This window comes from Flavobacterium sp. 3HN19-14 (assembly GCF_051373205.1).
GTDB lineage: Bacteria > Bacteroidota > Bacteroidia > Flavobacteriales > Flavobacteriaceae > Flavobacterium.
In genome coordinates this window covers 2,362,679-2,420,349 of record NZ_JBPPZT010000001.1, presented here as the reverse complement: position 1 = coordinate 2,420,349, position 57,671 = coordinate 2,362,679, and the positions used below count along the sequence as shown (strand labels likewise).

The 57,671-nt window shown below is 42.1% G+C and carries 50 protein-coding genes and 7 pseudogenes (2 of these 57 running past the window's edge); 21 read left to right on the top strand and 36 right to left on the bottom strand.

Features of this window, described 5'->3' with window-relative positions; all coding sequences use genetic code 11:
* Positions 1-196, top strand: partial view of a hypothetical protein gene (locus tag ACSLFW_RS13040; RefSeq protein ID WP_436556102.1) — the final stretch only. It extends 326 nt beyond the left edge of the window; the window shows 196 of its 522 coding nt (coding positions 327-522); its start codon lies beyond the left edge, outside the window; the stop codon is at positions 194-196.
* 84 nt (positions 197-280) lie between these two features.
* Here ACSLFW_RS13040 and ACSLFW_RS13035 read toward each other — a convergent pair whose 3' ends face one another.
* The 4 genes from ACSLFW_RS13035 to ACSLFW_RS13020 are packed head-to-tail and all read right to left on the bottom strand — an operon-like array spanning position 281 to position 3,252.
* Complete coding sequence (locus ACSLFW_RS13035) at positions 281-1,183, bottom strand: patatin-like phospholipase family protein (RefSeq protein ID WP_436556101.1); 903 nt, start codon at positions 1,181-1,183, stop codon at positions 281-283.
* Positions 1,180-1,911 carry a hypothetical protein gene (locus tag ACSLFW_RS13030; RefSeq protein WP_436556100.1) on the bottom strand — a complete coding sequence of 244 codons (732 nt, stop codon included), beginning with the start codon at positions 1,909-1,911 and terminating at the stop codon, positions 1,180-1,182. Before ACSLFW_RS13030 ends, ACSLFW_RS13035 begins: the two co-directional genes overlap by 4 nt.
* The gene (locus ACSLFW_RS13025) at positions 1,908-2,996 is read right to left on the bottom strand and encodes a M1 family metallopeptidase (RefSeq protein WP_436556099.1); all 1,089 of its coding nucleotides are present in this window, start codon (positions 2,994-2,996) and stop codon (positions 1,908-1,910) included. The genes ACSLFW_RS13030 and ACSLFW_RS13025 overlap by 4 nt, the downstream gene beginning before the upstream one ends.
* A gap of 43 nt (positions 2,997-3,039) precedes the next feature.
* Complete coding sequence (locus ACSLFW_RS13020; RefSeq protein WP_436556098.1) at positions 3,040-3,252, bottom strand: hypothetical protein; 213 nt, start codon at positions 3,250-3,252, stop codon at positions 3,040-3,042.
* 123 nt (positions 3,253-3,375) lie between these two features.
* On the opposite strand from ACSLFW_RS13020, the gene ACSLFW_RS13015 reads away from it, so the two are divergent.
* From ACSLFW_RS13015 to ACSLFW_RS12980, 8 genes and pseudogenes are all read left to right on the top strand, one after another.
* Positions 3,376-3,576: a hypothetical protein gene (locus tag ACSLFW_RS13015; protein WP_436556097.1), complete on the top strand. Its 201-nt coding sequence runs from the start codon at positions 3,376-3,378 to the stop codon at positions 3,574-3,576.
* Between the two features lie 38 nt (positions 3,577-3,614).
* Complete coding sequence (locus tag ACSLFW_RS13010) at positions 3,615-3,884, top strand: hypothetical protein (protein ID WP_436556096.1); 270 nt, start codon at positions 3,615-3,617, stop codon at positions 3,882-3,884.
* Between the two features lie 116 nt (positions 3,885-4,000).
* Positions 4,001-6,105 (top strand): annotated as a pseudogene (gene recG, locus ACSLFW_RS13005) (ATP-dependent DNA helicase RecG).
* A 176-nt stretch (positions 6,106-6,281) separates the two neighbouring features.
* A pseudogene (locus tag ACSLFW_RS13000) lies at positions 6,282-7,341 on the top strand (efflux RND transporter periplasmic adaptor subunit).
* A 1-nt stretch (position 7,342) separates the two neighbouring features.
* Positions 7,343-10,438: pseudogene (locus tag ACSLFW_RS12995) on the top strand (efflux RND transporter permease subunit).
* On the top strand, positions 10,438-11,742 hold the full coding sequence (locus ACSLFW_RS12990) for a TolC family protein (RefSeq protein WP_436557446.1): 1,305 nt from the start codon (positions 10,438-10,440) through the stop codon (positions 11,740-11,742). The pseudogene ACSLFW_RS12995 and the gene ACSLFW_RS12990 overlap by 1 nt, the downstream one beginning before the upstream one ends.
* 36 nt (positions 11,743-11,778) lie before the next feature.
* Positions 11,779-12,641 (top strand): annotated as a pseudogene (locus ACSLFW_RS12985) (bestrophin family protein).
* Positions 12,642-12,837: 196 nt separating this feature from the next.
* Entirely contained in the window at positions 12,838-13,761 is a 924-nt protein-coding gene (locus tag ACSLFW_RS12980) for an AraC family transcriptional regulator (RefSeq protein ID WP_436556095.1), read from the top strand.
* Positions 13,762-13,832: 71 nt separating this feature from the next.
* Here ACSLFW_RS12980 and ACSLFW_RS12975 read toward each other — a convergent pair whose 3' ends face one another.
* From ACSLFW_RS12975 to ACSLFW_RS12955, 5 genes and pseudogenes are all read right to left on the bottom strand, one after another.
* Complete coding sequence (locus tag ACSLFW_RS12975) at positions 13,833-14,210, bottom strand: DUF779 domain-containing protein (RefSeq protein ID WP_436556094.1); 378 nt, start codon at positions 14,208-14,210, stop codon at positions 13,833-13,835.
* Positions 14,211-14,348: 138 nt separating this feature from the next.
* A pseudogene (locus tag ACSLFW_RS12970) lies at positions 14,349-15,854 on the bottom strand (aldehyde dehydrogenase family protein).
* A 115-nt stretch (positions 15,855-15,969) separates the two neighbouring features.
* Entirely contained in the window at positions 15,970-16,263 is a 294-nt protein-coding gene (locus ACSLFW_RS12965) for a hypothetical protein (protein ID WP_436556093.1), read from the bottom strand.
* A gap of 126 nt (positions 16,264-16,389) precedes the next feature.
* Entirely contained in the window at positions 16,390-17,298 is a 909-nt protein-coding gene (locus ACSLFW_RS12960; RefSeq protein WP_436556092.1) for an SRPBCC family protein, read from the bottom strand.
* Between the two features lie 18 nt (positions 17,299-17,316).
* A complete protein-coding gene (locus ACSLFW_RS12955) occupies positions 17,317-17,796 on the bottom strand; it encodes a DinB family protein (RefSeq protein ID WP_436556091.1) in 480 nt (159 codons plus the stop codon).
* Between the two features lie 125 nt (positions 17,797-17,921).
* Between ACSLFW_RS12955 and ACSLFW_RS12950 the strand changes: the two genes are divergently transcribed.
* Entirely contained in the window at positions 17,922-18,902 is a 981-nt protein-coding gene (locus tag ACSLFW_RS12950; protein ID WP_436556090.1) for a GlxA family transcriptional regulator, read from the top strand.
* Between the two features lie 248 nt (positions 18,903-19,150).
* On the opposite strand, the gene ACSLFW_RS12945 is transcribed toward ACSLFW_RS12950, so the two are convergent.
* Positions 19,151-21,082 (bottom strand): LTA synthase family protein, encoded by a 1,932-nt coding sequence (locus ACSLFW_RS12945; protein ID WP_436556089.1) that lies wholly within the window; start codon positions 21,080-21,082, stop codon positions 19,151-19,153.
* A gap of 109 nt (positions 21,083-21,191) precedes the next feature.
* On the opposite strand from ACSLFW_RS12945, the gene ACSLFW_RS12940 reads away from it, so the two are divergent.
* Positions 21,192-22,970, top strand: coding sequence for an AMP-dependent synthetase/ligase (locus ACSLFW_RS12940; protein ID WP_436556088.1), 1,779 nt, complete (start codon positions 21,192-21,194; stop codon positions 22,968-22,970).
* Positions 22,971-22,999: 29 nt separating this feature from the next.
* Here ACSLFW_RS12940 and ACSLFW_RS12935 read toward each other — a convergent pair whose 3' ends face one another.
* From ACSLFW_RS12935 to ACSLFW_RS12865, 15 genes and pseudogenes are all read right to left on the bottom strand, one after another.
* On the bottom strand, positions 23,000-23,464 hold the full coding sequence (locus ACSLFW_RS12935; RefSeq protein ID WP_436556087.1) for a tyrosine-type recombinase/integrase: 465 nt from the start codon (positions 23,462-23,464) through the stop codon (positions 23,000-23,002).
* Between the two features lie 174 nt (positions 23,465-23,638).
* A pseudogene (locus ACSLFW_RS12930) lies at positions 23,639-23,737 on the bottom strand (hypothetical protein); the annotation flags it as partial.
* A 636-nt stretch (positions 23,738-24,373) separates the two neighbouring features.
* Positions 24,374-25,108: a T9SS sorting signal type C domain-containing protein gene (locus ACSLFW_RS12925; protein WP_436556086.1), complete on the bottom strand. Its 735-nt coding sequence runs from the start codon at positions 25,106-25,108 to the stop codon at positions 24,374-24,376.
* Complete coding sequence (locus ACSLFW_RS12920; RefSeq protein WP_436556085.1) at positions 25,095-27,260, bottom strand: hypothetical protein; 2,166 nt, start codon at positions 27,258-27,260, stop codon at positions 25,095-25,097. Before ACSLFW_RS12920 ends, ACSLFW_RS12925 begins: the two co-directional genes overlap by 14 nt.
* Before the next feature lie 18 nt (positions 27,261-27,278).
* Positions 27,279-29,204 carry a LamG-like jellyroll fold domain-containing protein gene (locus ACSLFW_RS12915; protein WP_436556084.1) on the bottom strand — a complete coding sequence of 642 codons (1,926 nt, stop codon included), beginning with the start codon at positions 29,202-29,204 and terminating at the stop codon, positions 27,279-27,281.
* Between the two features lie 85 nt (positions 29,205-29,289).
* Positions 29,290-30,006, bottom strand: coding sequence for a hypothetical protein (locus ACSLFW_RS12910; RefSeq protein ID WP_436556083.1), 717 nt, complete (start codon positions 30,004-30,006; stop codon positions 29,290-29,292).
* Positions 29,976-33,149: a LamG-like jellyroll fold domain-containing protein gene (locus tag ACSLFW_RS12905; RefSeq protein WP_436556082.1), complete on the bottom strand. Its 3,174-nt coding sequence runs from the start codon at positions 33,147-33,149 to the stop codon at positions 29,976-29,978. The genes ACSLFW_RS12910 and ACSLFW_RS12905 overlap by 31 nt, the downstream gene beginning before the upstream one ends.
* Complete coding sequence (locus ACSLFW_RS12900; protein WP_436556081.1) at positions 33,050-37,954, bottom strand: LamG-like jellyroll fold domain-containing protein; 4,905 nt, start codon at positions 37,952-37,954, stop codon at positions 33,050-33,052. Before ACSLFW_RS12900 ends, ACSLFW_RS12905 begins: the two co-directional genes overlap by 100 nt.
* Positions 37,869-38,522, bottom strand: coding sequence for a hypothetical protein (locus ACSLFW_RS12895; RefSeq protein ID WP_436556080.1), 654 nt, complete (start codon positions 38,520-38,522; stop codon positions 37,869-37,871). The genes ACSLFW_RS12900 and ACSLFW_RS12895 overlap by 86 nt, the downstream gene beginning before the upstream one ends.
* A gap of 44 nt (positions 38,523-38,566) precedes the next feature.
* Positions 38,567-39,127 carry a hypothetical protein gene (locus ACSLFW_RS12890; protein ID WP_436556079.1) on the bottom strand — a complete coding sequence of 187 codons (561 nt, stop codon included), beginning with the start codon at positions 39,125-39,127 and terminating at the stop codon, positions 38,567-38,569.
* Entirely contained in the window at positions 39,124-39,645 is a 522-nt protein-coding gene (locus ACSLFW_RS12885; RefSeq protein ID WP_436556078.1) for a LamG domain-containing protein, read from the bottom strand. The genes ACSLFW_RS12890 and ACSLFW_RS12885 overlap by 4 nt, the downstream gene beginning before the upstream one ends.
* 356 nt (positions 39,646-40,001) lie before the next feature.
* Positions 40,002-40,220 carry a YgaP family membrane protein gene (locus ACSLFW_RS12880; protein WP_436556077.1) on the bottom strand — a complete coding sequence of 73 codons (219 nt, stop codon included), beginning with the start codon at positions 40,218-40,220 and terminating at the stop codon, positions 40,002-40,004.
* A gap of 214 nt (positions 40,221-40,434) precedes the next feature.
* Positions 40,435-41,133, bottom strand: coding sequence for a response regulator (locus tag ACSLFW_RS12875; RefSeq protein WP_436556076.1), 699 nt, complete (start codon positions 41,131-41,133; stop codon positions 40,435-40,437).
* Positions 41,114-42,604 (bottom strand): tetratricopeptide repeat-containing sensor histidine kinase, encoded by a 1,491-nt coding sequence (locus tag ACSLFW_RS12870; RefSeq protein ID WP_436557445.1) that lies wholly within the window; start codon positions 42,602-42,604, stop codon positions 41,114-41,116. Before ACSLFW_RS12870 ends, ACSLFW_RS12875 begins: the two co-directional genes overlap by 20 nt.
* Positions 42,605-42,612: 8 nt before the next feature.
* Entirely contained in the window at positions 42,613-43,029 is a 417-nt protein-coding gene (locus ACSLFW_RS12865; protein ID WP_436556075.1) for a tetratricopeptide repeat protein, read from the bottom strand.
* Positions 43,030-43,301: 272 nt separating this feature from the next.
* On the opposite strand from ACSLFW_RS12865, the gene ACSLFW_RS12860 reads away from it, so the two are divergent.
* Together ACSLFW_RS12860 and ACSLFW_RS12855 are read left to right on the top strand one after the other, a co-directional pair.
* Positions 43,302-43,592, top strand: a complete 291-nt coding sequence (locus ACSLFW_RS12860) for a hypothetical protein (RefSeq protein WP_436556074.1) — start codon at positions 43,302-43,304, stop codon at positions 43,590-43,592.
* An 84-nt stretch (positions 43,593-43,676) separates the two neighbouring features.
* The gene (locus ACSLFW_RS12855; protein WP_436556073.1) at positions 43,677-43,955 is read left to right on the top strand and encodes a lipocalin-like domain-containing protein; all 279 of its coding nucleotides are present in this window, start codon (positions 43,677-43,679) and stop codon (positions 43,953-43,955) included.
* A gap of 49 nt (positions 43,956-44,004) precedes the next feature.
* Here the strand turns inward: ACSLFW_RS12855 and ACSLFW_RS12850 are convergent, their stop codons facing one another.
* Complete coding sequence (locus ACSLFW_RS12850; protein ID WP_436556072.1) at positions 44,005-44,160, bottom strand: hypothetical protein; 156 nt, start codon at positions 44,158-44,160, stop codon at positions 44,005-44,007.
* A 21-nt stretch (positions 44,161-44,181) separates the two neighbouring features.
* Here ACSLFW_RS12850 and ACSLFW_RS12845 point away from each other — a divergent pair, with 21 nt between their 5' ends.
* From ACSLFW_RS12845 to ACSLFW_RS12835, 3 genes are all read left to right on the top strand, one after another.
* Positions 44,182-44,352, top strand: coding sequence for a hypothetical protein (locus ACSLFW_RS12845; protein ID WP_436556071.1), 171 nt, complete (start codon positions 44,182-44,184; stop codon positions 44,350-44,352).
* Positions 44,353-44,425: 73 nt separating this feature from the next.
* Positions 44,426-44,668 (top strand): hypothetical protein, encoded by a 243-nt coding sequence (locus ACSLFW_RS12840; RefSeq protein WP_436556070.1) that lies wholly within the window; start codon positions 44,426-44,428, stop codon positions 44,666-44,668.
* The gene (locus ACSLFW_RS12835) at positions 44,655-45,047 is read left to right on the top strand and encodes a hypothetical protein (RefSeq protein WP_436556069.1); all 393 of its coding nucleotides are present in this window, start codon (positions 44,655-44,657) and stop codon (positions 45,045-45,047) included. The genes ACSLFW_RS12840 and ACSLFW_RS12835 overlap by 14 nt, the downstream gene beginning before the upstream one ends.
* Here the strand turns inward: ACSLFW_RS12835 and ACSLFW_RS12830 are convergent, their stop codons facing one another.
* The 4 genes from ACSLFW_RS12830 to ACSLFW_RS12815 are packed head-to-tail and all read right to left on the bottom strand — an operon-like array spanning position 45,048 to position 48,062.
* Positions 45,048-46,331: a PQQ-dependent sugar dehydrogenase gene (locus ACSLFW_RS12830; protein WP_436556068.1), complete on the bottom strand. Its 1,284-nt coding sequence runs from the start codon at positions 46,329-46,331 to the stop codon at positions 45,048-45,050. It abuts the gene before it with no gap.
* A 56-nt stretch (positions 46,332-46,387) separates the two neighbouring features.
* On the bottom strand, positions 46,388-47,179 hold the full coding sequence (locus ACSLFW_RS12825) for a hypothetical protein (RefSeq protein ID WP_436556067.1): 792 nt from the start codon (positions 47,177-47,179) through the stop codon (positions 46,388-46,390).
* A gap of 2 nt (positions 47,180-47,181) precedes the next feature.
* Positions 47,182-47,622 (bottom strand): hypothetical protein, encoded by a 441-nt coding sequence (locus tag ACSLFW_RS12820; RefSeq protein WP_436556066.1) that lies wholly within the window; start codon positions 47,620-47,622, stop codon positions 47,182-47,184.
* A 56-nt stretch (positions 47,623-47,678) separates the two neighbouring features.
* A complete protein-coding gene (locus ACSLFW_RS12815; RefSeq protein WP_436556065.1) occupies positions 47,679-48,062 on the bottom strand; it encodes a hypothetical protein in 384 nt (127 codons plus the stop codon).
* Positions 48,063-48,255: 193 nt separating this feature from the next.
* Here ACSLFW_RS12815 and ACSLFW_RS12810 point away from each other — a divergent pair, with 193 nt between their 5' ends.
* Entirely contained in the window at positions 48,256-48,807 is a 552-nt protein-coding gene (locus ACSLFW_RS12810) for a chloramphenicol phosphotransferase CPT family protein (RefSeq protein ID WP_436556064.1), read from the top strand.
* A gap of 79 nt (positions 48,808-48,886) precedes the next feature.
* On the opposite strand, the gene ACSLFW_RS12805 is transcribed toward ACSLFW_RS12810, so the two are convergent.
* The 3 genes from ACSLFW_RS12805 to ACSLFW_RS12795 form a co-directional block, all read right to left on the bottom strand.
* Positions 48,887-49,336 (bottom strand): hypothetical protein, encoded by a 450-nt coding sequence (locus ACSLFW_RS12805; RefSeq protein WP_436556063.1) that lies wholly within the window; start codon positions 49,334-49,336, stop codon positions 48,887-48,889.
* A 192-nt stretch (positions 49,337-49,528) separates the two neighbouring features.
* Complete coding sequence (locus tag ACSLFW_RS12800; RefSeq protein WP_436556062.1) at positions 49,529-49,927, bottom strand: hypothetical protein; 399 nt, start codon at positions 49,925-49,927, stop codon at positions 49,529-49,531.
* Positions 49,921-50,727 carry a serine hydrolase domain-containing protein gene (locus tag ACSLFW_RS12795; RefSeq protein ID WP_436556061.1) on the bottom strand — a complete coding sequence of 269 codons (807 nt, stop codon included), beginning with the start codon at positions 50,725-50,727 and terminating at the stop codon, positions 49,921-49,923. Before ACSLFW_RS12795 ends, ACSLFW_RS12800 begins: the two co-directional genes overlap by 7 nt.
* Positions 50,728-50,921: 194 nt before the next feature.
* On the opposite strand from ACSLFW_RS12795, the gene ACSLFW_RS12790 reads away from it, so the two are divergent.
* Positions 50,922-51,080, top strand: a complete 159-nt coding sequence (locus tag ACSLFW_RS12790; protein ID WP_436556060.1) for a hypothetical protein — start codon at positions 50,922-50,924, stop codon at positions 51,078-51,080.
* On the opposite strand, the gene ACSLFW_RS12785 is transcribed toward ACSLFW_RS12790, so the two are convergent.
* Positions 51,072-51,869 carry a sulfite exporter TauE/SafE family protein gene (locus tag ACSLFW_RS12785; protein ID WP_436556059.1) on the bottom strand — a complete coding sequence of 266 codons (798 nt, stop codon included), beginning with the start codon at positions 51,867-51,869 and terminating at the stop codon, positions 51,072-51,074. The two genes, ACSLFW_RS12790 and ACSLFW_RS12785, sit on opposite strands and share 9 nt — an antisense overlap.
* Before the next feature lie 138 nt (positions 51,870-52,007).
* Positions 52,008-53,000: an endo alpha-1,4 polygalactosaminidase gene (locus ACSLFW_RS12780; RefSeq protein WP_436556058.1), complete on the bottom strand. Its 993-nt coding sequence runs from the start codon at positions 52,998-53,000 to the stop codon at positions 52,008-52,010.
* Between the two features lie 339 nt (positions 53,001-53,339).
* On the opposite strand from ACSLFW_RS12780, the gene ACSLFW_RS12775 reads away from it, so the two are divergent.
* Positions 53,340-53,822 (top strand): hypothetical protein, encoded by a 483-nt coding sequence (locus tag ACSLFW_RS12775; RefSeq protein WP_436556057.1) that lies wholly within the window; start codon positions 53,340-53,342, stop codon positions 53,820-53,822.
* A gap of 21 nt (positions 53,823-53,843) precedes the next feature.
* Positions 53,844-54,983 (top strand): nuclease-related domain-containing protein, encoded by a 1,140-nt coding sequence (locus ACSLFW_RS12770; protein ID WP_436556056.1) that lies wholly within the window; start codon positions 53,844-53,846, stop codon positions 54,981-54,983.
* A gap of 40 nt (positions 54,984-55,023) precedes the next feature.
* Here ACSLFW_RS12770 and ACSLFW_RS12765 read toward each other — a convergent pair.
* A pseudogene (locus ACSLFW_RS12765) lies at positions 55,024-57,003 on the bottom strand (alpha-ketoacid dehydrogenase subunit alpha/beta).
* A 211-nt stretch (positions 57,004-57,214) separates the two neighbouring features.
* Here ACSLFW_RS12765 and ACSLFW_RS12760 point away from each other — a divergent pair.
* Positions 57,215-57,671: the 5' end (the start) of an isopenicillin N synthase family dioxygenase gene (locus ACSLFW_RS12760; protein WP_436556055.1), read on the top strand. 497 nt of this gene lie beyond the right edge of the window; 457 of the gene's 954 nt are visible here — the first part of the coding sequence; it begins with the start codon at positions 57,215-57,217; its stop codon lies off the right edge, out of view.

Sequence of the window (57,671 nt, the reverse complement as noted above, 5' to 3'; positions counted from 1 at the left end):
TTCAGATGAATGCTGGACAATCATTACTGCTGCAAAAAACACAACAATCCAGCAAATCCGAAATGCCGCGAAAAGTGAAAAAGTTATCGATGCCAACGGATTGCGCGAAGCGATACTTACTGATTCGATTACGAAAGAATCACCAACAATTACGGCTTTAGCGTTTATTAAAAGTGAAGTTTCAAATTTCTTGTAGTCAAAAGAGGAAAGTCCAAAGCCTAAAGTCAATCTGCTTTCAACGCAATATTAGCTCTTTCGACTTTGGACTTTCCTCTTTCGACTAAACCTTAATATCACTCATCATCTCACTCTTATTCTTCGCATATTCATAACCTTGCTCCCACCATATTTTCATGTGCTCTTTATTGAAAACAAGCGCATTGCTGGTCAATTGCGTTGGCGTATAGTATAAATTGAGTTTTACATCTTTATGCTTTGCTGCCAGTTTCCCGATAATAATGTCGTGCTTTTCAACCTGATCGAGTAGTGTTCTGAACAAATCAATCATCAATGAAAACGGATTTTTTCCAATCGGAATTGGCGCTGTCAGCGTTTCTGTCTCTAAAATCACAACATCAATTTCCGTGGCGCCGCGCTCAATGGCTTCGCTGATCGGTACTAAACTTGAAAATCCGCCATCTCCATAAACGCTGCCGTTTTTCTCGACGAGGCTCATGAACGGAATGTAATTGCACGAAATCCAGATCCAATCGCAAAATTCATCATAATCAAAATCGCGTATGCATTTGTATTCGACGTCGTTTTTGGAAAGATTTGTCACCGTCACGACGATATTTTTATGGGAAGATTTGAGTGCTGCGAATTCTTCTTTCGTAAAACTCCTGCGAATGTACCTGCGTAATTTCTTGCTTTCACCGAAAGTGCGCTTCCCTTTAATAAACTGAATCAATACATTTAAGTGATTGATCCTGACGGTTTCGACGCCATCTTTTATCTTTACGCGAAACGGATTGATATTGAAAATCCGCGCCATATTCACATTCGTATAAATCCTGTGGATTTTATCGACTTTTCCCAAAGCCAAATGCGGAATCAGCAGGCTTCCGGTAGAAGTCCCCAGCAATAAATCATATTCGCAGCCCTTTTCCTGCATCAGATATTGCGCCACGCCGCCTGCAAATGCACCTTTGCTCCCACCGCCTGAAATTACGAGTGCTTTCATTTTTCTTTTAAAAGTTTATCGATTTGCGCCTGTTCTTTATCAGGAAGTTTTGCAAGCAATTCCATATAATAGGTTCGGTATTTTTCTTTTTTAAGGAGCGAACGGATTTTGTCACGGGCAAATTTCGTGAATTGCCATTTGTGATGAACTGTCGCCGCAGCAAGCGCTTTCAGTACATTTACGTCATTCGGATTCAGGAAAAATAAATTCGTAATGGCATTCTGACGCAACTGGCTTTCATATTTCGGTGTCGAATAATCTAACAATTCATCGTAAAATTTCGATTTGCTGTCCTTTTGATATTCTTTTGTCATCAAAGCCAAAGTCAGCCATTGCACCCGTAAATTCCTGTCGTTGAAACCTGTTTCATTTTGCGTTTTGTCAAGTAATTCCGTTTGTTTTTCAGGGAATTGCTTCCATAAATTCCCCATTACGATTTCTTGTGTGAGATAGGATTTATCATCGAGTAATTTCACAAATTCCCCATACATTTCAACCGGAATTGTCGCAGTTGTATTCGCAATTGCCTGGCGCACATGAATGTCATTTGTACCCAAAGCCAATACAACCAAAGCTTTCTTTTCAGCAAAAGGAACATTTTTCATCTGAAAAACCGCTTCTTCCTTCAATGGATAAAATGATTTCGATTTCAATACTTTCTCAAGCGCTTTCTTCTTTTGTGCAAAGGGTTTTTCCTGAAGTGCGAGCAAATCGAAATATTGTTTCATGAACGGATTTTCTTCAATAATGCAATCGCTTCGGCAACTTCAAAAGTGCTGCTTTCGAGCCATTTTTTTCGGAAGGTATCGGTGTCATAGTTGGAGACTTTGTTGATTTCTGCGAGAAATTCATCGGTATCCACATTGTTGAATTGGTATTTTTCGAGGTAATTTTTAACCGCTTTCCTGAAATTCTCTTTCCCCACGCCTTCGCGCAACACATGAAGTGCCCACGCGCCTTTTTCGTAAAATGACAAAGAGCTCGCTTTTTCATTCAGTATCGGAATCGTATCTGATGCTGATGCTTGTTGAATCTGCTCGGCATTTTGGTACATTTCCCAATAAAAACGATCTTCGCCAAAAACTTCATTTTGTGCCAGAAGTGCGTAATAAGTCGCAAAACCTTCCTGCAGCCAATGGTGCTTTCCTGATTTTGCAGTCACCAAATCGCCAAACCATTGGTGCGCCAATTCGTGCGCATTGACATTGATGTAATTGCGGTCGTTAAATCCGACAGAATCGACCACATAATCCTGTGCGAAAATGGTCGAAGTCGTATTTTCCATGCCTCCGTATAAAAAATCATGAACTGGAATCTGCCGGTAAATTTCCCAAGGATAAGCGATACCAATTTCTTTTTCAAGGAAGTCAAAAATTTGTTTGGAGTAACGGTAAGTCGGTTCAAACTTCGATTTTTCTTCAGATTGAAGGTACATTTCAAGCGGAATTCCCGAAGTTGATTTTTCTTCTTTTTTGTCATATTTCCCAATTGCCATCATCAAGAGATAAGAACTCATTTGGTTTTTCATCTGATAACGCCATGTAATTTCACTGCCGTTCTCAGTTTTATCGACAAGCATTCCGTTAGAAATAACAGCATAATTCCGATCGAAAGTAACCGACAATCCAAATGTCATTTTCTCATTCACATCATCAAAACTCGGAAACCAATAACTTGTATATTTTCCTTGTCCTTGTGTCCAGATTTCAAGATTGTTCGTCGCTTCAGAACCTGTAAAATAAAGTGTCTGCTTGGGTTTTGCGATGTATTTCAGCGTCAGCTTATTTTTCCCGGGAATGAATTTTCCGTACAATTTTAATTGTTTAGGAGCGGCGATAAACGGACTTTCCTTCCCGTTAATTTCGACGTTGAAAAGTCATGTCATGCGCATCGATGAAAATCGTATCGACGGATTTGAGTACTTCAAAATCATATGCCACGGTTCCTGAAACGTATTTTTCAATCGGATTGATATTGATTTTTGCGATGGCAGATGTAAAATCGACTGATTGGATTTGCTGCGAAAAAGACAAAAAAGGCAGCAGCAGAAGCGCGGTAAGGTGTTTCATTGTGAATTTATCGGTATTTCAAATTTACAAATTAGATTTTTAGTATTCGAAATTTTGGGAATGAGATTTTGCAATTTGGAAATTTGCTGTTGAAATTTGTATTTTTATAAAAATTACGAGCCAATGCCAACTTTTGAAAATACGCCTGAAGTCATTAAAATCAATGCTTTTTTAAATAAAATCGGGATTTCGGTCATTTCGAAAAACCTGCCCGACGACACTTTCCTGCCCGGATTGGAATTGGGCCTGATTGCATTTACATCGATTACGAAAAATTACTTTATCCCGGCGATATCCTGCACGAAGCCGGGCATGTTGCGGTAACAGCTTCAGAACAGCGCAAATTAATTGGAAGCGCTGCAATGGCCGGTGATTGGCCGTCACAAGGTGATGAAATGGCAGCAATGCTTTGGTCGTGCGCAGCTGCTGAAGCATTAGAGCTGCCACTTGAATTCGTCTTTCATCCCAACGGTTACAAGGGAAGCTCAGAATGGTTGATCGACAATTACCGCAATAAAACGTACACCGGATTGAATTTACTCGAATGGTTCGGCATGACTTTATCAGAAAAAAGAGCGGCGCAGGAAAACAAGGCGGCTTTTCCTGTAATGCAGCGGTGGTTGCGGGATTAATAATGTAAAAAAGTTAGCCACGAATTTCCACAAATTTTATTCGTGCAAATTCGTGAAATTCGTGGCTAAATAAAAAATCCGTGCCTTCAATAATTTAAAATATTTACCTTCGCTGCATGCAAAATAACCTGCTTCAGACACCAATTGAATACCTCAAAGGCGTTTGCCCGGCCAAGAGGTGAACTGTTGCGAAAGGAACTCGGCATCCACAAATACGAGGATTTGCTTAATTTTTATCCGAACCGGTATATTGACCGCACGCGCTATTACAAAATCAACGAATTGCAACAGAGCAATGCCGAAGTTCAGATTATCGGAAAAATCGTCAATATTAAAACTGTCGAGCAAAAACGCGGTAAACGTTTGGTTGCCACTTTCGTGGATGACACCGGGCAGATGGAACTCGTTTGGTTTCAGGGTCATAAGTGGGTTCGGGAAAGTCTGCAGTTAAATGCAATTGTTGTTATTTTTGGAAAAGCGACCTCTTTCAATGGCATTTTCAATATGGCGCATCCTGAAATTGAACTCATGGCTGAACACGAAAAAAGCCTGCGTTCGGCGATGCAGCCGGTTTATCCGTCGACGGAAACGCTTGCCAATCGCGGTATTTCCAACAGGACAATCAATAAATTGATACAGCAATTGTTTCTGGAAACACAGGCGTTGTTCAGTGAAACTTTGCCAGGATATCTGATCGACGAATTGAAATTGATTCCGAAAAATGCTGCATTATTCAATATTCATTTTCCGAAAAGCAACGAGATATTATCAAAGGCACAATTTCGACTGAAGTTTGAGGAATTATTTTTCATACAACTGCAACTCATCACCAAAAATTTAATTCGAAAGCATAAAATCAAAGGACATCCGTTTACGATTGTCGGTAATTATTTTAACGATTTTTTTGAAAACCACTTACCTTTTGCGCTTACGAATGCACAAAAACGAGTGCTGAAAGAAATCCGCAACGACATGGGACAAGCTGCGCAAATGAACCGTTTGTTGCAAGGCGATGTGGGTTCGGGAAAAACAATCGTTGCTTTAATGAGCATGCTTCTGGCGTTGGACAATGGCTTTCAGGCGTGTTTGATGGCACCGACAGAAATCCTCGCCAATCAGCATTTTAAAGGACTTTCAGAATTAGCTAAAGATTTAAATATCAATATAAAAATACTCACCGGTTCAACCAAAACTACAGATAGAAAAATCATCCATGAAGCGCTCGAAGATGGAAGCTTACATATTATCATAGGAACACACGCTTTGCTCGAAGACAAAGTAAAATTCAAAAATCTCGGCCTCGCAGTGATTGACGAACAGCATCGTTTCGGAGTAGAACAGCGCTCAAAATTATGGCATAAGAATGAAATTCCGCCGCACGTTTTGGTGATGACCGCAACGCCGATTCCGCGCACATTGGCGATGAGTTTGTATGGTGATTTAGACATTTCTGTGATTGATGAATTGCCGCCGGGAAGAAAACCAATTCAAACGGTTCATAGATTTGATTCAAACCGTCTCAAAGTATGGAAATTCATCAAAGACGAAATCGCCAAAGGCCGCCAGATTTACATCGTTTATCCATTAATTCAGGAATCGGAAAAAATGGATTTCAAGGATTTGATGGATGGCTATGAAAGTATTTCTCGTGATTTTCCATTGCCGCAATACGCAATCTCAATCGTTCACGGAAAAATGAAACCCGCAGACAAAGATGCCGAAATGGAGCGCTTTTCAAAAGGAAAAACCAATATTATGGTGGCGACGACTGTGATTGAAGTTGGCGTCAATATTCCCAACGCCAGCGTCATGATCATTGAAAGTGCAGAACGTTTCGGATTGTCGCAACTGCACCAATTGCGCGGCCGTGTGGGTCGTGGTGCAGAACAGAGCTATTGCATATTGATGACATCCCACAAACTTTCTAACGACAGCAAAACCCGCATGGAGACGATGGTACGCACCAACGACGGTTTCGAAATTGCCGAAGTCGATTTGAAATTGCGTGGCCCGGCGATTTGATGGGCACACAACAAAGCGGTGTTCTGAATTTACAAATTGCTGATATTGTTCGGGATAAAGATATTTTACTGCTTGCGAGGCATCACGCTGTTAAAATTTTGAAAGATGACGCGCCTTTGCTAAAACCTGAACACGCTACATTGCGGCAACTTTTATTGAGCTTTCGAAGAAAAAGAATATCTGGAATTATATTAGTTGATGAAACTCTAGTTTAAACGATAAGGTTGGAATTTCGAATTTATAATTTGGAATTTGCCATCACCATGGCTAATTTGTTAAATAAAATTTAACGTCAAAACCATTCACGCCCTTTCACCTTAATTTTGTTGGTATAGCCCGAAATTCAAGAATTTCAGGTGAAACATACCATCAAATATGAAAGTAAAATACATTGTTTATGCCGTTTTGGTTATTGGAATCGGCGCTTTGATTACCTACAGAATACAAAAAACAGCGTCAAAGACGACCCAAAAGACAAAGCCGGCGGCGGCAAGGCCATGAATGTAAGTGGATTTGTGGTTGTCCCAAAACCTTTCGATAACAATCTTTCACTTTCCGGCTCAATCGAAGCCAATGAACAGGTTGAAATCCGCAGTGAGGTCTCCGGAATTGTTGAAGCCATCAATTTCACCGAAGGCAGCAATGTCGTTAAAGGACAAACTTTATTTAAAGTCAACGATGTCGAACTGCGTGCACAATTGCGCCAGATGCAGACCAAAGAAAGCCTCGCATCCGAGAATGCGCGCCGCGCCAAATTATTACTCGAAAAACAGGCCATAAGTCAGGAAGAATTTGATATCGCTTCCGCGGATTACCGTTCGGCACAGGCAGAAAGCCAATTGATTCGGGCGCAAATCGGGAAAACTTCCGTAAAAGCTCCGTTTTCGGGAAAGATCGGATTAAGGTCGATTTCTCCGGGAACTTACATTACACCAGAAATTCTTGTCGCAAAATTGGTCAACATCGGAAAACTCAAAATTACTTTCTCCATTCCAGAAAAATATGCCTCGCAGGTAAAAATGAATTCTGAATTGAATTTCACCGTTGCCGGTACTACAGATAAATATACCGCAAAAGTTTATGCCATTGAGCCGGAAATCGCTGTTGCAACGAGAACTTTGCAGATTCGCGCAATTGCCGATAATAAAGATGGGAAATTATTGCCCGGCACTTTCGCCAATGTTGAATTACCGCTCAGCACCATAAAAGACGCGATTATCATTCCGTCAGAAGCCATCGTTCCGGTTCAAAACGGCAAAAAAGTTTTTATCTCCGAAAACGGAAAAGCCAAAGAAATCATGGTACAAACAGAAACCCGTACCGATAAAGACATCTTAATTTTATCAGGTTTGAAAGCCGGCGACACCGTTCTCACCAGCGGCGTCATGGCACTCAAAAAGATACAAAAGTAAAAGTGGCAGTCGCCAAAAAATAAAATGAGTTTATCCACTTTAAGTATAAAAAGGCCTGTTTTTACGATTGTGATCAACCTTGCGATTGTACTATTCGGGATTATCGGTTACACTTTTCTGGGCGTAAGGGAATTTCCTTCAATAGATCCGGCGCAGATTTCCGTCAGAACGAGTTACACCGGAGCCAACGCCGATATCATCGAATCGCAGATTACCGAACCGCTCGAAAAAGCCATTAATTCTATTGACGGAATCCGAAATATTACGTCTTCCAGTAATCAGGGTTCGAGCAATATTACGATTGAATTCAAACTCGAGAAAAATCTCGAAGAAGCGGCGAATGATGTGCGCGACAAAGTTTCACAAGCCGTCCGCAGTTTGCCGCAGGATATCGATGCCCCGCCGGTCGTTTCAAAAGCCGATGCCGATTCTGAGCCAATCATTACGATGACGGTGCAAAGTTCAACCAAAGATGCGCTGGAACTCAGTGATTATGCCGAAAATGTGATTGCCGAAAGATTACAGACAATTCCGGGTGTGAGCAGCGTGCAGATCTGGTGCCAGAAAAATATGCAATGCGCCTTTGGATTGACCCGATAAAACTCAATTCTTACGGCGTTACGGTTTCTGATGTAAGGCCGCTCTCGAAAAACAAAACGTCGAATTGCCTTCGGGAAAACTCACGGGTGCCAACACCGAACTGACCGTTAAGACAATGGGGAATCTTTCTGAGGCGGCGCAATTCAATGACATCATTATCTTGGCTGACGGAGAAAAGGTTGTTCGTTTAAGCGACATCGGAAAAGCAGAATTAGCGCCTGAAAACCTCGAAACCAAGATGTCAGAATCAGGTTTGCCAATGGTTGGATTGGCGATTATTCCGCAGCCGGGTACGAATTACGTTGACATTGCGAACCAATTCTACCAAAAATACGACCAGCTTAAAAAAGATTTACCGGCAGATATGAAACTCAATATCGCCATCGACAACAGTGTTTTTATTAAAAAATCGGTTGTTGAAGTAGCAGAAACATTGGGATTGTCATTAATTCTGGTTGTCCTCATCATTTATTTATTTTTCAGGGATTGGGCAATTGCATTCCGGCCGTTGATTGATATTCCGGTTTCCTTAATCGCTACTTTCTTTATTATGTATTTGTGCGGATTTTCAGTGAATGTACTGACTTTACTCGCCATCGTACTTGCCACCGGACTCGTAGTCGACGACGGAATCGTAGTCACCGAAAACATCTTCAAGAAAGTCGAAGAAGGCATGTCGCCGATTGAAGCCGCGATCAAAGGCTCGAATGAGATTTTCTTCGCTGTAATTTCAATTTCGATTACACTCGCAGCCGTTTTCCTTCCAATCATTTTCCTTGAAGGATTTGTCGGACGGCTTTTCCGGGAATTCGGTGTCGTTATTGGCGCGGCTGTATTGATTTCAGCTTTCGTTTCGCTTTCGCTGACACCAATGCTGAACGCTTATTTAATGAAAGGCGGCGAACAGAAGAAATCGCGATTTTATAATTTCACAGAACCCTATTTCGTAAAATTAAACTCGGGTTATGCCGCGTCGCTTACGAAATTTATGAAACGAAAATGGATAAGTTTTCCAATTGTAATAATATGTTTCGGATTGATATTCCTCTTTTTCAAAATCATCCCGAAAGAAACCGCGCCTTACGATGACAGAAGTTTCATTGGTGTGAATGTTACAACCCCGGAAGGTGCGACCTACGCCTACACCGACCGTTTTATGCAGGAATTGACCAAACTACTCGACGATTCGATTCCGGAAAAGAAAGTTGCACTTGTGATTACCGCGCCCGGATTTGGTTCTGCAACCGTCAATAGCGGCCGAATTCGTATTGCATTGAAAGAACCCGAAGACCGCGAGCGTTCCCAAAAGAAATCGCCGAAAAACTCACCAAATCGAACCAAGCGTTATTCGGAAGCCAAAACCAACGTTTCTGAACAACCGACGATTGCTGTGAACCGTCGCGGCGGAATGCCAATCCAATACATCATCCAGGCACCGACGTTTGAGAAATTGCAGCAAAAAATTCCGCAGTTTATGGACGAAGCAAACAAAAATCCGGCTTTCTCCAACGTTGATGTCAACCTGAAATTCAATAAACCGGAAATCAACGTTACCATCGACCGTGAAAAAGCAGAAAGTCTGGGCATTTCCGTGCTTGATGTCGCGCAAACATTGCAATTGTCGTTAAGCGGACAACGTTTCGGTTACTTCATGAGAAACGGAAAACAATACCAGGTCATCGGCAAATTTGATGAAAAAGACCGCGCCGCACCTTTGGATCTTACTTCGATGTTTGTGAAAAATGCAAAAGGCGACCTAATCCAATTGGACAATGTCGTAAAAGTTACGGAGCAAAGCAGTCCGCCGCAATTGTACCACAACAACCGTTATATGTCGGCGACGATTTCTGCAGGATTGGCGCCGGAAAAAGTATCAGCGATGGGATCGATGCCATGGATGAAATCAAATCGAAAGTTTTAGATGATAGTTTTACCACAGATTTAGGAGGAGAATCAAGAGATTTTGTCGAAAGCAGTTCTAATACGACTTTTGCATTCGCATTGGCCTTATTGCTGATATTCCTGATTTTAGCGGCACAATTTGAAAGTTTTATTGATCCGTTCATCATTATTTTAACGGTGCCGATGGCGGTCGCCGGTGCGTTATTTTCACTTTGGCTGTTCGGGCAAACATGGAATATCTTCAGTCAGATCGGAACGGTAATGCTGATTGGATTAGTAACGAAGAACGGAATTTTAATTGTTGAATTTGCCAATCAATTGCGTGAGCAGGGAAAACCAAAAGTCGAAGCGATTATGGAAGCGGCAGAAGCCAGGTTACGTCCGATTTTAATGACGAGTTTGGCAATTTCTTTGGGTGCATTGCCGATTGCTTTGTCGCTCGGAGCAGCATCTACAAGCCGTATCGGAATGGGAGTCGTAATTGTCGGCGGGACAATTTTCTCACTTGTATTGACACTCTTCGTAATCCCGGCCGTTTATTCGATGTGGTCACGCGCGCGCAAACACCATCCTGAATTTGACCATTTGGAAGAATATGAAAAAGAAATGAAATCATGATGACTTCTTGTAAATATATACTATTGTTGTTACTCTTCGGCTTTGCAAAAACCAATGCGCAACAACTGCTGACAGTCGAAGACGCTGTGAAAATCGCACTCGAAAACAATTATGAAATCAAAATCGCTTCAAACGATTTAAAGATTGACCAGGCTAATGTTTCCTCTGGCAATGCAGGGATGTTACCGGTTGTAACTGCAAATGTTGTCGACAACAACAGCATCCAGAACAGTTCTCAAACGCGTTCAGACGGCACAATCAACAAATTGGACAACGCCAAAAACAACAGTTTGAATTATGGCGTTGCGTTAGACTGGACAATTTTTGACGGCTTCAGGATGTTTGCCAAATATGATCAGTTGAAAGCTTTGCAGCAATTGGGCGCGGCAGAATTGCGTCTTACAATTCTCACCAAAATCGGAGATGTAACTTCAACTTATTTCGATTTGGTGCAACAGCAACAACAACTGGCGGCGTTGGATACGACTTTGGTCATTTCAAATCAAAGGCTAGAATTGGCTCAAAATCGGTTTACGATTGGAAAAGCATCAAAATTGGAAGTTTTAAATGCCGAAGTCGATTTGAATACAGATACGACCAATCTGCTGAAGCAAAAGGAATTATATGCCAACACGAAAATACTGCTGAACCAAATCCTGGCACGCGACACCAAAACTGATTTTAAAGTCATCGATTATTTTATCGTCGACGATAAATTATTGCTTCAGGATTTGACCACTTTGGCTGAAAAACAAAATCCCGAACTCGAAGCGCAAATCATCAATCAGAAAGTGGCTGAATTGCAATTGAAGCAAATCCGTGCCGGAAGATATCCTACAATTCGGGTAAATACCGGTTATAATTTTGCAGATTCACAGTCAAGTCTTGGGTTTACAACCCAGTCATCAGCGCGCGGATTGGTTTATGGATTCAGTGCAACAATGAATATTTTCGATGGATTTTACCAGAACCGGAATGAAAAAATTGCCAAAATCCAGATTGAGAATTCAAAAATCGTCATCGAGCAGCAAACGCAGAATTTGTATGCACAGTTGGGCACTTCCTACCAGACTTACATCACCAATCTGGAATTGTCAAAACTCGAAGCGAAAAACGAAGACATTGCAAAACAAAACCTTGACATCACTTTAGATAAATTCCGCATCGGAACCATTACCACGCTTGAGTTCAGAACGGCGCAGCTCAATTATGTCAATGCAAAAGTGCGCAACAGCAATGCCCAGTATCAAGCCAAATTGTCTGAAATTGCTTTGAAGGAATTAGCAGGAAACCTTACATTCTAATTTAGAAATCAGCTATATTTACAGAAATTTCGCGGTATGATTTCTTATAATACTAAAGATTGGTTTACGTTTATTTTCAGGTTCCACAAGGCTGATACGTTCAGGAAATTGCTTCCGATCATGCTGGCGATAGGCGCTTATTCCGCGATTGCAGGATATTTGGAAGTTGAACACGGCGAAATTTTCAATTCGAATTACATTAAGAATATTACAATCATGCACCAAATGTTGGGGTTTGTGATTTCGCTGTTGCTTGTATTTCGCACCAATACAGCTTATGATCGCTGGTGGGAAGGGCGGAAACTCTGGGTGCTTTGGTGAATAACAGCCGGAATCTTGCCTTGAAATTGTCTGCTATTCTGCATGAAGAAAATGACCGTAAATATTTTCGCGAAATTATTCCCGGATATGCGTCAATCCTGAACAGACACCTTAATGACAGCGATACAGCCAAACAACTTTTTGAGGGATTGAATTTAGAAATCGACCAGCACAAACACCGTCCGAATCAGGTTGCATTGATGCTTTTCCAAAAAATCAACAATTTGTACGATTCGAAGAAAATTACGGGTGACCAATTGATCATCCTAAATACTGAAATTCAATCATTCACGGATATTTGCGGTGCATGCGAGAGAATCAAAAACACGCCAATCCCCTACTCTTACAGCGCCTTTATCAAAAAATTTATTTTCTTTTATGTGATGACTTTGCCTTTTGGATATGCGTTTAGTCTTGGGTATTATACCGCCCCGGTCGTGGTTTTTATCTTTTATGTATTGGCAAGTTTGGAGTTGATTGCTGAGGAAATTGAAGATCCGTTTGGAAGCGACGAGAATGATTTGCCTACGCAGAAGATTGCTGAAAATATAAGAAAACACGTTTACGAATTGCTTTGATTTTACCGCAAAGGCGCTAAGATTTTCGCAAAGTTCGCAAAGCTTTTGGTTAAATTTTATTGTTTAACTTTTTTCCCTTTGCGGAAAACTTTTTCACTTTGGGGTAAATCATTATTATTTAAAAATTCATCTCTTTTTTACGATTACGATTTCTTTTTGCTTAAATTTATCTCATGTCAATACTATTCTTATTTTCATGTACAGCAACCGCGCTTTAATCAATCCGCCGAAATTATCTTCTGAAAAATCGCTTAAAACACTGGTAGAAAACCGCACGGTTTATTCGTTGAACAATTGCGAACTCAACCTGTTTGAAACCTATCAATCGTCTGCTTTGGTACCTTTGAAATTCAACGATTTGGTGGTAACAAGCATGCTTCGCGGCAAGAAAGTCATGCATCTTTTTGATGATCCTGAATTTGATTATCTTCCGGGAGAAACGGTGATGATACCGTCGAATGTTGAAATGAAGATTGATTTTCCCGAAGCCACGCCCAACAATCCGACGCAATGCCTCGCGCTAGCCATCGACCAGAGCAAAATTTCAGATACATTGCATTTACTGAACGAGCGTTATCCGAAAGACGGAAAAGACCATTTCTGGCAACTGGATTACCAGAATTATTTCTTTTATAATAATGTCGAATTGGCGTCGACCATCAATAAACTCATCAACGAATGCATGAGCGCTTCGATTACGAAAGATGTTTTAGCCGATTTGACTTTACAGGAATTGCTGATTCGAATCATTCAAACGCAAACCGTAAAAGCCATTGACAACAGTGTTTTTACAGACACCAACAGCCCGATTAATCAGGTGGTGCAATACATCCGCCAGAATTTAAAGGAAAGCATTACGCTTAAAAATCTCAGCGACAAAGCCTGTATGAGCACGACTTCTTTTTATCGGTTTTTTAAAAGGGAATTGGGCATGAGCCCGATAGAATTTGTGTTGAGCGAGAAGATAAAATGTGCCAAGAAATTACTCAAAAACCCGGAATTGCAAATCAACGAAGTCTGTTATTTATCCGGATTTGAAGATTGCAATTACTTCATTCGGTTGTTTAAAAAATACGAAGGTATTACGCCGAAACAATATCAGTTATTGTATGTGAATTAGTTTTAGTTGACAGTTGGCGGTTTACAGTTTTAAGTATTGACCAAACACGAGCAACTGTTAATTGTAAACTGTTAACTCTCTTCCACAAATGTCAAAGGCACCAAATCCGAAAGTTCTTCAGGCGTAAACATCCGCGATTGTGTCAAAAACCGATACCCCATCGGAATTTCAAGCGAAAAACTCGAACCGCGTCCTTCCGTTACATGAATCGTAAGTTGCGTATATTGCCAGTATTCGAATTGGTCTTTGTTCATCCAGAATTCACAGCCGTCAATTTCGCCGAGGCAAACGTCGCTTTGTCCTAAAATGAAATCGCCTTTTTCAAAACACATCGGTTGCGAGCCGTCGCAGCAGCCGCCACTTTGGTGGAACATCAGTTCACCATATTTTGATTTTAATTGTGAAATTAATGCGCTGGCTTCGGGTGTAATTTTTACTCTTTCGGTCATGATTTTAAAATTTATTATCAGCCACGAATTTCCACAAATTTAATTCGTGATAATTTGTGTAATTCGTGGCTGAAAATTTAAAAACCCGGCAACCACAAAGATTCCCGGGCTTTTACCAACAAACTAAATTAAAACATTTTAAAAGAATCCTAATTTATTTTTATCGTAAGAAATCAGCATATTTTTTGTCTGGCGGTAATGCTCGAGCATCATTTTATGGTTCTCGCGTCCGAACCCTGATTTTTTGTAACCACCAAATGGCGCGTGTGCCGGATAAGCATGGTAATTGTTCACCCACACCCTGCCCGCTTTGATGGCGCGCGGCACCTGATACAATTCGTGTGCATCGCGTGTCCATACGCCGGCTCCTAAACCGTACATCGTGTCATTGGCGATTTCTATGGCTTCTTCAACGGTTTTGAAAGTCGTAACGCAGGTTACCTGGACCAAATATTTCTTCCTGGAAAATACGCATTTTATTGTGACCTTTGAAAATTGTCGGCTGGATGTAAAATCCGCCAGCGAGTTCGCCGTCAAGTTTGTTGACTTCGCCGCCGGTTAAAACTTCGGCGCCTTCTTCCCTGCCGATTTTCAAATACGACTGGATTTTTTCATATTGGTCATTCGATGCCTGCGCGCCCATCATTACGGTTCCGTCAAGCGGATGTCCGGTTTTGATGGCTTTGGTACGTGCAATTACGCGCTCCATGAATTTATCGTAAATGTCTTCCTGCACTAAAATTCGTGACGGACAGGTACAGACTTCGCCTTGATTCAATGCAAATAAAACAGCGCCTTCAACAGCTTTATCGAAAAAGGCATCATCAGCATCAGCGACTGAAGAAAAGAAAATGTTTGGAGATTTTCCGCCCAATTCCATCGTAACCGGAATCAAGTTTTCGGAAGCATATTGCATGATGAGACGGCCGGTTGTAGTTTCGCCGGTAAAAGAAACTTTAGCGATCCTGTCTGACTGCGCGAGTGGTTTTCCGGCTTCCTGGCCGAAACCTGTGATGATGTTGAGAACGCCCGGCGGCAGTAAATCGCCAATCAACTCCATCAAAACCATGATTGAGGTTGGTGTTTGTTCCGCAGGTTTTACAACACAGCAATTTCCTGCTGCTAAAGCCGGGGCGATTTTCCATGTTGCCATTAAAAGCGGGAAATTCCACGGAATGATTTGCCCGACAACACCTAAAGGTTCAGTGAGGCAAATCGAAACGGTATTTTCATCGTGTTCAGAAATCGTGCCTTCTTCTGCACGGATAACACCAGCAAAATAGCGGAAATGGTCTACAACTAAAGGTAAATCGGCTGCGCGGGTTTCGCGGATCGCCTTTCCGTTGTCAATGGCTTCAACAACGGCAAGATATTCAAGATTGGCTTCAATTTTATCGGCGATTTTATTGAGTATGCCACTTCTGTAGGCTGCAGAACTTTTTCCCAGGTTTTGAACGCTTCGTGTGCCGCGTCAAGTGCTAAATTCACATCTGCTTTTGTAGAACGCGCGGCTTTTGTAAATACTTTTCCGTCAATCGGAGAACTGTTTTCGAAGTAACCTCCTTCGACTGGCGCGACAAATTTTCCGCCGATATAATTTTCATACTGTGCCTTAAATTCAGGTCTTTGTGCAATATCGCTCATAATTTTTACATTTTGATTTCTCCAAAAGTAACTTTATGTACGAAAACGTTATAGCACAAATCGGTCAGGTTATAGCATCAAATGTTCAAATTAGATTGGGATTGTGAGATTGCTATCAATCTTTATTATTGGTGTCAGTCGTAAGAAAATCTTCATCGGCGTGGTGCATGTTCGAAACTGTCTTTACAAAATCGGATTTGCTGCTTTCGAAATACGCTTTGTCATTGATGTTGAATTCTTTTCCCGGAATATCACTTTCGCTTTTGCTTTTCATTTTATCGGGATTTTCCTCAAAAGTGCGGTTTTCAGGAATTGGCGGATTGGTCACGTTTTCAGCATTGCCGTCGCCTTCAACTTTATAACCGTCAATATTTTTATTTCTGTCGGAATCTTTATCTGAATTTGCCATGATTTAAAAATTTAATGGGTTTCGATAAAATTACGACTTCATGCAAAGGAATTGGTTATATAACTTTCACGGAATTTTATCAGATTCAGATATAAAAAAGCGCCAGTATTGCGGCGCTTCTTGATTTTATTTGAAAACATCTTTTCCTTTTCCTGTGGTGATTAAACTGGAAAGACTGTCCTGAATCAGCATTCCCCAGGCATTCGAGCACGAATCAAAGCATTCGAATTCAGGCACTAATCCGGAATGCGTAAAGCGGACTTGCGTTTTATTATTGATTTCAACAATTTCAAAAATGATTTTTGTATCGTTCCATTCCTGTTTGTTTTTGGTGAAACTCAGCGCGCTTTCGGTCACCAGCCAAACTACCTTTTTATCAGGAATAACCTCGATAATCCGCTGTTTCGAATAATGGACGTCTTTCATTTGGTATGTGAATTCATCGCCCTCGTTTGAAGTATTGCCAGTGATTTCGCCCTGCCACCAACCGCGCACATTGTTGATTGCGTTGAAAACTTCGTGCGGCGACTTATCAACAAAGAAAGTGGTCGTAAAACCTGACAGTTTTTGTTCATCATCCGTCTGTGGTTTGTCTTTTCCGTTTGGCTCGCCTTTTCCGGTCATGATCAGATTGTAGAGGCTTTTACCAATGTATGTATCCCAGGCATTGCGGCAGATATCGTAACATTCATATTGCGGAACGAGGCCTTTTTGGGTGAAATGCAATTCGGTTTTGCCTGATTTTTCAGTGATTTCGAAAATCAGTTTATTGCCTTTCCACTCATTTTTATCTTCGGTAAAACTGAAATAATTGGCTGTGACTTCCCAAACTACTTTCTTTCCCGGGACAAATTCAGTAATTTTCATTTTACACCGGTGCACATCCTGATAATGGTAATCGAATTCGGCGCCAAGCTTGTTAGTATCGCCTTCAATTTCTTCGCTCCACCAGCCACGAACGTTGTTAATCGCGTTGAAAACTTCAATAGGCGTTTTATCAATTGTAATTGTGATATTGTAATCTGCTGTAATCATGTTTATAGTTTTAAGTTGTTATTTAAGTAAGACCAATTGCCCTGTATGGTACGACAAATGCGTTGTTCTTGTAATGATGATGTTAAGTTTGTTTCGATGCGGTTCATTGGCGAAATCTTCGGCAGAAACCGCTGCATGCTTTTCAAACCACTGCTCCGGCGATAAACTGTCAAATTGTTGCTGCAGCCATTGGCATTGGGTTGTCCAATACTTCCTTAATTCAGAAACTGATGGGATAATTGCAGCAGTTTTGTCTGGATCAGCTAAAAAAGGCGTGTGCAATTCCGGGTATAATTTTTCTCCGAGACCAAGCAAAATTATCATATCATCATGCACAGCAATCAGGTGACCTAAAAGATAGATTCCTCTGTTCTTTCCTGGCGCAATTTCTTTCATCAGTTTCTCATCTGTGAGTGAATTGATGTGGTTATCGCAATTTTTCAACGCACCGTACCAGCGGTCTAATACCATTTTGATTATTAATTGATTTGTCGTCATTTGGTTTATTTTGAATTTGTAGTACAAAGATATTGTCTGATTTGTATTTTTATAAGGTGTAAAAAAGACATTATTACGGGTTGATTAAGACAATTCTAATTGTTATTTTTACAAAAAATAAACTGATGAAACATCTTACTATCTTAGTTCCTGAAGGAGAAAACAATCTCTCCAGTATCACCGGCGCTTATGAAATATTCAGGAAAGCCAATGAATTTCAGATAAAAGCCGGTAAACAGGAATTGTTCTCTATTCAGCTTGCAGGTGTTTCAGAAGCAATAAAATTCAACAATGGGTTATTTTGCGTAAAACCACACACGCACATTTCAGCAATCGAAAGAACTGACCTGATTATTATACCTTCATTAAATCATAATTACGAGCAATCTGTCGCAGGAAATACAGAAATAATCGATTGGATTACAAACCAATATAAACATGGTGCAGCTATTGCAACTATTTGCACGGGCGCTTTTCTCTTGGCAGCTGCAGGTCTTCTCGAAGGGAAAAGCTGTTCTACACATTGGTCAGTTGCGAATAATTTCAGGGAAATGTTCCCAAAAGTTAATTTACAGACCGATCGATTAATCACCGACGAAAACGGGCTTTACACCAACGGTGGCGCATATTCATTCTTAAATCTGATGATTTATCTCATCGAAAAATATTACGACAGGCAGACTGCCATTTTCTGCTCGAAAGTATTCCAGATTGAAATTGAAAGGAACAGCCAGTCTCAGTTCGCCATATTTACAGGCCAGAAACAGCACGGTGACGAAATGGTCATTGAAGCGCAGATTTATATTGAAAACCGCCAGCACGAAAAGGTTTCTATAGATGAATTGTCTTCGAAATTAGCTGTCGGCAGGAGAAATTTTGACCGTCGTTTCATCAAAGCCACTGGCAATACGCCGCTGGAATATTCACAACGGGTAAAAATAGAATCTGCCAAAAAAGCTATAGAAATGGGAAGAAAAACCATCAATGAAGTCATGTATGAAGTGGGGTATTCCGATCAGAAAGCATTTCGCGAAGTGTTTAGAAAAATCACAGGGATGTCTCCTTTAGAATATCGGAATAAGTACAATAAAGAAGTGAAAATTTAAATTTAGATTTCAATTGATTTGGCATGGCATTTCCAAATTCGTCATTGTCTGATTATAAAAAAGACACCTTCTGAATGAACTCAAAATTTTAACAATTTTTACGGCATTTCCGTAACTAACAAATCAGATTATTTCGTAGGGATGCATCACCCCTTCCCTGAAGGTAAAATACAAATTATTTCGCCACGTTGTATTACGGGTTCGCCGTAGTTTTTGTTAAATTTTTCGTATGATCGTTGAAATCGAAATTATTTATCCAGCCTTTTATCCATCACCCGTTCCATATAATCCTGAATGAACGCTTTGCAAAGTGTTTCAAGCAGATTCATTTCGGCATTTCTTTGTCCGATAAGGTTGTTTTGCAGTGCCTTGTCATCTTTTGCATAAAAACCAATCGCCTTTTTGCCGTCGAAAGTACAAATATAATCGCCTGAGAAGAATTGGTACATATTCGCCGAGTATCGCACTACGAAAGGTTTCACTTTTGAATCGCCCACCAGGCTCCTGCCCCAGCTCCTGAATGGTTTCTGATAGCCAACGATATCGAGGATTGTCGGATAAATGTCGATTTGCTGCGCCCAGTCTTTGTTCACGCCGACGTATTTTCCGTTCGGATCATAAATAAGCATCGCGACTGAATTTTTGTTGAACTCCTTTTTATATTCGTCATAATAAATCGTATTGCCGTGATCGCCAACCATTACGAAAATCGTATTTTTAAACCACGGCTGCGTTTTGGCCTTCGCGAAAAATTGCTTCAGGGCATAATCTGTATAGCCGATGCATTTGTGGATGTTGACATTGCCTTCAGGGAATTTACCTTTGTACTTCGCCGGAATCTGGTATGGTTCATGCGAAGAAACCGAAAATAAGGTCGCCAGGAAAGGTTGTTTTTGCGTATTCAAATTCGCATCAAAAAACTGAAAGAAGGGCTCATCCCAAATGCCCCAGACACCATCAAAATCGGCGTCATTATTATATTCGGTTTTACCGTAATATTTATCGACACCGAGAATATTCGCATAACCCAAAAATCCCATCGAGCCATTCGGTGCGCCGTGGAAGAATGAAGTCGAATAGCCTTCGCTTTCCAGCGCAGATACCAATGATTCTGTTTTTTGCTTTGGATATGGCGACGAAGTAAATGCATCTTTGAATGACGGAATTCCGGCCAAAACCGAAGAAACTGCATGAATCGATTTGTAACCGTTCGAATACGCATTCGTAAAAATTAAGCTATGCTGCGCCAATGAATCGACAAACGGCGTGTAGCTTTTGTAATTCGGGATTTTCATGTCTTTATTGAGGCAGCCATAATATTCTTTGGCGTTGCTTTCAAGGATGAAAATCACGATATTCGGCTTTGTCGGCGGATTGTTTCTGTATTGTTTTACAGGAACAACCAGCGAATTGATTGTCGCCGAAGACACCAAATTCACTTTCTTAAAGCTGTTGCTGAACATCGTTCTGATAATGGCGAATGGCGTATTCAGAACCACATCGGCCTGAGCGGGATTGCTAACATAACGGTTCGCGTCGATTAAATTTATCGGTCGCGTGCTTTTCTTAAAATCACCTCTTATTGCGCCAATCGTCAATGTTGCAATCAGCAGGAACATGGCGGTTGAGAATAGAAAATATTTCAGTCCTGACACGATATCAATCCTGAAAACTACATGTTTCAGCGTCACTTTTTTATAAAGGTAAATCCATAACCACGAGAACAGGATAAACAGCACAAAAACATGCCAGTAATGAATGAGGAAATTAAAAAACAACAATCCTTTATTAGATTCATTTTTAAGTGAATCAAACATGGCGATTGTTGACCTTCCGAAGTTAAAGCGGTAATAAATAAAATCGACGAAATTCGTTGCGTAAGCCACAAGATTCGTAACAAAATACAGGTAAAACAGGAATTTCTGATACCCAACCCGCGTATTGACTACAAGCGGCAATGCTGAAAATACGATAAAAAGCATGTTCACATACAAGATTGCAGTATTGTCGAATGCGATGCCATGATAATATAACCGCAGGTATTCGGCAACGCCATTAATTTGTATCAGATCTGTATTGTACAAAAAGAAAAGCAGCCGCGCCAGAAAATAGAAACAATAAACCAATAATATTCTGTACAACAATACTTTATATTCGTTAAGTCTCGGGATTTTGTTCATAAGAAATGTAACTTCGTTGAAATTGGTGTGTAAAATTAAGCTTTTGACTTTCGACTTTCAACTTTCGACTATTTTTTTCATTAATTTGCATAAAAATATACCTCCAAAAATGGCCAATATCACGCGTCTTTTCGAATTTCCATATTATCAGCTTGAAAAAAACGATTTGCCTGATGCGCTCGTTACCAAATATCACGGCGTTTGGGTAAAAACTTCGACTTCTGAATATATCGCAAAAGCGAATACCATTTCGCGTGCGCTGTTGCGGATGGGCATCCAAAAAGATGATAAAATTGCCGTAATCTCAACCAGCAATCGTACAGAATGGAACATACTCGATATCGGAATTTTGCAAACCGGAGCGCAGAACGTGCCGATTTATCCGACGATTTCCGAAGACGATTACGAATACATCCTCAATCATTCGGGTTCGATTTATTGTTTTGTTTCAGATGCGGAAGTGCTTCGGAAAGTTAATTTGATCAAACACAAAGTGCCGGCATTATTGGGCGTTTATAGCTTTGATGAAATTTCGGACTGTAATAATTGGACCGAATTGCTTGAAACCGGAAAAGACGAAAGCAACCAAAATGAAGTTGAATCGCGGAAAGCTGCCATTTCTACTGAAGATTTAGCCACAATCATCTACACTTCAGGCACGACAGGAAGGCCGAAAGGCGTAATGCTTTCTCATAAAAATATCGTTTCTAACGTTTTGGGAAGCGCGCCGAGAATTCCGTTTGAAGAAGGCCAAAGCCGGGCGCTGAGCTTCCTTCCGATCTGCCATATTTACGAAAGGATGATTTTGTATATCTACCAATATTACAGCGTTTCGGTTTACTTTGCTGAGTCGATTGATAAGTTGGTCGATAATCTGAAAGAAGCGCAACCGACCGTAATCACTGCCGTTCCGCGATTGCTTGAAAAAGTTTACGATAGAATTTATGCCAAAGGCGCAGAACTGACCGGCGTTAAAAAGAAACTTTTTTTCTGGGCAATCGACCTCGGATTAAAATACAAGCCTTACGGTGAAAACGGATTTTGGTATGAATTCCAGCTCGGCATTGCCCGCAAATTGATTTTCAGCAAATGGAAAGAAGGACTTGGCGGCAATCTTGACTTAATGGTTTCAGGAAGCGCAGCTTTGCAGCCAAGACTGGCATGCATTTTCGCTGCCGCCGAAATCAATGTGATGGAAGGCTACGGATTGACGGAAACTTCGCCCGTAATTGCGGTAAATGATATGAGAAACCGCGGCTTTAAAGTCGGAACTGTTGGGAAAGTAATCGAAAACGTAGAAGTCAAAATCGCGGCCGACGGAGAAATTCTCTGCAAAGGCCCGAATGTGATGATGGGTTATTACAAAGATCCTGAAAAAACCGCTGAAGCCATTATCGACGGGTATTTCCATACAGGTGATATCGGCGAGATTGACAGCGAAGGGTTCCTGAAAATTACCGATCGTAAGAAAGAAATGTTCAAGACTTCCGGTGGTAAATATGTTGCGCCGCAATTGCTTGAAAATGCGATGAAACAATCCCGTTTCATTGGCGAAGTCATGGTCATCGGCGAAGGCGAAAAAATGCCGGCTGCCTTTATTCAGCCTGATTTTGATTTCGTAAAACACTGGGCAGAAAAGAAACACCTCAACATAGGCAATACCAATGCGGAAATCGTGCAAAACGCCGAAGTAAAGCAAAGGATCCAGGAAGAAATTGATGCCTGCAACGAAAAATTCGGCAATTGGGAAAAGGTAAAGAAATTTGAACTTACACCTGAAATCTGGTCGATTAATGAAGGCCATCTTACGCCAACTTTAAAATTGAAGCGCAAGATTATTATGGAGAAATATAAAAATCTTTATGAGAAGATTTACGGGAATAATTAAAATTACAACTCCTCTACACGAGGAGTTTTTTATTCCAATTGGTCAAGCGGACTTATGATTTTCCTGATTTTATTATCCGTTACTGCCGTATAAAGTAAAGTCGTCTGGATGTTGTTATGCCCGAGCAATTCCTGAATGAACCTGATGTCTGTTCCTTGTTCCAGCAAATGTGTCGCAAAACTGTGCCTCAGGCTGTGAATGCCGACTTTCTTACTGCAACCGCTTTTATCGAGTGCTGTTTTAAAAACCTGTTGTACACTCCTGACAGAATATTTACCGCCGTCTTCGCCTTCAAAAAGATAATTTTTAGGTTTATACATTAAATAATAATGGCGCAATTGCTCCAAAATACTAACCGGCAAATTAGCATAACGGTCTTTTTTACCTTTACCTCGCTCTACTAAAACCTGCATATTTTTGCTGTCGATGTCTGCGATTTTAAGTGCGATGACTTCGGAAACACGCAAGCCCATTCCGTAGCAAAGTTTCAGCATTGTGTTGTGTTTTAGGTTGGTGGTGACTTCAAAAATCTTTTTGACAATTTCCGGCGCGATGACTTTCGGTAATTTCTGTGGTTTTTTCGGACGCGGAATATCGAAGAAAAATTGTGTTCGTCTTAAAACCTTTTCATAATAAAATTTGAGCGCATTGATTCTGCTATGGATGACGGATTCAGAACATTTTTCTCTATTAATGCAATGTAAAATGTAATCGCGAAGCTGCTCTTCATCACAATCGGATGCTGAAAAATCTCCGAGATAATGCAGGAAAATGCCAAATTGGTTTCGGTAGAACTCAAGGTTTTCAGACTGTAACCTTTTAATTGCAGTTGTTCGATGTAACGTTGAAAAACGTATTGATTTATGGGATGGATTCTTGAAAAAACAGATTTTCCGGAACTGTAATCAAGTTGAAAAAGCTTTCTGTTTTCGGGCGTATCAGGCAGATGCCACACTTTTTTCGACTGGCTCCAGGCAGCGCCTTCGATTTTACGGATGCGGGCATTCCGCTCGACGGTTATTTCAAAATAAACCGCAATGCGGCTTTCACGGTTGTGGGTGATGATTTTGGCTTCCCAGTTCATTTTGGCTCATATTGGTTATAAAGGCTTGGAGGTGAACTCAAATTTAAGAAGAAAAATTTGAAATTCTGTATTGATGGGTAAAACTATTACTTGTGGATTTGGATAAAACTTTAACAATTTTTACGGGAAACCCGTAACCAAAAAGCTTTATATTTTCGTAGGGATGCATTCTCCCCTTCCCTGAAGGTAAAATACGATTTTTTTCAATAGCTTGTATTACGGGAAAGCCGTAAAAATTGTTAATTTTTTTAGCGCTTAAGAAAAAAAAAACGCCCGTACTTTTCAGCACGGGCGCACTCCCAATTAAAAAAAGTGTTTACTAATAAACTGCCTTCTTTGTTATTACTTCATTTTGGTCTGAAGTGATTTGCACGAGCAGTACCTGCTGCTCCGCTTTTAGATCAGTTAAAGCTGCCGTTGATGCATTGATGTCATTTTCTTCGTAAACCAATCGGCCGCGTACATCGAAAACTTTTACATTTTTGATGATGGTCTTTCCTGCGTTGATTTTGAAAATATTATTTTCCTTGTAAAGTACTATACTATCCGGATTCAAAGCAGGAACATCAATTCCGAGATTTGTATTTTGGTAAACGATCTCAAAACGGTTGGTGAAATTACCTTCCGCGGAAGCGAAATCATAAGGCGCGGCTTTTAGGTTATGAACAATTCCGAGCAAATTATCTTTGAGGAAAACGGCTTGTCCTTCACCTTCAAAGTCTTCAAACAATCCGTCAGAATGGTCAATGCTAATGCTGAAATCTCCTGCCGCAATCGCCTTGAAAGCTAACGGAACGATATCAGTATCAACAAACGGCAATGCACGCGCCTGAATGTTGTATTTGTCTTCGCCAATCATCGAAGCGATGTTGTTGATGCTTCCTTCAATCTGTTTCGCGTCAATCGATACGTCAGCATCCTGCGTCGCACCTTCCATATAACCAATTAGAATCTGGTTTTGCATGCCGGTTGCGTTGGAAAGGTTCAGCCAAATCCTGTGTTTGTCACTGTTTGCGTCTCTGAAGAAAATCGCAGCATTGTTACCGGTACGCATCGAATTGGCGAATGTTGCAGTTCCCGAAGCGGTTGTTTTTAACAGGAAGCCCTGCCCTACTGCAATCGCGTTCGTCGGCGTAGCACCGCCTGCAGCCGAAGCTGTTCCGAATGTTGTATAAGTTGCATAATTCGCTCCTGAAGCCGCATCCTGGTTGGTGTGCGTCCAGAAATGACAGTGCACCCGGGTTTTGTGCAAGGAACAAACTCGCGCTCATCGCCGACGGATATGGATTACTCAACATATTAAAGCCTTTTCCGGCGTTTGTATAGGTAACCGGGATTGTCATCGTTCCGTTGTTCGGCACGCCGTTGAATACTCCGTTGAAAGTCGCTACCGTACCATTTGACGGGAAGTTGTTCGGCGCCCTGAGCATATAGCCTTTTGGCGGTGCGAATGATGTTCCGAGTGGTTCAGTAATTGATACGAAACTGTTCGTCGGTTCATCCAAAGTATAAAAGCGTGAACTGCCCGGAGCGGTTGGAAACTCTGGTGCATTCGTTGGTGAAACCGTATATGGAGAGAATAATTTCAAATCCTGACCGGCTACGGGAGAACCCCAATAGACGTAGTCGAGTCGGCGCATATTGGCATTGCGTTTCACTGTGATATTTCCTGAATTGTAATTCACTAAAGTATTCGCTGCCTGCAATAGATTCGCATTATTCTCAAAGGTAAGCGAAGCTCCCGGCGCAACGGTTACCATTCCGGGTACGCTGAAATCAAATCCGGAATTTACCGTGACCTGGGCATTATTATTTACCGTGAGTGTACAAGCAATTAAATCTGCCGTTGCGTTATAATTTCCTGCAATGATGGCCGCTTTTGTTGCGCTTGGCGTACCGTTGTTCCAGGCAGCGCCGTTCCAGGTTGTGGTTAATGTACAGGTTTGCGGCGAAACCATTAACGAAAACGCACCTCTTTCCGCCGTCGATTCTGAAAAGACGCGGATATAATAGACGGTGTTCGCGGTAAATCCTGTGTAAATTGCGGATGTACCTAAATCGGAGCAGTTTTTCTGGGTAAGACTGCCGCATGTTCCACTGTAAATCGCATAACCAACAACTGTCGGCGCCGACTGCGTCAATGCAACGTAAACGCTTGTACCGCTTCCGGTGTTAAAGCTATACCAGCTGTCATAATATGGAACCAGTGAACTTGAGCAGTTCGGATAAGGATTTATACTCGGTGTACTGCAGTAATTATCTGTACTTGTGATCACACCATTTACAAGCGGTTGCGCCGTAGCACAATCGTCATTTGTCATGGCAGGCGTACACGGAGCCGCACAACTAAGGTCGAGAACGTAAGCACCATACACAAATTGGTTCCCGCCACGTACCATTATCCAATAGGTCGTTACACCATCAGAATTGAAAGTCGCAGTTGATCTGTTGCCGTTGGTGCCGCAATTGTTGTCACCTCCTGCGATGTAGGTCAGATTTCCGGCTGTTCCTGTTGCAATCAACAATGATGTGTCATACGAAGAATTACACAAACTCACCGTCACCAATTTCGGAACTCCACCGCCATTGTAAGAATACCAGACGTTTTGAGTCAATTGTGAATTGACGCCAAACACTGCAGGATTAGGCTGGTCGTTAGAAGCATTTGTAGTATTTCCTGTTACGCTCGCACCGCAACTAATTGGTATTGCATTGGCGAAATTGTCATTCGAAGGCACATCAACCGTGGCTACAACTGTACCATTCGTATAAGTCGCACCATCCCAAATACCGCCCACTTGTGTGGCACTTACACCACCGTAAGTATATGGCGATGATGCTCCGTTGATTCTGGCGCGGCTGGCAAAATAAACCGTTTGCGCCGTCGGCAGTGTTTTCTGAATCGTATATTCATCATAATCAGCAATCACCGCAGGATTATAAGTAGCAAGTGTCCATGAACTCCATCCTGACGGATCGGTGTTGGTGGTGCTGGTACCTATCCAGAATTCAATATTAGGCGCTTGTCCGCTAATCCCCGGTTCTACATCGGTAACGCCATCTACTTTTACGTGGCCTTTCAGGGTAAATGGCTGCGTGGTAAATACGTTCATCACATTTGGTCCTTCAACCGTAGTAAGACTGGCCATTGGTCGCATATATATGCGATAAGCTGCCCAGACCAGGTGCCAGTGCCTGCGGCGCAATTCGCGCGTACATAAAATTCAGAATAGCCAAGCGGAAGTCCGCTTACCTCTAACGGAGCCGTAACATTCGGGTTTGATGGTGCGCCCGTTGGAACGTCCGCCGTACAATGCCGTAACATGCACGTCGAAACTTTCCGGGTTGCAATCAGCGATCCATTGCAATGAAGCTGTATTTTGGCTGATTTGTTTCGCCGTTAAACCGTTCGCAGGCGTACAAGCTCCTGTAGTGATGTAACGCCCTTTTATCCAGTTGCTGATTATACCAGTGTTTAACTGAAAATTGTTGAGTGTCCCGTTGTAATGCGCACCGGCACTTTTATCAGGAAGTGCGGTGATTCCGGTATTATTCATTTCGGGTGTTCCTTTGTTGAAATCATAATAAGCCAATGCACTTCCGGGCAGAACAGGCGCACCTGCGGCCATATCGGCAACAATGCTCGCTTGCGAAAGCGCAGTACTATACACCTTGATATCATCCATTGCGCCAAAGAAATAAGTATTTTCAGACGCGTTCTTTCCAATAGAAATATTGTGACTGCCATCAATCAGCAATGGCGTTCCTGAGAAAGTACCGCTTCCGGCGAGGCATCCGTTCCTATAGACCGTATAGCCAGAAGGTGTTATTACATATGCAATATGCATCCATGTATTTATCGTATAATTAACGGAGATGTCGGCAGTTGTCGTCAGCCACGATGCTCCGTCACCGATATCGGCATGAATGCTGCCATTGCTTTTGAGCGAAATATCAAAGGTAAAATCGCCGCCTTCCCTTGTACTGAAAATGTGCATATTCCTTTGGTCAAAAGGCTGCACCCAGGCTTCAACGGTATAGCTTCCCGATACGGTTTGCGGGTAAGGCGCAACACTTACGTAATCATCACCTCCATCAAAAAACAAGGCGTTATCGCCCGGTTGTGTTACGGTTACCGTTACCGTTTTACTCGCGTGGCAGCCGTTTTCATCTGTAGAAGTTACGGTATAAACCGTGTCTTCGAGCGGAGTAGCGATTACTGAACTTCCTGTAGTGGTATTGAGTCCGGTTGCCGGAGTCCACACATAATTACTACCGTTGAAAGCATACAGCGTAACGCTTCCGCCTTCGATGACAGACACATTTTCCTGTGCAACCGCAATTGGAAATACCGTGCGTATTGCAACAGTATAATAAGCCGTCTTCTCGCAACCATTGCCATCAGAAACGGTAACCACATAATCTGTGAATTGTGAAGGCGTTACGGTTACGGTCGCTCCGGTTGTTGAGCTCAGCCCGTTGGCCGGAGCCCAGGTGTAGCTTGTTCCGCCTGTAGCTGTCAATGTTATGCTTTCGCCCGGACAGATATCGCTGCGGCCACCGTTTTCACCATTAATTAAAGCGGTAAAACTACAAGCCGGCGGCATAAATTGTATGTAAAATCCGCCGATGTTAGACAAATCAGAAAAAACACGGATGTAGTAAGTCGTATTTGGCATAAGCGTCGCATCAGTAGTATTCGCGGTAGAAGCCTGGCAATACAATTCCGTAAGGTTCGAACAATCACCTGAATATATGGCATAACCGTAATCATGCCCTTGCGTTCCGGCAGTAACTTTAATCGTCATGGCGTTGTAATTCCCCGGATTAAAACTGTACCAGGTATCATATAGAGTGCCACTTGCACAAGATACCGGCACCGCACTTGGCGTGGAATATTGGTTGGAATTATAATTGTTAGCGCCTATTGTAACAGGTTTCGCACCGGAACATTCATCGTTCAAAAGGCTGACGTTAATAGTTCCGTTTACGAAATTGCTGCCATCCCAGTTACCGCCCTGTGTGCCGTTGGAACCTCCATAAGTAAAGACAGAATTGCTGCCGCCCATTCTGGCACGTGTCGCGAAATATCTCGTGGCCGGAATCGTGAATACAGTTTGTAATGTATATGCTTCGTAATTGGCCGTCACAGTTGCGTCATGGGTCGCCGGTTGCCATGCACCGCTGCTCCAGGTCGAAGGATCCGTATTATTGTTGTTGATACCAATCCAGTATTCAATTCCGGTGTTTCCCCATCAATGTTCGGAACGACATCTGTAACACCGCCCAAATGCAATTGTCCGCGTAAGGTGATGTCCTGGTTGAGTCCGGCATTGATAACGTTTGGCAATGCAATTGCTGTAAAGTCAGCCGCCTGAAAAATATGGATATCAAAACTTCCTGCTTCATTCGGTTGTGCCGAAAAACACGGATGTAGTAAGTCGTATTTTCTGAAAGTCCGCTCATCTGAAGTGTCGGTTCGCTGCTGCAGAAAATTTCATTCATCGTGTTGCAATCACCTGAATAAACCGCATAACGCACGTTCGTATTGCTATTGGTCGGATTAACATTCAATGTCAACGCCTGAAAATTAGCTGAATTGAAAGTGTACCAGGTATCATAAGAGCCTCCATTGGCACAGCTCGCGAAATCAATCGGACTTATCGATGAGTCCAGGTTGGTTGAACTTGTTATGGTATTCAGCTGTATTTGTTGTGCGCTGCTGCATTCGTCATTCGCCAACGGTACGAAAATAAAACCATTAATAAAGCTGTTGCCATCCCAGTTGCCGCCATCAGTACCGTTAGAACCGCCATGAGTATAACCTGCGTTGCTACCGCCGATGCGTGCCCTTGTCGCAAAATAATAAGGCAGCGCAGCCGGAACTGAAGTTGTCAGGGTATATGCTTCGTAAGCCGCACTTACACTACTGTCCAGGTAGCTAATTGCCATGAAGATTCATTCCACGTGGCGGGATCGGTATTGTCAGTGCTGATGCCGATCCAGCATTCGATGCCTGGCGTTTCACCATCGATGTTCTGAATGATGTCGGTCAGACCGGTTTCCTGTACTTGACCGTGAAGTGTAAAAGCCTGGTTGATTGGAGTTATTATAAGTGCAGGTGGTGCAATTGCCGTTATATCTGCGGAAGCGTAAACGGTGAAAGCAAAATGGCCAACCCACGCGCTTGAGCTGCTGGCATTGCAATTGGATCTTACGTAAAATTCGTAATTACCGACAGTTAAGTTCGTTTTTGTAAACGGACTTGTTACCCCTGTATCCGAAGCGTTTGTCGGAACTCCACTACCTGCAAGACCAACATAGATGTCGTTAATTACCGAAAGGCATCCTGAATTTTCCCACTGTAAAACAGCCGAATTGCCTGTGATTTGCCCAGTTGATAAATTGAATGGTGACGGGCATGCCACATTTGAAGCACCCGCGCCTTCAACATAATTGCCGCTGCTTCCGCTAAGCGTAAAGTTATTGAGCGTTCCACTGTAAACAGACGGACTGCGATGGTCGATAAGTGTTGTAACAGCCATATTATCAGCATTTGCATCACCTTCATCGAAGGTATAAAAAGCTACGATGTTTTCGGGATATATCGGAGCAGAACTGCTCATATCTGCCTGAATATCTGCCTGTGATAATGCAGAATTATAGACTTTTACTGCATCGATACTGCCATCAAAGTAAGTATCTTCGCTGGCGTTATTACCGATGGAAATGAAGTGGCCGCCATCAATCAGCAAAGGAAACTCAAAACCATAATCGCCATTCCCGATTTCGCATCCGTTAGCATAAATTTTATAACCGAAATTGTTCACTACGAATGTGACGTGCATCCACTCGCCTACCGTATAATTGAAATTCGCATTGGCATCTGTGCGTATCCAGTTACCGCCATTTCCGATATCGCCATGGATAATGTTGCCTTCGCCGATTTGAATATCAAATGTTACATCGCCGCCGCCTCTTGTGCTGAAAACATGCATCCATTTGGTTGGATTCATAGGTTTTACCCAGGCTTCAACGGTAAAGTTATTGGCGATGGTTTCGCTTTGTTGCGGAACGGAAATGTAATCGTCAAATCCGTCGAAATTCAAGGCTGAGTTACCTTTAACTATAATCGTAATCGTTTGAAATGAAGTACATCCATTAGCATCACTTGCAGTAACAGTATAAGTCATTGTAGTTGTTGGCGAAGCTGTAACGCTGTCTCCGGTTGTGGCGCTTAGTCCTGTTGCCGGACTCCAGCTGTAACTTTCGCCACCGGTTGCGGTAATTACTGTACTGCCGCCCGGATTGATGAATGTTTGCGTTGCTGAAACCATCACCGGAACAACAGTAACATTTACGGTAACCTCAGCAGTACTGCTACAGCCATTGTGTGTTCCCGTAACGGTATAAGTTGTTGTTACCGTTGGCGATGCGGTCACAGAATTGCCTGTTGTGGCGCTCAACCCTATTGACGGACTCCAGGTATAATCATCGCCACCATCAGCCGTAAGTGTTGCCGAACCACCTGAACAAATCGTTCCTGATGTGGTATTTGCAGTAATAACCGGTACGTCTTTTACAGTAATCGCAATTGTATTTGTATTGCTGCAGCCGTTGGCATCGGTACCTGTTACCGTATATGTTGTATTGCTTAGAGGATTCGCATTTACATCGGCACCGGAGGTTGTATCAAGTCCGTCTGCAGGTGACCATATATAAGTTGTTGCGCCCGAAGCATGGATTGACGTTCCTGTTCCTGAACAAATTTCAGCTGAAGCCGGTGTCAGCAAAATCGTCGGTAATGGATTAACGCTGACTGTTACTGTTTTTGCCATAGGGCAACCGCTGGCTGAATTTCCGGTAACGGTGTAAGTCGTAGTTTCTGATGGATTAGCGGTTACTGTATTTCCTGTGGTTGTGTCCAATCCGCTTGACGGGCTCCACGCGTAAGAAACTGCACCGCTTGCAGTAAGTGTTGTGCTGCCGCCTGCGCAGAATGAAGGCGTTCCCGAAATCGTAATTTGCGGATTATCTACGGTAACCGTAACCGTTTGTGTGCCGCTACAGCCATTATTATCGATGCCTGTGACCGTGTATGTTGTGGTCGCTGATGGTGTCGCCGTAACGGAGTCGCCTGTTGTGGCACTTAATCCGCTTGAAGGACTCCATGTGTAAGAAACACCTCCTGAAGCGGTTAATGTAGTACTGCTGCCCGAACAAATTACCGGATTTGCGGCCACTGCCCCAATCGTTGCCGGGGTAGTAAGCGAAACAGTTACAGGCGGTGTTGTACTGACGCAGCCATCGGCGTTGGTGGTTTGTACGGTGTAATTCCCTGCCGTCGTTGCCGAAATGGTTGGCGTCGTTAAACCATTCGACCATAAATAAGAAGCGTAATTTTTAGTGCTGTCTGTCCATAGCGGAGTATTCACAAATGTACCATTGTTAGCCGCATTGGCTGTATTTACTACAGTTGTGCCGGTAGTTTCGTCTAATTTGAAATAATCGATAAGGTTTTGTGTTCCCGCCGGATAAGTGGCGTACATACCGGCCTGGATTTCCGATTGGGTGCGGGCGACGTTCCAAATCCTTACCTCATCAAGGCTTCCGTTGAAATTAGAACCGGCTGTATTACCCAAAATTCCGAGCATAACCGGAGCTGTGTTGGCACCTAAAGTGCCATTGCTGGTTGTTTGGTTCGCTTCTAAAACACCATTCACATAAATCTGCACATTTCCTGCGGTTTTGTTGCGAACGGCAGCTACGTGCACCCAGTTTCCTGTATTGACGTTGGAAGTTGACCTGATGGTTAAAATTGTCGAACTGGATGCATTTCCATAACCAAATATAAATTTATTCGAACCCATCGAAGTTCCGAAATCACCGACATTTCCCGAATAAGCGGCTACAAGCCCTTTTCCGTTGAGCCAACGCGTGGCAGTTCCGGTGGTTTGTGTGGTTTTCATCCAGAATTCAATCGTGAAATTATCAGCTACATTTTTCGGTCCGGTCGTAACAGCGGTGTTGTCCCATTGAATTGCAGGCCTTTCACAGGAATTGTCGATGAAAGCACAACCGAACCACCCGGGCAAAATGTTGTTGGCCCGCCCGCCGTAATTACGGAAGTTCCTTTAACTGCAACAACTACCGAAGCTGATCTGCTGCAGCCTGCAGCATCTGTTCCTGTTACGGTATAGGTTGTCGTCTCAGAAGGGCTTGCAGTTACTGAAGCGCCCGTGGCAGCACTTAAACCTGTTGACGGACTCCATGTATAATTCAACATGCCTGAAGCCGTAAGTGTTGTGCTTCCGCCTGCGCAAATGGCAACATCTGTAGGTGTCACCGATATCGCAGGATTGTTGAGTGTAACCGTAACAGTCTGCGAACTCACACATCCGCTTGCGCTTGTAACTGTTACGGTGTAAGTGCGTGTTGCTGTTGGCGTAACGGTAACGATATCGCCTGTGGTTGCACTGAGTTCTGTCGCCGGACTCCACGAATAAGTCGCGCCGCCCGAAGCTGTCAAAACTACATTACCCCCCGGACAAACCATAGGTGCTGATGGTGTCACGGCCGCAATTGGCAATGAGTTTACAGTTATTGTTGTTGGTAAAGAAGTACTGCTGCAATCCGGATTCGTAACCTGAACGGTGTAATTTCCGGATGCATTCACTGCTATTGAAGGCGTTGTTAGTCCGTTTGACCAAAGATAAGATTGGTAATTTCTGCCAGAAGTTATCCACGTCGGCGCATTAACGACTGTACCGGGATTTGCAGGATTTGCAGTGTTGGAAACTGCGCTTCCTGATGTTTCATCCAATTTGAAATAATCGATGAGATTTGGTGTTCCCGAAGGGTAAACGGCATTCATTCCGGCGGAGATTTGCGATTGCGTACGAACTGTATTCCAAATGCGCACATCGTCTAAACTGCCTGAATAGTAAGCACCCGTACCCACCAATCCTAAAGTGATTAATGATTGTTGTGTAAGTGATGCCGTAGTAGCTGTGCCGGTTTTCTCGAGTACTCCGTTGATGTAAATCTGCATTGCGCCGGAAGCTTTTGTACGGGTTACAGCAACGTGCATCCATTGACCAGTATTTACTGAAGAAGTTGATCGTATTTCCGTATTTCCCACACCGAAATCAAGCAAACCGGCGTTGAGTGTTACACCGAAAGCGCCGGTAACTGGCGTTCCATAAGAGGTAACCAATCCTTTTGCATTGTACCAAATTGAAGTTTCAGGTGTATTTTGCGTAGTTTTCATCCAGAATTCGATGGTGAAATCATCTGAAATATTCCTGTTTGCTATTACCGAATTGTTTGTTCCGTTAAATTGCAATCCCGCAACCGGAATCGCAGACGAAAGCGTCACCGAGCCGCCCTGGCAAAAAGTTGTCGGCCCTGAAGCGGTAATCGTTGCTATTGGCTTTACAATTACTATTACATTAACTGATTTCGCACAACCACCTGCATCAGTACCAGTTACGGTATAAGTTGTTGTCGTTGTCGGGTTCGCGGTTACAGTAGCACCGGTCACGGCACTCAATCCGCTTGACGGACTCCAGGCATAACTGACACCGCCTGTAGCGGTAAGCGTTGTACTGCCACCTGCACAAATAATTTCACTGGCTGCGCTTGCTGTAACATTCGGGCTGTTAACGGTTACGGTAACCGATTGGCTCGCCTGGCAACCATTTGCAGCCGTAGCAGTCACAGTATAAGTTGTAGTGACTAAAGGTGTTGCGGTGACAACTGCTGTATTTGTGTTGTTAAGCCCTGTTGCCGGACTCCACGAATAACTTATACCGCCCGAAGCGGTAAGTGTTGCACCTGAGCCTAAACAAATTGAAGCTGAAGAAGGGGAAATTCCCGCAATTGTAGCTGGATTTACAGTCGTACTGATACTGCTGCTCGTTCTTACACAACCATCAGAATCGGTAGTCTGAAGTGAGAAATTGCCGGTAGTATTGACTGTAATTTCCGGTGTTGTAGCATTATTCGACCAAAGGTAAGACGAAATGGATTCGTAGTTAACCCAAGTCGGGCTGTTTACTAAAGTTCCGTTATTGGAAGCATTTGCTGTATTGGTTGCTGACGTGCCGTTTCTTTGGTTCATCTTGAAATAATCCAATAAACCTGTCGCGCCTGATGAAAAATCGGTATTGATGTTGCTTTGGATTTCAGCTTGCGTACGAACGACATTCCATATCCTGATTTCGTCTAGTGTTCCGCTGAAATAATTGCTTCCGTTTAATAAACTTCCGATTCTTAAAGCCGACGGAGCGGCCAACGAATTCGTGTTTGAACTTACATCAGAAGCTTCCAATACGCCATTAATATAAATTTTTATTGCACCTGAGCTTTTTGTTCTCGTCAAAGCTACATGGAACCATTGTCCTGTATTGACCGAAGTTGTCGACTGGATGGTTTTATCCGTAAAAGTACCGCCGCCGCCAATTCCGAAGGCGATTTTGCTGTTCATTAACGATACTCCGAAGTCATTTACGTTTCCTGAAATTTCACCGTCAATGATTCCTTTTCCCGAATACCAATCGGCTCCCGCAGCATTTGGCTGAGTAGTTTTGATCCAGTATTCAATGGTGAAATCGTCTGAAACAGAACGGTTAAGTGTCATGTAATTATTTGTTCCGTTAAATTGAAGCGCTTTATTTTTCACACCCAAAATCACGTTGCTATCAGAACAGAAAGTCGTCGCTCCATAAGCCACAATTTCCTGCGCTGGTTTCACGGTAATGGTAATCGATTTACTGGCGACGCATCCAAAGGCATTTGTTCCGGTGACGGTATAAGTCGTAGAAGTTGTTGGATTAGCGGTTACGGTCGCACCAGTCGTGGCACTCAATCCGCTGGACGGACTCCATGCATAAGTTGAAGCGCCTGATGCCGTAAGCGAAGTACTGCCGCCAGGACAAATGCTTGACGAACCCGCAACCACATTCACCGAAGGATTATCAACCGTAACCGTAACAGTCGCCGAAGAAAAACAGCCGTTGCCATTCGTTCCCGTAACAGTATAAACTGTCGTAACAGAAGGAGTTGCCGTAACAGTTGCGCCGGTTGTAGCACTCAATCCCGTTGACGGGCTCCACGAATATGTAGTCGCGCCAGTCGCAGTAAGTGTTGCAGCGTTACCCGGACAAACAGTTGCCGGAGAAGCATTCACAGCCGTAACCGCATTTGGTGTAAGCGTTAACGTAACCGGATTAGAAGTCAGACTTCCACAACCCGGGTTTGAAATCACCACATCAAATACAACATTATTTTCTGAATAAGGCGGATTTGTAATCGTAAGTGTATTGGTAGTCACATTGCTGTAAATGGCGTTATTCGTAAGCGGCACTCCGCCTTTTCTCCACACATATCCGGTAGCATTCAAAGCTGAAACGCTGATGGTTGTCGTTCCCGTTCCGGCACAATAAGTCGTTGGCGCAACAGGTTGTGTATTGATTGCCAATGGTTGATATGGCGTAACCGACTGGCTGCTTGTGGCAGTTCCAACCGAAGTTGTCACGGTTACCACTCCGGAAGCACCCGAAGGTATAGTTACCGTTAAAGCTGAATCTGTCGTATTGGTAACCGTTGCCGTAACTGTTCCGATTTTGACTATTGTTGTTGTGGCGAGTCCGCTGCCGTTGATGACCAATGAACCTCCGATACAAACAGAAGTTGTGTTAAGGCTTGTGATATTAGGAGCCGGAATTGCAATGAAATTACCCGCATCAGCGCCGATATCGGATGGTGTAAGTTCGGAACGGGTTTCATTATCAATGTCTGTCGCCAATCCGTTAAAGACACTTCCGCGTGATTCGATGATAGTTTGTACCACTGGATTGATATGCAGATTCGGTGTCGTACCGGTTGGGGTTAAATATTGCGGATTGCCAAAAAAGCTGCTTCCATCAGTATTATTGGCGGTTTTCCATGCAGCCAGATCAGCAACATAAGCCGAATGGTTGTTATCATATCCAACGTAAAAACCATTTCCGCCTCCGTAATAAACGTTATTGTCTGAAACTGTACGTGTGTTGACAACCAGCGCAGCACAAACATTATTCCCGGTCGCGCCATTATTTGACCTGCTGTTAACGAGAATATTGTTGTTGAACCTGCGCAATCCGGTATTCGCTATCTGCGCATTCAGGGCTGATGAGAGCCCGGAACCTGAAGTCGGGCTTCCGCCGATGTAAACGCTGTTGTTATAATATTCGCAGGCCAATGTTCCTGTATGATAAAGCCCTCTGATTGGAATTGCCTGCGTAACGGTATTTCCAAGGTCAATCATATTATTAAAGACATGGGTGTTCAGGCTGGTGCAATAAATTCCGTTAATTGCCGATGCCGCATCCGTAGAAACACCAACCAAAGTATGGATTGTATTTCCGGAAATTATCGCATCGGCGGTTGTCGACAACGAAACAGCATTAATACCATTCATTTCAACTGAAATTCCCGCATTATTATTTTTAAGGGTATTGATGTTGTTATTGTACAAGAAAAGTTCACTGATCGTAAACATTTTAATACCTGACAATTCACTTCCGCTACCGGTAAGATTGCGTATGGTGTTACCAGTGAAAGTTGCCAATAACGCATTACCATAAATACCCATTACCCTTGCAGCGGTATCCGTCGATGTAGATTGCAATGAGTTGGCAGTCGTGCCTCCGATGGTATTGTTGTTGATGATTCCGTTATTAGTTGAAGCATGCGTGATGGTTATCCCGTTAAGCGACACAATCGAGCCTGAAGCTGAAATGCCGCCGATGTTATTACTATTTATTGTATAATCACCGTCGCCGCTGGTATCGATTCCGGTTACTGATGCACTCGTTGAAAGTGTTGTATTGAAAGTGATATCGCCATTGCCGGTCATGCTTCCGATGGTATTGCCTGTAACCGTAAATCTGTCCTTTGAAAAGAGAAATTCCGGTAAAGCCTCTTCCCTGCCCCGAAATTGAAATTCCCGCAATGGTGTTATTCTGGATAGCAACGACACCACCCGGATTATTGGCGCTAATCGCTGTAAAATCAACACCGCTCGGTAATGTTACGCTGTAAGATCCGGTGCTGTCGCTGTTCGCGTATCCAATAACGTTGTTCGAAATGAGTGTTGCATTATTGCTTCCTGTAAAGCGAATGGCCCGATGACTACTGCTATTGCCTGCGCGTGCTGCAGTCTGGTAAAATTTGTTGTTGGTGATGGTAAATCCGCCATTTTCGAAATCAATGGCATAGGAACCACCCGGATTGAAATAATCATACATATTGTTATGGTCGATTACTGTTCCCAAGGCGTTTACCGGGTATTCGTATTTCCTTAATTCAATACAACTTCCTACAGGATTGGCGGCAGTACCTCCAATATTGCAATAGGAAAAAGTATTATTATTGGAGTTGTTATCGAGTTGGATGACCGGGCGCGTTGCCGAAGTACCTGTCAACGTACAATTCGTAATCGTATTATTTGAAGCGTTACCGTTAAAATTTATGATTGTGTTAGCGCCAGTAAGTTTAAGACTGTTACCGCCGGAATTGAGTCCGTTGATGGTAACATTCGACGCGCCACCCAGTTCAATTGTATAAGATGTACCGGTAACCGTCGTGCGCCTGTTGGGGTGATGGTTATTGAGCTGTAAGAACTCAGTCCGTTTGCGTTGCTGCCCAGAAGAGAGGTATAAGCACTTTCCGTAGTATCCCCAACAATATTGATGCTGATGGCGCCGGTATGTGCGCCAATGTTGATGCAGTAAAAAGCATCATTGAGCGTCGCATAATAGCCTACTCCGTTTACGATTACATTTGTTGCAGTTCTGTCGGTTGTCCAGTTACCGATGGCGCTTTGCAGGTAAAAGAACTGTAAAGTCGCCTGATAATTGACACCGCTACCGACCTGATTTTGCATCGAAGTCATGGTTTCGTTATGGGCATTCGCGGTTCCCTGGTTAAAAACATAATTTATCGCACAAGTTCCGGGAACCGATGGTGTCGTGCTATTCATATCTGCCTGGATATTGGTTTGCGAAAGCGCACTTGTATACACTTTCACATCGTCCATCGAACCGCGGTAATAAGTATTTTCACCAGGTTGCGGCCCAATTGCAGATTATGTGTATTATTGAGCAGCAATGGCGTAGCGGCACCACCGGCATAAGTTCCTGTTGCCAACTGATTGCCATTGACATAAATCGTATAACCGGTCGTCGTCACGACATAAGCAACATGAAACCACGTTCCCACTGTATAATTGTAAGTGGCATTGGCCGTAGTTGTAAGCCAGGCTGTACCGTTTCCGATATCGCCGTGAATCGTATTTCCGTTTAAAATCTGCAGGTCGAAACCGTTTTCAGATGGCGTTCGCGAACTGAAGATGTGCATGGTTTTCGTCGCATGTTTTGGCTGGATCCACGCTTCGATGGTGAAGTTTCCGGAGATTGTGCTGCCCGAAGATTGAGCGATGGAAACATAATCGTCATTGCCGTCAAAGTCAAGCGCGCCGCCGTTAATTTGAGCATAATTGACTGAAATACAGCAAAAAATCAGTAAAAGGGAGTAGATTTTTTTCATAATTACTTAATTTAGGAGTAAGTATGGTCAAATCTAAAACCATAATGAATGGCTTACAATACAGGAAAAGCTGTAGTTTTTTAGAGATCATTTCACCAATAAAACTTTAAGAAAAAATACGGCTAACCCGTAATACAACGTATCGGAAAAAATTGTATTTTGCCTTAAGGGGAGGGCCAATGCAATCCCTACGAAAAAATTAAATTTGTTGGATACGGGAACGCCGTAAAAATTGTTAAAGTTTTGAAATGTGCAGAAGGTTGCTTTTTAAGCAATAATTCATCATCAGACCATTGAAAAATAAAAAAACCCGCCACAATGACGGGTCACTCCTAAATATTCAAAAGCGGGGATTTTCAATAAAAGCGTTTTTTCCGGGCAGAAGGAACAGTCGAAATTCCCAAAAAGGAATACACCAGGCACCAGCCCATAAAAGCAGAAAGAATAACATAACAGCCCAAAATCAGGCATCCGTTTTTAACCAATTCATCTTTGGTCAGAAAAATACCTGCGACAATAAATATGCCGACGATATAACGGACGTACTTTTCAGTATTGCTGATATTTTTTTTCATTCTTGCCATTTAATCTTTGTCTGAGCTGTAAATATAGTAACTCAAAATACAACCTGCCATACACGAAAAGCTGTAGTTTTATTACAAGCATTCCGAATTGCTGACATCTAATAGCGTGAAAAAAAACAGCATTGCCAAATAAATGTGACGAAAACCATTTTAGCAGGGATGAAACTGCCTGCAGTTGAGATGACCGGACACTGATTACTGAACACTAGACCAGCTTATTATCTATTGCAAACCGCACCAAAGCCGCAGTATTTGGCAAATTGAGTTTCGCCAGCATGTTATTGCGGTGTGTGTCAACGGTCTTCACCGAAAGCGAAAGCGTGTCAGCAATAACTTGATTCGTATGCCCTTCGGCAATCATTTTGAGGATTGATTTCTCGCGCGGCGTGACGATATTTTCGGTGAATTGTATGTAGTCATTTTTGATAATGGTTTTCCCTGCCCGGTCTCGTGTAAACAACTCTGATAAAACCGGTGAAAGATACACCTCATCGCGGCGCATCACCTGAAACGCTTTTACGAATTCCGAAGCATCGGCATTCTTAATCAGAAAACCATCGGCGCCGGCTTTGAGCACTTTTGCGACCGTTTCGAGGTCTGAAAGCATACTCACAATAAGGATTTTGGTATCTGCACAATGGCGTTTGATTTCTTTGGTAGCTTCAATCCCGTCAATCATCGGCATATTGATATCCATCAAAATGATGTCGTATTTTTCGTGGCGGCATTTGTCGATGGCTTCTTTTCCGTTGAGCGCATGATCGGGCGTGCCGATATCGACGTAATCTTTCAGTATCAATTTGAGCCCGCTTATAAAAAGCTGGTGATCGTCGGCAATGAGTAATTTTATCTTGCTGGTCCGGCATCTTACAAAGGTATTTCGATTATGGCCTGAATCCGGCATTCGGCATAGAATCGAATTCAACCGTTCCGTTAATAGCTTTTACGCGTGTTTCGATATTGTTGAGGCCATTGCCGCGTTGCAATGCCGTCACGTCAAACCCGATGCCGTCGTCTTCATACATCAATATCAATTGGCCGTCGCGTTTGAGCAATTCGATTGAAACCTGTTTCGCCTGCGCGTATTTGAGCGTGTTGTTGATGAGTTCCTGCGTAATCCTGAACAATTCGTGCTCGATTTTGTGGTCTGGCCTCACATCGATATTATGGCGTGATAACGAAAATTGTATCAGATGCAGCTTATTGATTTTGTTGACCAATTCTTCTGTCGCCTGAAGATATCCTTTTTCGCGCAAGACGGAGTTGTGCATTTCGTTCATGATTTTGCGCAAATCGCTGATGGAATTGTCGAGCATTCCGATAGAAGTATCAAGCGTTTCCAGGTCATTTTCGCCTATTCCCTTATTCTTCAAACTGCTCATGAACATCTTCGCTGTCGAAAGCTGTGCGCCAAGATTATCATGCAAATCGCGGCTGATGCGGTTGCGTTCTTCCTCTAATGCTTTCTGGCGGCGGATTTTGGCGATTTTATTGCGTTGCAGGATTAAGATGATGAGGAAAATCACGACAAGCAACATTCCGGCGATTGTGTAATAGCGAATGTTCTTCTGATTCTGTAATTCTTTCTTCGCAAGCGCTTCCTTGATTTTTGCGTTTTCTTTGACGTTTTTCAGGTCGAATTTTACTTCTAATTCTTTAAACTTCTTGCCTTTTTCAACATTAACAATCGAATCATGCATCTCTGTATACAGCACATGATTTTCGTATGCGAGTTTGTAATTTCCGGTACTTTTATAAATTTCAGTAAGATCATTGTAGCTGTCTTTAATGTAATCAAGTTGACCCGCCATTTTAAAAGTCACGAGCGCAGTATTGATGAGTTCTATGGCCTTTTTCGTATTACCTAACTTAAAATACGCATAACCGATATTATACTGCGCATCTGCAATACCAAAAGGATTCTGAATTTCCTCATTGATTTTCAACGCCTTTTGATAATATTCAAGCATCTGCGGAAAATCATTTTTCTTAGAATAAAACCGTCCCGTGATGATATAATTATTAGCAATTGCAGCCCCGTCATTTTCGGCAATAGACCTGCGCAGCCCTTCTTTTAAATACTGAATTGCCAGATTGGGCTTATTATTGACCAGATAGCAACTGGCAATATTATTGTAGGTTTCGCCAACCTTGTAACTGTCTTTTTTAGAAATTTGCGTTTTAAGGCAACTGAGGTAATTCTGCAAAGCCTCTTCATTCATCCCCTGATTGCTGTAAACCAAACCGATGTTGTTGTAAGCGGCGAAAATCCCAAATCCGTCATTCCTGCTTTTTGCAATGGCGAGCCCTTTTTGCAGGTTGGATAAGGCTTCCGTGTAATTTGACAATTTTGTATAAGTAACGCCTATATTGATGTAGGCGTCTACCTGACTGCTGCTTTTCCTGTCCGCTGGTTGACTTCGAGTGCTTTCTTAAAATAGGCAATCGCCTTGGCATACTCGCCGCGATAATCGTAAATATTCCCGAGTGTATTCGCCGTTGCCGATAGCCCCCAATCATCATGCAGTTTTTCTGAAAGCGCCAATTCTTCCTGCACATAAGGCATCGCTTTGTTGGGATTGTCGCGGTAAACTTGCGTGACGATCATATTAAGCAGCCTAATTTTAAGCGTGTCAGCCATTGGATCGGCATGGGCACCGAACTCGCGCATCCTTGCTTCATGCTTGGCGATTTCGTTTTTCAGGCTGTCAACAGCTTTCCAGTCTTGTGAAAAAGCTACAGAATGCACAAGGCAAAAAATTGCCAGGCAGCAGAAATAAACGGGGGTATTTATTTTCATGCAGTCGAATTTGTTGCAATGTAAGCAAAAATCTGTTACGCAATTTGGATTTATTTAACAGAGTTTGTACTACAATCTTTCGTTAAATATTGCGCCGCAATCCATTACAAAAAATTAAAAGTAAAAATACCTGATTTAAAAATCGCGTATAAATACCTGTAAACAAAACATTTAACTTCAATAATTTTGAAATCAGATGGAAGCCGTCACCATTTCAAAAAACGGGGCGTTTCTGAAAAGCCTGAGAGTAAGACCAATAAACAAAACAAATCATGGAAGCAAATCCACCAGTAGTTCCGGCTGTTCCGGCACTCCAATTTCCAAACGACTATTATGGCCATAAAGATTGCCCGACAGAATGGTTTTGGCACATCGGTACTCTTGAAGCGGCAGACGGACGCAAATTCGGTTTCGAAATCAACGCCGCCAATTTCAGCATCTTCGGTTTTACGCAGATTGAAATCACAGATGTAAAGAATCAGGTCAATTACCAAAAAGTGAATGTATCTGCCCGCCGCCAAAAGACTGGGCACAAACCGATCCTTCTCAACCGTGGTACGTGACTTTTGAAGGCCCGGCCAACGATAAGACGAATGGCGCTGTTCACATGACTTCAGCCGAAGGCAACAACCCATTGCACATGCTTGTTGATACCACTTTCGTGGATAAAAAACGGTGTTGCCTGCGAGTTGAATCTTGACCTTGAGCAAAAAGGAGAACCATTGAAAGTTTGGGGAACCGGCGGCAGAATTGTCGATCCGAATGGCATCACGCCGCTTTTCAAAAACAACTATTATTATTCTTTTACGAATCTTCATACCAAAGGCACGATTACAATTGGGAGTGAAAAAATCGAAGTGACAGGAATCACCTGGACTAGACACATGAATACGGCTTCTTCCCTACCGGCAAGCAAGGCCCGGTAATCTGGATGCTGCAGGATTTACAACTCGACAACGGGATGACTTTGTCTAATTATACCGAATTTGGCGTCGCACCAAAACTCAACGTTACGATGAATTCAAATGCGACGATTTTGGAGGCAAACGGATCGAGCATTTTCGTACCAAGTAAAACAACACCAATGGGCCAGTTTACACCAGTGCCAAAGGCGTTGATTATTACATGCAATTCAAGGTTGAAATCGACTGCATGCAAATGCAGAACACGACATTTATTGTGCAAAGCCTTCACCCTGACCAGCTTTTTGTTGAAGAAGGCGCCGATGTTTATGAAGGCGTTGGCCAGGTCTGGGCATTCTTTGGAAACAGTAATACGGTTTCAACCGGCAAAGCCTGGATTGAGCAGAATCTCGGAAAATAAACCAACCAAACCATTATAACCACTGACGGCCTGTTTGCGCAGGCCGTTTTTTAAATTTTTAAAACCCCTTATTATGAGTGATATTAAACTAAATTTCATCAATAATTCTAACGACGCCAACAACAGCCAAATCGTTATCTTCCAGAAAAATTATGCCGAAGACAACCTGAATCCCGTCGCGTGGAAAGTCATCCGCGAATGCGGTGCCCGGCATGAACCATCCTTTTACTTACGAATCTTCACTGATGATTTGTGGCAACGACGCTTTCGGCAACTTCACACCGAAGCAACCCGCGGCAGCAATGCAGGCATTTGAAATGGTGCACAGCCCAACAGGCGTCGTACTCCAGCAAGCTGATCATCCTTCTACAGAATTGACTTTAGAAGTCGCCAATCATTTGCAAAAGGGCATTATCGGCATGCATTTTTACCGTAATGGCAGGCTCGTCGCGACAAGAACCGGAATGCCTCCAGGGCAAAAAGGAATATTATTACTACGCCCGTCAATATTTATTGGCGTAGTTTCAGAAATGACTGAAGGCGAAGTCATCAATCAGGCGATTTTAGAGCAGATAAAAACCGAAATCAGCCTTAACGGAATTGTCGGTGCAGATATCGTCATGACTGGCGGCGGCGCAGGCGAAGATGCCGTACCGTTTAGTTTTCGAATTGAAAATGTAATCCGGGAACACTGATTATTTCGTCGCGCTCACTTGCCAAATCCGGTTGGTTTTATCATCGGTAACGAGCAATGAACCGTCAGGCAAAAGCAACAAACCAACCGGTCGGCCACGTGTTTCATCCTTGTCTTGATTGACGACGAACCCGGTCAGGAAATCTTCTGGTTTTCCCGAAGGTTTTCCATCTTTAAAAGGTACGAACATCACTTTATAACCCGAAAGCAATTTGCGGTTCCAGGAACCGTGTTGTGCAATGAACGCACCGTTGCGGTATTTTTCAGGAAAAGATTTTCCGGTGTAAAAAACCAGTCCCAAAGAAGCAGTATGCGAACCCATATCTACATCGGGAACAATAGTTTTCGCTACAAGCGCAGGCTTTCTGTCTTTCACACGCGGATCTTCGTGCTGGCCAAAATAGGAATACGGCCATCCGTAAAAGCCGTTTTCTTTGACTGAAGTGAGATAATCGGGAACCAATTCATCGCCAAGCTCATCGCGTTCGTTAACAACCGTCCATAAGGTTTTCGTACCCGGCGCCCAATCCATACCAACCGGATTTCGCAATCCTGCGGCATAAACGCGCATCGCTGACCCGTCGGGATTCATTTCGAGGATGTCGGCACGAAGCAATTCATTATCAATGCCTTCTTCGGCTACATTCGTACCTGAACCGACTGAAATATAAATTTTCGAATTATCGGCGTTGGCGATGAGATTGCGTGTCCAATGGCGGTTGTGTTTTCCGGCAGGCAAATCGATGATTTTTTCGGGTTTGGAAGTGATTTTCTGAGCGCCGGGTTCGTAACTGTACCGCAAGACCGCATCTGTATTGGCTACATAAAACCATTTTCCAATCAGCAGCATCCCGAAAGGTTGGTTTAATCCATCGGTTTCATCGAGAAAAGTGACTTTCAAATCGGGTTTCCCGTCTTTATCAGTATCGCGAAGCAGCGTAATTTTGTCCGCACTGTGCTTCAGGTTGTTCGACTTCCCTGCGCCAATAAGCGACGCGCCAATTTGTTTTAATACACTGTAATTAGAATTTGCTTGTGCAACAAGAATATCACCATTTGGCAATTGGTACATCCAGCGCGGGTTTTCAAATCCATCGGCAAATAATGTAACTGTGAATCCTGCCGGCGCTTTTGGCGTTTCTCCATTTTTCCAACCAATGACATTGGAGTAATTAGTAATTGATTTTGTAGCGAAAGGTTCGGGCAAATCAGTTTTGCCAGTAGATTGTGCATTGACTAATAGTGGAAGCAAAAATGCAATAAGTATTGGTGTAATATTTTTCATAGCGGTTGTTGTTTGTTTCTTAAAGTTACGAAACAACCGCCGCGAAGAAAACTGTTTTAGTATAAGTTTGGGAATGAAAAATGCCTACATCCTGAATATAACGCTTCATGCAACAGGATAATTCCCGGATAACCCAATGGAAATGTAAACAGGAAATCATTCAATCCCATTAACACGGCAGTGCCAAAATGAAAAGAAAAAATCATCGCCAATGCGATATATAATGGCATGTCATAAGGCAGAAAAAAAGCAATGATTACCGAAAGCATTGTGAAAATCGCTGCATGCGACAATATTTTTTCTAATCGCGGATGCGCCAGTAACAGTTTGGAAAAATTTGGACTTCCGAAAGAATAAGTACCTAATATTCCGGCCAACACGTCGCCTTTACGCCAATACGGCGAAAGCAGTTTCAAAAGTCCGGAAGTTGTATAGGCCAAAAGTACCTGGCATCCTGCAAAATAAAGCGATATTGCTGCGCCGGTATGCTCCTCAAGTAAAAAACAAAGGCTAAAAGACAAATAGCTGATCAGCCTTAATTGGTCTGAACCATCTTTACCGATGCTTCTTATCAGATATGAGTAAAGGTTAATGAAGGTCAGTAACACAAAAAAAATCCGGAAAATCGATATCTCTGAAAGTAGCAATGTCGTGAGCGCTGCCAAAGCCAATACCATCTGCAGACCATGAATAACCAGCCACTTTGAATATTTATTTTTTCTATCAGTGCTTGGATCGGCAAAATCAAGGAATTTTTCAGGAATTCCCAAAAGCTCAGCACCGCAGTGAAAACCTGATATCAGTAAAATGGTAACACTAATTTTATAATATAAAACTACATCCATCATTGTTATAATCTTTGATGTGCGGAAAGGAATAGAATATTGGCAACTTTCACTTCATCAACACCTGCGCTCGTAAGTATGGCAAATCGTATTACTGTGTTGTTATGCTTTACGTGACTGGCAATCAATCGGAGTACATTCAGATAATTTTCTGAAACCAGTATCAGTTTTTTATTTTCAAGGTCGTTGAATTCTGCAATCAGGAAATTAAAGCAATCTATCATTCCTTTATTGTAATATTTAAAAGGATTGTAAAAAAACCGGTTCGCAGTAATACCAATATACAATGGCACCTCAACCCAATCGTTTTCTTCTTCGGGAATGAATTTAAAAACCAAACGGTAATCATTTTCCAAAGGCCTTGGCGCGAAGAAAGAATAGTTGGGTAATATATGCAAAAAATCAAGCCTGCTCAGTTTTCGCTGGAGGCTTTTAATCTGAAACAAAATACTTGCTATTAGAAATATAGCAAGTATTCCGGTTACAAGATAAAACATCGCTCTTAGTTAAGAGATCCGTTCCTTATTTCAAGTAGTTTTTTGAGGTCAGGCATTTCTTCATCAGCCATCGCTTCAAGTTGCGCGAGTACTTCCGGCTTTTTTGGTTTTGCTTTTTTCCACGGCATTACAATCTGGCCCGCTGAGCCTGCAACTGCATCGTGAATGACTTCACCCAATGTTTGGGTGCCTGATGAAGTGACAACATCTGAATTCGCACCGGCCGTTGCATTGGTTATTACACTTGCAATTTTGTTGGCGCCATTTGTAACTGCACTCCAGATACTGCCGATAAAGGTGCCGTTAGTTTCAGCATTGTCACACATAACGGCAATTTTGGCATCTATAGCTGCCAGTTCTGATTGTTGTAAATCGAATTGTTTTTTCATAAAATTTGGTTTTGGTGGTTGGTAATAAATTGGTAATTTCAGGCGTTATAGAATGTTATCGGTAATTTGGCTGTAAAATTTTATACTCGCCTGAACAACACTACATTAACGACCTGAAATATAAGTAATAAATTTTAAAACGCTTCGATTTTACAGCTATTTTTCTTGTTAAATTTTAGCAGAATTTTTAATTATGCAAATCATCATCTTTTTAAACGGAACATCAAGTGCGGGCAAATCGAGTATCGCCGAAAAATTGCGCGAATCCAGCGGCCATCCTTATCTTCATGTCAAATTAGATACATTTTTACGAATGGTAAAATCTGATTATTTTTATGATGATGAAGTTGTCGAAGCCATCGTTCAGGGATTTCATAACAGCCTGTACGGACTCGCAGCAGCAAAGAATTCGATTATTATCGACCATGTATTTCAAGGTGAAGAATGGCTTCCGGCCTGTATTGCAGCACTAGCTGAGTTCAGGGTATATTTTTTTGGAATACATTGTGAACTCGAAACATTAATGAAAAGGGAAGCCGAACGTGGCAACAGACTTATCGGAACTGCAGCTTTCCAGTATGACATTGTTCACCGCGATGCAATTTATGATCTTCTTATTGATACGGACGCCAACGATGTGGAAACCTGTGCACGTGTCATTTCTGATTTTATAGACAAAACGCCCGATCCTGCAGGATGGATAAAAACTGCGCAGCTTTTAAAAGATAAATATGACCGGAAGTAAAAAATTACAATTAATCAATTAGCAAAAAAAAAGCGCAACTTTCGCTGCGCTCGTATATATAATCAAATAAAATCTGTAATTAAAAAATGACTTCAATTTCGTTGAGGTTGATAATCCTTTCGTATTTCACCACTTCAACCTTATTGAGAAATTCTTCAATATATTCGGCTTCAATATCAGAAGCAGGAACTTCCATTTCTCCTTCCGCGGAAGCGATAACCATCACATTGCGGCGCGACGGTACGTAAATGGCCAGCAACAATACACTTACCAAAAGCATTGCATATAAACTATTAACGTGCGTAAGCATCCCAAGCATTCCTACAACAAACGAAATTCCAGCCAGCGCCAACAATGAAATCGATGAAGAAAAATTGTTTTTGCATGAAGTCACTTGTTCCAGCATTATCGCACGGTGCTGCGTCTCTCCATCCTGTTCGTATTGATAGCAAATGCGGTCGGTTGTAAGGGTGACCGCGCCGTTGGCAGATTGCGACACGATTTTTTCGTTGTTAAATAATGGCAGCATGTGAAAGTGATAATGGTTCGGTATAGTAAATTTTACACTTTGCTAAAAACCGTGCAAACTTTACCGATGAATAACACAAAAAGACCGTCGACTGCACCCGAGCAGGTAAAAATACCTAATCGAAATGTAGCAGCTGCACGTTAATAAATTATAATAACCATAACATTCTTATCACACTGGAAAAGCCAGTGTCTATAAGCCCTTACCAAAAGTAAACTCCTGTCCGCCCTGCTGCAATACCAAAAGTTTTTTTTCGGTGTTGAAAATAAGTTTAATTCCGTATTGAGTATATTCAAATACATCTTTTGCGGTTGCTTCCATATTGGCGGGGCGTTGTCCATCGGGTGTGATGACGAGCGTAGCGTTGTTCTTTGTAACCGTCAATTTAAAGGGCAATTGCGGGCAGCTGTATACACCCAGATATTGGTCAAGATCGGCACTCGTAAGCGCAATGGTGTTAAAGGTCGGGATGTTGAATGATTTTCCGTAATAAGCACTGAGCACTGCAATCATCACGCTGTTGTTTTCATAAGTATTCCCGTTGGAAGTCAGCGCTATAGCGAGTTGATCGTCGCCAAAATATGTCAGCACCGAGCTGAATCCGTCAATACTTCCGGTATGCCCAGGCTTTTTTTGTCGTAGAAAGGCGTCTCGAAAACACCGCTGCCATAACCATCTTTTATGGATGTCATTACACCAAGACTTTTTTCATTAATGATTTTTTTATCGAATAAAGCTTTGATGAAAACGGTCAGGTCGCTAGGTGTAGAAACGATTCCGCCCGCGCCCATCGGGACAGACATATCGGTTTCGGGTTCCTTTTCCCATTTGGTGGTGAAGCTATAGGAGAAATTTTCATTTTTCTTCAAATCGGTTTTACCACCGAAATAGGTGTTTTTGAGGCCAAGCGGTTTCAGGATTTTTTCGTCGAGGATTGCTTTGTATGGTTTTTTATAGGCTTTCTGTAAAATATAACTCAGCAATACATAATTGGAATTACTGTATTCTGCTTTAGAATCAGGCTTAAAATCACTTTTGCTTTTGGTGATGATGGCCACCAATTCGGCTTCGGTTTTCGGCTTCGTAAAATAAAGCTGATAATCTTCGTCAACCGTTAGGTTATGAATGCCGCTGCGGTGGTTCAGCAAATTTGCGATGGTGATGGTTTTCGAATTTTCGATATTAGGAAAATAAGCATAAATGACTTGCGCCAAATCGAGTTTTCCTTCCTCAACAGCTTTAAAAACCAGGGTTGCCGTGAACATTTTGGAAATGGAACCAATCCTGTATTTAGAAGCGACAGTCGATTTTTTTCCGCTTTCGATATCATCTTTCCCGATGGCGCGCGTATATATCGGCACACCCTTTTCAGTAATAGCAATACTTCCCATGAATTTATCCTTTGCTTCAAGGATATTGAAAAGGCTGTCGATTTTTACCGTATCCAGCTTTTGGGAAAATCGGAAAATGACAGTAATAGAAATGCGATTGTGATTTTGTTTTTCATATTGATTGTTGATTGCAATTATTTGTTTCCGGCCTCGGCCGTGAATTTTTCATACTTTTGCATTATAAAACTCCACCAATGCACACAAGAACACCGCAAGAGCCGATAATGGGTAAATATACCAAAACTTACTTTATCATTACTTTCCTGATTGCATTAACGGCGGCGGCTTATGTGTCTTATGGCATGTTCTTTTCTAAGCCAAAAACGGAAAAAACCGCGAAACCGTTAGGATAATTCCCTGATGAGGATATAAATTCCCATCGCCAATACAAACCAGCCGAAGCCTTTCTTCAATTTCGCGCCTTCTATTTTTCTGGCCAATGAAAGTCCGATGAATATTCCTGATACAGCCGCAGTTGTAAAATAAATCAGTAATTTCCAGTCGATAGCTGCGTGTTGCTGCAAATCGCCTGCGAAACCAATCAGTGATTGTAAAGCGACAATGCATAACGAAGTACCCACTGCAGGTTTCATTTTTGTATTGCCCAAAATCACGAGTGCCGGAACAATCAGGAAACCTCCACCCGCGCCTACCAATCCGGCGATTAAACCGATACCAATTCCCAGAACAAAAATCAGCGGGTAATTGAGCGGCTTATTTTCAGTAGCGATTTCGACAGGTTGTTTGCGCAGCATCATATAGGAAGAAAGCAACATTACTATGGCAAATAACACCATCAATGCAATCCCTTTTGTTATAAAGAAATTTTCGGTTACAACAATTTTCAACGGAATCATCCCAACGAGATAAATACGCGTGAGAAACACCGCCACAACCGACGGAATCCCGAAAACCAGTACTTTATTAAAGTCGATATTCCTGTCAAAAATATTGCGGATGGTGCCGACGGTAGCGGTTGTGCCTACAACAAAAAGCGAATAAGCCGCTGCCAATACCGGAGAAACGCCCATCACATACACCAGAATCGGAACAGTAAGAATAGAGCCGCCACTGCCCATAAGGCCAAGGGAAATCCCCACCAAAATGGCTAAGATATATCCGGCAAGCTGGCTGATTTCCATGTGAGAATTTTTTAGGTGTTTAGCTTTGCCGAACTTAAGGGTTTTTCACATCAATAACAACATAAAAAAATCCCAAATTCCAAGATTGAAATTTCAGCCTTGTAATTTGGGATTTGATATTGAAGTTGATATTGATATTTATTCAAAGTATTCAAACGCATCAATAATATCAAGATAAACGCCGTCAAAATGCGCGTCTGTGATTTTTTTCAGGTAAGAATCGTTGTTGCCGTAAATGATATGCTGCCAGTCAGAATTCCAGTATTGCACTTTGTAATTGCCCGGCCAGTCCGGGTTTTCGGCTTTCAGCCATTCCGGTTTATTGGAACTCCACGCCGGATTCCAGTAATAGCGGTAATCTTCAGCTTCCCCAATCGACATATAACAGATTACAAGTCGCGCGCCACCGTTGGCTTTTGTTTTTAGCGAATCAATATCGGAAGCAGTCAAAGCTTCACCGTTAAAAAATAAATCGATGATCAGTGCGTCATAATTCGTGGATTTTGCCGCGTTGATGAAAGCGGTTTTTGTTACGTAATTTTCCGGATTTACAAGGAAGATAAAATTCTTCGCCTGTTGTAAAGTATTGATGTTATTGGTGTTTTCATTGTAAATCGGTGTCGGATGATTCGGAATCACATTCAGTGCGCGTTCACTTGCGGCGAAAGAAATATAGCCGAATGCGTTGTTGATATCATAAGACATGTCCATTTTATCGTGCGTCGAGCAATAATCTGTCGCAAGGATTATATTGCCTTGGTTATTCGAAATATCAAGGAACGTTTTCAGGTAAGAAGTCACTGCGCCCGGCGTTGCAATATCGTCATTATCATATCCGAAATTCAGGTCTTCCTGCCCGTTCCCGTCGATGGCGTCGAGATAAGCGGTTGCCGGACTTCCGCTTTCCAGCCCGTTTGTTGTGACGAGTTCTATACCATTCTGCGGAATTATGGCAAATGATGGATCGATCGCTTTTGCATATTGGCTGATGCCGATGACGAAGTTGCGCATATCTTGTTTGTAATCGCGTACTTCTGCAGGCGTTTCTGTGTCTGACGAGGTGCAGGAAGCAAAAAGAATTCCCAGTAAAATGATGGTTATCGCGTTTTTCATCATAAAATAGCTTTTCATATTAACTAAATTCATTATGCTTTATTGCCAAAGGTGCATTTTATAAGTGTATCAAAATTCAATTTAATGCGGAATTAAAACTTTAACAATTTTTACGGCTTTCCCGCAACCTAAAAAACCCCATTCTTTCGTAGGGACTGCATAGCCCCTTCCCTGAAGGTAAAATACAATTTTTTTCGACACCTTGTGTTACGGAAACGCCGTAGTTTTTGTTAAATTTTCTTGTGGAGATTATCATGCACAATTTTAAGATTACGCATTTCCTAAAAATTGAGCGTTGATGAAAACTCAAATGCGGTTGATTTTTTTTATTACATTAGCCACCTTAAATAAATCTAAATGAGAAAAATACTGCTGTTATTGATTTTACCTTTATTCGTGCAAGCTCAGGATCCAAAAGATATTTTAGATAGAATTACGATGGTGCAATCAATTGTGAATAATCCGGGCGGCCAGATGGTTTTCAGTCAGACAAAGGCCTGGTGCACGGAGTTCCTGAATTTCAATGACGAGCAATATGCCGCTGCAGATGAGCTTTTTCATGCGCAATATGATGATTTGGAACTTGTTTACAAGAAATATGAAATCAGCCAGTCGCCTGAAAGTCTTTTGGCGTTAATTGTTGTTTTCGTGAAACAGGAACAATATTTCCGCAATTCACTAACGCCCGATCAATTGGAATCGTATTTTGACCATTTTGAAACCGTAAAAGACAATAAAGTCCAGAAGAATAAAGCTTTCAATACGCTGTTTATGTCTAATGAGCTTATCGCGCAGTATCTTGACCAACTTAAGGAAAAAGATTGTCGTTGCGGGAAGTGACACATTTCTGCAAATGAGTCGTTGTTAAGAACTTTTAGGCTTGATTTAATAATTAATATGTGTAGAATTTTCAATACAATCGGTTCATTATCGGACATTCAACTTAAACTTGTCAATAACGGAATCGATGATTTTACATCTTTACAACAATTACTTGCTTTCGAAAGTCAATCCGTTTTAACTGAACAAGAGTTAATTTCAGAACATTCAAAAATAATATCGAATGAGGAGAATGAGCTAAGAAACCAAATTTTTGAAATACAGGAAAATTATCGCCTCAAAAAGGCAAACTTCATTTCAAGTGAAAATCAGAAATTAGAAATTCTCTATAATCAAATTTCATATTTGACTGAGCCTGAAAGCGCATTAGTTCCAATTGTAAAAGATTATTTAAAGCACTTTATTATATGGTGTAAAATATGGAAAATCCAATTAAAATTATTTGCAAAACAACCAAGAATAAATTTTACTGATGAAAAAGCTGTAGTTGAAAAGCAAAAGCGCCTCGATTACATCAATCAATATTATGATATGGCTGTAAATCAAAGTTGTTACTCAACATTACACCGGATACAGAAAAAACGTGAAATAATAAATTCAGTTCGAAATTCAGTTTTTGGTGCTCAAGGTGAGTATGAAGTTGAAAAAATGCTTAAAGAACTTTCGAATGATTATGTATTGATCAACAACTTTTGCTATTCATTCAATTCGTCCCTTTATTATCGTAACGAAAATCAATATATTTCATCGATTCAGATTGATCATATTTTAATTGCTCCAAATGGCATTTATGTTATTGAAACCAAACATTGGAGTAAAGAATCAATTAATAATGAACAGTTGCGCTCTCCTATAGATCAAATTAAACGTTTAAATTTCGCTTTATATGTAATTTTATCTAACGCTGTTTCAAAAGCAAATATCCAAATTGATACACATCGTTGGGGAACGAAAAAATTACCTTTACGAAATATTGTGGTGTTCACGCGATCTGTTCCAAATGCAGAATTTGAATTTGTAAAGATTCTTGGGTTAAACCAACTTCTTTCTTATATCAGATATTTTAATCCATTGTTTACTCAATCTGAAATTGAAAGTATAAGTAGTTATCTATTATCGATTTCCGAATCTAAAAATATCATAAGTAAACTAAATATTTAAAAGTTCTTAATGACGTTTGTAACAAAAGCTGCTACTAACATTAATACGCCACCAATTCCTTCAAGGTTTCCTCAAATCTCGATTTCGCCAAATACTGGTCTTCCAATGCCTTCGTAAACGGAATCGGACTGTCCAAACTTGCAACTCGTTTCACCGGCTGATCAAGATATTCAAAGCAATTTTCGGTAATCATTGCAGAAATATCGCTGGCAACACCGCCAAACATCGAATCTTCCTGAAGAATAATCACTTTCCCCGTTTTCTTCACTGAAGCGTAAATTGCTTCGCTATCCAATGGCTGTAAAGTTCTCAGGTTCGAATAAATCTGCTGAGATTTCGGGATTTTTATCCAAAGTTTCCAAAGCCCAATGCACGGCTGCACCGAAAGCAATAATCGTAATATTATTTCCTTCTCTCAATAACGCCGCTTTTCCAAACGGAATCGTGTAATAATCTGAAGGCACATCCTGGTAAACGCTTCTGTACAATTGCTTGTGCTCAAAATACATCACCGGATTCGGATCGTTAATCGCGGTATTTAAAAGTCCTTTCGCGTCGTATGGAAAAGCCGGATAAACCACTTTCAATCCCGGCGTTTTCGTAAACCACGCTTCATTGGTTTGAGAATGGAAAGCTGCGCCGCCTGAGTACCACCGCCGCAAGGCATGCGCACTACAACATCGGCGTTTTCCTGCCAGCGATAATGCACTTTCGCCAGATAATTCACAATCGGGTTGAAGCCTGTAGAAACGAAATCGGCGAATTGCATTTCAACAATCGCTTTGTGCCCGTTGATGGAAAGTCCCATTCCGGCAGAAACTACGGCACTTTCGCAAATTGGCGTATTAATAACGCGTTCCTTTCCGAAAGCCGCCACAAATCCATCTGTGATTTTAAATGCACCGCCATATTCGGCGATGTCCTGACCCATAATAACCAGGTTATCGTGACGCGCCATCGATTGTTTCAAACTTTGCGAAATGGCATCGACTAAACGAATATTTTCAGTTTTATCAGAAGGGCTAACTTCCTCAAACACATAAGGTTTATAAACATCATTTAATTCATCTTCGTAAGTCGCTTCGATTTCAGGTTCTGCATTGGCGATGGCCAGATTATCGTCGATTTCTTTCTTGATTTCATTACGGAAAGCCTCATCATTTTCTTCTGAAAGCACGCCGTTGTCCAACAAATATTTCCTGAAATTATCTACCGGATCTTTAATTGCCCACATGTCCATCAATTCCTGCGGCACATACTTCGTACCACTCGCCTCTTCGTGTCCGCGCATCCTGAACGTCTTGAATTCGAGTAAAACCGGACGCGGATTTTCTATCATCGACGTTTTCAATGCCGATAATTTATTGAAGACTTCAAGTATGTTGTTGCCGTCGATGATATGGCTTTCCATGCCATAACCAATGCCTTTGTCCGCAAGGTTTTCGCAACGGTATTGCTCATTTGTTGGTGTCGAGAGTCCATAACCGTTGTTTTCGATGACGAACATCACAGGCAATTCCCACACAGAAGCTATATTCAAAGCTTCATGAAAATCACCTTCACTCGTTGCGCCTTCACCGGTAAATACAGCAGTGATTTTGCCGTTTTTCTTTAATTTATTTGCTAACGCGATACCATCGGCGACACCTAATTGCGGAGCCAAATGCGAGATCATTCCGATAATCTTAAATTCCTGTGTTCCGAAGTGGAAGCTGCGGTCGCGGCCTTTCGTGAAACCGCTCGCTTTTCCCTGCCATTGCGAGAATAAACGATAAAGTGGAATATCTCGACCTGTAAAAACACCGAGGTTTCTGTGCATCGGCAGGATGTATTCGTCTTTATCCAAAACTGCCGTTACGCCTACCGAAATCGCTTCCTGCCCGATTCCGGAAAACCATTTTGACACTTTCCCCTGGCGGATCAGGATGAGCATTTTTTCTTCTATCAATCTGGGTTTCAGGATTCTTTTATATAAATCTAATAACTGGAAATCGGTGAGGTTTTTTCTGTCGAAATTCATAATAATCAGGTCATTTTTAACGCTCCCAAAAGTATAAAAAAATAACAGTTTTATCTGCGATTGTTAGATAATTTTGAAATCGATTGCGTTAAGTTTTCCGCATAACTTCAAAATGTTTATAACTTTTAAAATGTCATTGCAAAAAATATCTATACATTTGTCATACCAAGGCTTTACAGCCTTTAAAGTTATTAACAAAATTATTTTTAGTATGCAAAACATTCCAAGTGTGGACTTGCGTGATTTCCTGTCGGGTGAACCGGCACGTAAACAAAAATTTGTAAATGAAATCGGAAAAGCATACGAAGACATTGGCTTCGTGGCACTAAAAGGTCATTTTTTAGATGACAAACTTGTTGAGGAACTGTACAGCGAAATCAGGAATTTTTTCGCACTCCCGCTCGAAACCAAATACAGCTATGAAATTCCGGGAATCGGTGGCCAGCGTGGCTATGTATCATTCGGAAAGGAACATGCTAAAGGCCGTTCTGCCGGCGATTTAAAGGAATTCTGGCACTTCGGACAATATGTCGACGCCGATTCAAAATATGCTTCCGAATATCCTGATAATGTGGATGTGAAAGAATTGCCGCGTTTCAACGAAATTGGCAAAGAAACCTACCAAATGCTTGAAAAAACAGGCATTTATGTATTGCGCGCTTTGGCTT

Coding starts and splice junctions, on each gene's coding strand:
- ACSLFW_RS13035 (WP_436556101.1), bottom strand. CDS start 1,183: ATGAAAGCACTCGTAATTTCAGGCGGTGGGAGCAAAGGTGCATTTGCA.
- ACSLFW_RS13030 (WP_436556100.1), bottom strand. CDS start 1,911: ATGAAACAATATTTCGATTTGCTCGCACTTCAGGAAAAACCCTTTGCA.
- ACSLFW_RS13020 (WP_436556098.1), bottom strand. CDS start 3,252: ATGAAACACCTTACCGCGCTTCTGCTGCTGCCTTTTTTGTCTTTTTCG.
- ACSLFW_RS13015 (WP_436556097.1), top strand. CDS start 3,376: ATGCCAACTTTTGAAAATACGCCTGAAGTCATTAAAATCAATGCTTTT.
- ACSLFW_RS13010 (WP_436556096.1), top strand. CDS start 3,615: ATGGCCGGTGATTGGCCGTCACAAGGTGATGAAATGGCAGCAATGCTT.
- ACSLFW_RS12990 (WP_436557446.1), top strand. CDS start 10,438: ATGACTTCTTGTAAATATATACTATTGTTGTTACTCTTCGGCTTTGCA.
- ACSLFW_RS12980 (WP_436556095.1), top strand. CDS start 12,838: ATGTACAGCAACCGCGCTTTAATCAATCCGCCGAAATTATCTTCTGAA.
- ACSLFW_RS12975 (WP_436556094.1), bottom strand. CDS start 14,210: ATGACCGAAAGAGTAAAAATTACACCCGAAGCCAGCGCATTAATTTCA.
- ACSLFW_RS12965 (WP_436556093.1), bottom strand. CDS start 16,263: ATGGCAAATTCAGATAAAGATTCCGACAGAAATAAAAATATTGACGGT.
- ACSLFW_RS12960 (WP_436556092.1), bottom strand. CDS start 17,298: ATGATTACAGCAGATTACAATATCACAATTACAATTGATAAAACGCCT.
- ACSLFW_RS12955 (WP_436556091.1), bottom strand. CDS start 17,796: ATGACGACAAATCAATTAATAATCAAAATGGTATTAGACCGCTGGTAC.
- ACSLFW_RS12950 (WP_436556090.1), top strand. CDS start 17,922: ATGAAACATCTTACTATCTTAGTTCCTGAAGGAGAAAACAATCTCTCC.
- ACSLFW_RS12945 (WP_436556089.1), bottom strand. CDS start 21,082: ATGAACAAAATCCCGAGACTTAACGAATATAAAGTATTGTTGTACAGA.
- ACSLFW_RS12940 (WP_436556088.1), top strand. CDS start 21,192: ATGGCCAATATCACGCGTCTTTTCGAATTTCCATATTATCAGCTTGAA.
- ACSLFW_RS12935 (WP_436556087.1), bottom strand. CDS start 23,464: ATGCTGAAACTTTGCTACGGAATGGGCTTGCGTGTTTCCGAAGTCATC.
- ACSLFW_RS12925 (WP_436556086.1), bottom strand. CDS start 25,108: ATGCGTACCGGTAACAATGCTGCGATTTTCTTCAGAGACGCAAACAGT.
- ACSLFW_RS12910 (WP_436556083.1), bottom strand. CDS start 30,006: ATGGCAATTAGCTACCTGGACAGTAGTGTAAGTGCGGCTTACGAAGCA.
- ACSLFW_RS12900 (WP_436556081.1), bottom strand. CDS start 37,954: ATGACCGGCAATGGCGATATCACTTTCAATACAACACTTTCAACGAGT.
- ACSLFW_RS12885 (WP_436556078.1), bottom strand. CDS start 39,645: ATGAAAAAAATCTACTCCCTTTTACTGATTTTTTGCTGTATTTCAGTC.
- ACSLFW_RS12880 (WP_436556077.1), bottom strand. CDS start 40,220: ATGAAAAAAAATATCAGCAATACTGAAAAGTACGTCCGTTATATCGTC.
- ACSLFW_RS12875 (WP_436556076.1), bottom strand. CDS start 41,133: ATGCCGGATTCAGGCCATAATCGAAATACCTTTGTAAGATGCCGGACC.
- ACSLFW_RS12865 (WP_436556075.1), bottom strand. CDS start 43,029: ATGAAAATAAATACCCCCGTTTATTTCTGCTGCCTGGCAATTTTTTGC.
- ACSLFW_RS12860 (WP_436556074.1), top strand. CDS start 43,302: ATGGAAGCAAATCCACCAGTAGTTCCGGCTGTTCCGGCACTCCAATTT.
- ACSLFW_RS12845 (WP_436556071.1), top strand. CDS start 44,182: ATGCAAATGCAGAACACGACATTTATTGTGCAAAGCCTTCACCCTGAC.
- ACSLFW_RS12840 (WP_436556070.1), top strand. CDS start 44,426: ATGAGTGATATTAAACTAAATTTCATCAATAATTCTAACGACGCCAAC.
- ACSLFW_RS12835 (WP_436556069.1), top strand. CDS start 44,655: ATGCAGGCATTTGAAATGGTGCACAGCCCAACAGGCGTCGTACTCCAG.
- ACSLFW_RS12830 (WP_436556068.1), bottom strand. CDS start 46,331: ATGAAAAATATTACACCAATACTTATTGCATTTTTGCTTCCACTATTA.
- ACSLFW_RS12825 (WP_436556067.1), bottom strand. CDS start 47,179: ATGATGGATGTAGTTTTATATTATAAAATTAGTGTTACCATTTTACTG.
- ACSLFW_RS12815 (WP_436556065.1), bottom strand. CDS start 48,062: ATGAAAAAACAATTCGATTTACAACAATCAGAACTGGCAGCTATAGAT.
- ACSLFW_RS12810 (WP_436556064.1), top strand. CDS start 48,256: ATGCAAATCATCATCTTTTTAAACGGAACATCAAGTGCGGGCAAATCG.
- ACSLFW_RS12805 (WP_436556063.1), bottom strand. CDS start 49,336: ATGCTGCCATTATTTAACAACGAAAAAATCGTGTCGCAATCTGCCAAC.
- ACSLFW_RS12795 (WP_436556061.1), bottom strand. CDS start 50,727: ATGGGAAGTATTGCTATTACTGAAAAGGGTGTGCCGATATATACGCGC.
- ACSLFW_RS12790 (WP_436556060.1), top strand. CDS start 50,922: ATGCACACAAGAACACCGCAAGAGCCGATAATGGGTAAATATACCAAA.
- ACSLFW_RS12785 (WP_436556059.1), bottom strand. CDS start 51,869: ATGGAAATCAGCCAGCTTGCCGGATATATCTTAGCCATTTTGGTGGGG.
- ACSLFW_RS12780 (WP_436556058.1), bottom strand. CDS start 53,000: ATGAAAAGCTATTTTATGATGAAAAACGCGATAACCATCATTTTACTG.
- ACSLFW_RS12775 (WP_436556057.1), top strand. CDS start 53,340: ATGAGAAAAATACTGCTGTTATTGATTTTACCTTTATTCGTGCAAGCT.